Annotated in this window: 55 protein-coding genes (1 of these 55 only partly in view); 32 read left to right on the top strand and 23 right to left on the bottom strand. The window is 44.4% G+C overall.

From position 1 onward, the window contains the following. The first annotated feature begins 179 nt into the window (after window positions 1-179). Together AB6F11_RS04405 and AB6F11_RS04400 are read left to right on the top strand one after the other, a co-directional pair. Window positions 180-995, top strand: a complete 816-nt coding sequence (locus AB6F11_RS04405; RefSeq protein WP_017059123.1) for a TauD/TfdA family dioxygenase — start codon at window positions 180-182, stop codon at window positions 993-995. Between the two features lie 256 nt (window positions 996-1,251). Further along, complete coding sequence (locus AB6F11_RS04400; RefSeq protein WP_102393852.1) at window positions 1,252-3,300, top strand: response regulator; 2,049 nt, start codon at window positions 1,252-1,254, stop codon at window positions 3,298-3,300. A gap of 150 nt (window positions 3,301-3,450) precedes the next feature. Here AB6F11_RS04400 and cqsA read toward each other — a convergent pair whose 3' ends face one another. Next, complete coding sequence (cqsA, locus tag AB6F11_RS04395) at window positions 3,451-4,632, bottom strand: alpha-hydroxyketone-type quorum-sensing autoinducer synthase (protein WP_102393853.1); 1,182 nt, start codon at window positions 4,630-4,632, stop codon at window positions 3,451-3,453. A gap of 316 nt (window positions 4,633-4,948) precedes the next feature. After that, the gene (locus tag AB6F11_RS04390; protein WP_017094916.1) at window positions 4,949-6,331 is read right to left on the bottom strand and encodes a PLP-dependent aminotransferase family protein; all 1,383 of its coding nucleotides are present in this window, start codon (window positions 6,329-6,331) and stop codon (window positions 4,949-4,951) included. 103 nt (window positions 6,332-6,434) lie between these two features. Here AB6F11_RS04390 and AB6F11_RS04385 point away from each other — a divergent pair, with 103 nt between their 5' ends. Further along, window positions 6,435-7,331: an EamA family transporter gene (locus AB6F11_RS04385; protein ID WP_102393854.1), complete on the top strand. Its 897-nt coding sequence runs from the start codon at window positions 6,435-6,437 to the stop codon at window positions 7,329-7,331. A gap of 203 nt (window positions 7,332-7,534) precedes the next feature. After that, a complete protein-coding gene (locus AB6F11_RS04380; RefSeq protein WP_102393855.1) occupies window positions 7,535-8,407 on the top strand; it encodes an aspartoacylase in 873 nt (290 codons plus the stop codon). A 108-nt stretch (window positions 8,408-8,515) separates the two neighbouring features. Here the strand turns inward: AB6F11_RS04380 and AB6F11_RS04375 are convergent, their stop codons facing one another. Genes AB6F11_RS04375 through AB6F11_RS04365 form a run of 3 tightly spaced genes read right to left on the bottom strand, consistent with a single transcriptional unit; the run spans window position 8,516 to window position 10,580 of the window. Continuing rightward, entirely contained in the window at window positions 8,516-9,514 is a 999-nt protein-coding gene (locus tag AB6F11_RS04375) for a GTP-binding protein (RefSeq protein ID WP_102393856.1), read from the bottom strand. Next, a complete protein-coding gene (locus tag AB6F11_RS04370) occupies window positions 9,504-10,064 on the bottom strand; it encodes a carbonate dehydratase (protein WP_102393857.1) in 561 nt (186 codons plus the stop codon). Before AB6F11_RS04370 ends, AB6F11_RS04375 begins: the two co-directional genes overlap by 11 nt. A 60-nt stretch (window positions 10,065-10,124) precedes the next feature. After that, a complete protein-coding gene (locus tag AB6F11_RS04365) occupies window positions 10,125-10,580 on the bottom strand; it encodes a Fur family transcriptional regulator (protein ID WP_102393858.1) in 456 nt (151 codons plus the stop codon). 651 nt (window positions 10,581-11,231) lie between these two features. On the opposite strand from AB6F11_RS04365, the gene ihfA reads away from it, so the two are divergent. Further along, a complete protein-coding gene (ihfA, locus tag AB6F11_RS04360; RefSeq protein WP_004734853.1) occupies window positions 11,232-11,528 on the top strand; it encodes an integration host factor subunit alpha in 297 nt (98 codons plus the stop codon). Window positions 11,529-11,703: 175 nt separating this feature from the next. Here the strand turns inward: ihfA and AB6F11_RS04355 are convergent, their stop codons facing one another. Then, window positions 11,704-12,693, bottom strand: coding sequence for an ABC transporter substrate-binding protein (locus AB6F11_RS04355; protein WP_048611496.1), 990 nt, complete (start codon window positions 12,691-12,693; stop codon window positions 11,704-11,706). Window positions 12,694-13,039: 346 nt separating this feature from the next. On the opposite strand from AB6F11_RS04355, the gene AB6F11_RS04350 reads away from it, so the two are divergent. The 4 genes from AB6F11_RS04350 to AB6F11_RS04335 are packed head-to-tail and all read left to right on the top strand — an operon-like array spanning window position 13,040 to window position 15,637. Continuing rightward, entirely contained in the window at window positions 13,040-13,345 is a 306-nt protein-coding gene (locus AB6F11_RS04350; protein WP_061025265.1) for a c-type cytochrome, read from the top strand. After that, window positions 13,342-14,568, top strand: a complete 1,227-nt coding sequence (locus AB6F11_RS04345; protein WP_102393859.1) for a molybdopterin-dependent oxidoreductase — start codon at window positions 13,342-13,344, stop codon at window positions 14,566-14,568. Before AB6F11_RS04350 ends, AB6F11_RS04345 begins: the two co-directional genes overlap by 4 nt. Further along, complete coding sequence (locus AB6F11_RS04340) at window positions 14,568-15,071, top strand: cytochrome C (RefSeq protein ID WP_102393860.1); 504 nt, start codon at window positions 14,568-14,570, stop codon at window positions 15,069-15,071. The genes AB6F11_RS04345 and AB6F11_RS04340 overlap by 1 nt, the downstream gene beginning before the upstream one ends. Continuing rightward, complete coding sequence (locus AB6F11_RS04335; RefSeq protein ID WP_102393861.1) at window positions 15,068-15,637, top strand: c-type cytochrome; 570 nt, start codon at window positions 15,068-15,070, stop codon at window positions 15,635-15,637. Before AB6F11_RS04340 ends, AB6F11_RS04335 begins: the two co-directional genes overlap by 4 nt. Window positions 15,638-15,788: 151 nt before the next feature. On the opposite strand, the gene AB6F11_RS04330 is transcribed toward AB6F11_RS04335, so the two are convergent. After that, window positions 15,789-16,565: a RelA/SpoT domain-containing protein gene (locus tag AB6F11_RS04330; protein WP_017059130.1), complete on the bottom strand. Its 777-nt coding sequence runs from the start codon at window positions 16,563-16,565 to the stop codon at window positions 15,789-15,791. 324 nt (window positions 16,566-16,889) lie between these two features. Here AB6F11_RS04330 and AB6F11_RS04325 point away from each other — a divergent pair, with 324 nt between their 5' ends. Then, window positions 16,890-17,543: a thiopurine S-methyltransferase gene (locus AB6F11_RS04325; protein WP_102393862.1), complete on the top strand. Its 654-nt coding sequence runs from the start codon at window positions 16,890-16,892 to the stop codon at window positions 17,541-17,543. Between the two features lie 113 nt (window positions 17,544-17,656). Here AB6F11_RS04325 and purT read toward each other — a convergent pair whose 3' ends face one another. The 5 genes from purT to sbcB form a co-directional block, all read right to left on the bottom strand. Continuing rightward, complete coding sequence (gene purT / locus AB6F11_RS04320; RefSeq protein WP_102393863.1) at window positions 17,657-18,832, bottom strand: formate-dependent phosphoribosylglycinamide formyltransferase; 1,176 nt, start codon at window positions 18,830-18,832, stop codon at window positions 17,657-17,659. Window positions 18,833-18,999: 167 nt separating this feature from the next. Beyond that, complete coding sequence (cdd, locus tag AB6F11_RS04315) at window positions 19,000-19,887, bottom strand: cytidine deaminase (RefSeq protein ID WP_017059133.1); 888 nt, start codon at window positions 19,885-19,887, stop codon at window positions 19,000-19,002. A 286-nt stretch (window positions 19,888-20,173) separates the two neighbouring features. Continuing rightward, window positions 20,174-20,851 carry an LrgB family protein gene (locus tag AB6F11_RS04310; protein ID WP_017090893.1) on the bottom strand — a complete coding sequence of 226 codons (678 nt, stop codon included), beginning with the start codon at window positions 20,849-20,851 and terminating at the stop codon, window positions 20,174-20,176. Window positions 20,852-20,853: 2 nt separating this feature from the next. After that, complete coding sequence (locus AB6F11_RS04305) at window positions 20,854-21,225, bottom strand: CidA/LrgA family protein (RefSeq protein WP_004734867.1); 372 nt, start codon at window positions 21,223-21,225, stop codon at window positions 20,854-20,856. A gap of 25 nt (window positions 21,226-21,250) precedes the next feature. Continuing rightward, entirely contained in the window at window positions 21,251-22,675 is a 1,425-nt protein-coding gene (gene sbcB, locus AB6F11_RS04300) for an exodeoxyribonuclease I (protein WP_102393864.1), read from the bottom strand. A gap of 1,026 nt (window positions 22,676-23,701) precedes the next feature. Between sbcB and AB6F11_RS04295 the strand changes: the two genes are divergently transcribed. Genes AB6F11_RS04295 through AB6F11_RS04280 form a run of 4 tightly spaced genes read left to right on the top strand, consistent with a single transcriptional unit; the run spans window position 23,702 to window position 27,819 of the window. Beyond that, on the top strand, window positions 23,702-24,136 hold the full coding sequence (locus tag AB6F11_RS04295) for a DUF4402 domain-containing protein (RefSeq protein ID WP_048611478.1): 435 nt from the start codon (window positions 23,702-23,704) through the stop codon (window positions 24,134-24,136). Window positions 24,137-24,188: 52 nt separating this feature from the next. Further along, on the top strand, window positions 24,189-24,626 hold the full coding sequence (locus AB6F11_RS04290) for a DUF4402 domain-containing protein (RefSeq protein ID WP_102393865.1): 438 nt from the start codon (window positions 24,189-24,191) through the stop codon (window positions 24,624-24,626). Next, window positions 24,623-25,333: a molecular chaperone gene (locus AB6F11_RS04285; RefSeq protein ID WP_102393866.1), complete on the top strand. Its 711-nt coding sequence runs from the start codon at window positions 24,623-24,625 to the stop codon at window positions 25,331-25,333. The genes AB6F11_RS04290 and AB6F11_RS04285 overlap by 4 nt, the downstream gene beginning before the upstream one ends. A 47-nt stretch (window positions 25,334-25,380) precedes the next feature. Continuing rightward, window positions 25,381-27,819: a carboxypeptidase-like regulatory domain-containing protein gene (locus AB6F11_RS04280; protein ID WP_102393867.1), complete on the top strand. Its 2,439-nt coding sequence runs from the start codon at window positions 25,381-25,383 to the stop codon at window positions 27,817-27,819. Window positions 27,820-27,834: 15 nt separating this feature from the next. Here the strand turns inward: AB6F11_RS04280 and AB6F11_RS04275 are convergent, their stop codons facing one another. Together AB6F11_RS04275 and AB6F11_RS04270 are read right to left on the bottom strand one after the other, a co-directional pair. Continuing rightward, on the bottom strand, window positions 27,835-28,683 hold the full coding sequence (locus tag AB6F11_RS04275; protein ID WP_102393868.1) for a sterol desaturase family protein: 849 nt from the start codon (window positions 28,681-28,683) through the stop codon (window positions 27,835-27,837). Window positions 28,684-28,769: 86 nt separating this feature from the next. Further along, window positions 28,770-29,783: a DUF2804 domain-containing protein gene (locus AB6F11_RS04270; RefSeq protein ID WP_102393869.1), complete on the bottom strand. Its 1,014-nt coding sequence runs from the start codon at window positions 29,781-29,783 to the stop codon at window positions 28,770-28,772. A 169-nt stretch (window positions 29,784-29,952) separates the two neighbouring features. On the opposite strand from AB6F11_RS04270, the gene AB6F11_RS04265 reads away from it, so the two are divergent. Next, complete coding sequence (locus tag AB6F11_RS04265) at window positions 29,953-30,987, top strand: AraC family transcriptional regulator (RefSeq protein WP_017070923.1); 1,035 nt, start codon at window positions 29,953-29,955, stop codon at window positions 30,985-30,987. A gap of 4 nt (window positions 30,988-30,991) precedes the next feature. Here the strand turns inward: AB6F11_RS04265 and AB6F11_RS04260 are convergent, their stop codons facing one another. Continuing rightward, on the bottom strand, window positions 30,992-31,942 hold the full coding sequence (locus AB6F11_RS04260) for a chromosome partitioning protein ParA (protein ID WP_102393870.1): 951 nt from the start codon (window positions 31,940-31,942) through the stop codon (window positions 30,992-30,994). A 39-nt stretch (window positions 31,943-31,981) separates the two neighbouring features. After that, window positions 31,982-33,316 (bottom strand): sphingomyelin phosphodiesterase, encoded by a 1,335-nt coding sequence (locus AB6F11_RS04255; RefSeq protein ID WP_102393871.1) that lies wholly within the window; start codon window positions 33,314-33,316, stop codon window positions 31,982-31,984. Window positions 33,317-33,730: 414 nt separating this feature from the next. Here AB6F11_RS04255 and AB6F11_RS04250 point away from each other — a divergent pair, with 414 nt between their 5' ends. Further along, window positions 33,731-34,252 (top strand): DUF2058 domain-containing protein, encoded by a 522-nt coding sequence (locus AB6F11_RS04250; RefSeq protein ID WP_010441213.1) that lies wholly within the window; start codon window positions 33,731-33,733, stop codon window positions 34,250-34,252. A 128-nt stretch (window positions 34,253-34,380) separates the two neighbouring features. Here the strand turns inward: AB6F11_RS04250 and AB6F11_RS04245 are convergent, their stop codons facing one another. Together AB6F11_RS04245 and AB6F11_RS04240 are read right to left on the bottom strand one after the other, a co-directional pair. Then, on the bottom strand, window positions 34,381-34,602 hold the full coding sequence (locus AB6F11_RS04245) for a hypothetical protein (protein ID WP_102393872.1): 222 nt from the start codon (window positions 34,600-34,602) through the stop codon (window positions 34,381-34,383). A gap of 307 nt (window positions 34,603-34,909) precedes the next feature. Further along, window positions 34,910-35,794 carry a LysR family transcriptional regulator gene (locus AB6F11_RS04240; RefSeq protein ID WP_102393873.1) on the bottom strand — a complete coding sequence of 295 codons (885 nt, stop codon included), beginning with the start codon at window positions 35,792-35,794 and terminating at the stop codon, window positions 34,910-34,912. Window positions 35,795-35,926: 132 nt separating this feature from the next. Here AB6F11_RS04240 and AB6F11_RS04235 point away from each other — a divergent pair, with 132 nt between their 5' ends. Both AB6F11_RS04235 and AB6F11_RS04230 read left to right on the top strand, forming a co-directional pair. Then, on the top strand, window positions 35,927-36,937 hold the full coding sequence (locus tag AB6F11_RS04235; protein WP_017059146.1) for an aldo/keto reductase family oxidoreductase: 1,011 nt from the start codon (window positions 35,927-35,929) through the stop codon (window positions 36,935-36,937). Window positions 36,938-36,946: 9 nt separating this feature from the next. After that, the gene (locus tag AB6F11_RS04230; protein ID WP_102393874.1) at window positions 36,947-37,339 is read left to right on the top strand and encodes a heme-binding protein; all 393 of its coding nucleotides are present in this window, start codon (window positions 36,947-36,949) and stop codon (window positions 37,337-37,339) included. Window positions 37,340-37,452: 113 nt separating this feature from the next. Here the strand turns inward: AB6F11_RS04230 and AB6F11_RS04225 are convergent, their stop codons facing one another. Both AB6F11_RS04225 and AB6F11_RS04220 read right to left on the bottom strand, forming a co-directional pair. Continuing rightward, window positions 37,453-38,826 (bottom strand): L-cystine transporter, encoded by a 1,374-nt coding sequence (locus AB6F11_RS04225; RefSeq protein WP_017059148.1) that lies wholly within the window; start codon window positions 38,824-38,826, stop codon window positions 37,453-37,455. Between the two features lie 185 nt (window positions 38,827-39,011). After that, window positions 39,012-39,707 (bottom strand): NAD-dependent epimerase/dehydratase family protein, encoded by a 696-nt coding sequence (locus tag AB6F11_RS04220; protein WP_102393875.1) that lies wholly within the window; start codon window positions 39,705-39,707, stop codon window positions 39,012-39,014. A gap of 711 nt (window positions 39,708-40,418) precedes the next feature. Here AB6F11_RS04220 and AB6F11_RS04215 point away from each other — a divergent pair. From AB6F11_RS04215 to AB6F11_RS04165, 11 genes are all read left to right on the top strand, one after another. Then, window positions 40,419-41,030: a flavin reductase family protein gene (locus tag AB6F11_RS04215; protein WP_017065519.1), complete on the top strand. Its 612-nt coding sequence runs from the start codon at window positions 40,419-40,421 to the stop codon at window positions 41,028-41,030. Window positions 41,031-41,073: 43 nt separating this feature from the next. Continuing rightward, window positions 41,074-42,102: a nicotinate-nucleotide--dimethylbenzimidazole phosphoribosyltransferase gene (cobT, locus tag AB6F11_RS04210; protein WP_102393876.1), complete on the top strand. Its 1,029-nt coding sequence runs from the start codon at window positions 41,074-41,076 to the stop codon at window positions 42,100-42,102. Next, complete coding sequence (locus AB6F11_RS04205) at window positions 42,102-42,908, top strand: adenosylcobinamide-GDP ribazoletransferase (protein ID WP_102393877.1); 807 nt, start codon at window positions 42,102-42,104, stop codon at window positions 42,906-42,908. The genes cobT and AB6F11_RS04205 overlap by 1 nt, the downstream gene beginning before the upstream one ends. Before the next feature lie 9 nt (window positions 42,909-42,917). Continuing rightward, a complete protein-coding gene (gene cobU / locus AB6F11_RS04200) occupies window positions 42,918-43,538 on the top strand; it encodes a bifunctional adenosylcobinamide kinase/adenosylcobinamide-phosphate guanylyltransferase (protein ID WP_017059154.1) in 621 nt (206 codons plus the stop codon). Between the two features lie 9 nt (window positions 43,539-43,547). Next, window positions 43,548-44,165, top strand: a complete 618-nt coding sequence (locus AB6F11_RS04195) for a histidine phosphatase family protein (protein WP_102393878.1) — start codon at window positions 43,548-43,550, stop codon at window positions 44,163-44,165. Window positions 44,166-44,304: 139 nt separating this feature from the next. Beyond that, complete coding sequence (locus tag AB6F11_RS04190) at window positions 44,305-46,101, top strand: M3 family oligoendopeptidase (protein WP_102393879.1); 1,797 nt, start codon at window positions 44,305-44,307, stop codon at window positions 46,099-46,101. 278 nt (window positions 46,102-46,379) lie between these two features. Further along, a complete protein-coding gene (locus tag AB6F11_RS04185) occupies window positions 46,380-47,408 on the top strand; it encodes a succinylglutamate desuccinylase (protein WP_017059157.1) in 1,029 nt (342 codons plus the stop codon). A gap of 133 nt (window positions 47,409-47,541) precedes the next feature. Continuing rightward, on the top strand, window positions 47,542-48,537 hold the full coding sequence (btuC, locus tag AB6F11_RS04180; protein WP_017065523.1) for a vitamin B12 ABC transporter permease BtuC: 996 nt from the start codon (window positions 47,542-47,544) through the stop codon (window positions 48,535-48,537). Then, entirely contained in the window at window positions 48,524-49,282 is a 759-nt protein-coding gene (btuD, locus tag AB6F11_RS04175) for a vitamin B12 ABC transporter ATP-binding protein BtuD (RefSeq protein ID WP_102320088.1), read from the top strand. Before btuC ends, btuD begins: the two co-directional genes overlap by 14 nt. 29 nt (window positions 49,283-49,311) lie before the next feature. Further along, window positions 49,312-49,671, top strand: coding sequence for a DUF6559 family protein (locus AB6F11_RS04170; protein ID WP_102320089.1), 360 nt, complete (start codon window positions 49,312-49,314; stop codon window positions 49,669-49,671). A 487-nt stretch (window positions 49,672-50,158) separates the two neighbouring features. Further along, the gene (locus tag AB6F11_RS04165; RefSeq protein WP_102393908.1) at window positions 50,159-51,625 is read left to right on the top strand and encodes a lytic polysaccharide monooxygenase; all 1,467 of its coding nucleotides are present in this window, start codon (window positions 50,159-50,161) and stop codon (window positions 51,623-51,625) included. Window positions 51,626-51,849: 224 nt separating this feature from the next. Here AB6F11_RS04165 and AB6F11_RS04160 read toward each other — a convergent pair whose 3' ends face one another. The 3 genes from AB6F11_RS04160 to AB6F11_RS04150 all read right to left on the bottom strand — a co-directional run bounded on the left by AB6F11_RS04160 (window position 51,850) and on the right by AB6F11_RS04150 (window position 53,800). Further along, a complete protein-coding gene (locus tag AB6F11_RS04160) occupies window positions 51,850-52,083 on the bottom strand; it encodes a hypothetical protein (protein WP_102393880.1) in 234 nt (77 codons plus the stop codon). A gap of 59 nt (window positions 52,084-52,142) precedes the next feature. After that, window positions 52,143-52,862 (bottom strand): hypothetical protein, encoded by a 720-nt coding sequence (locus AB6F11_RS04155; protein WP_102393881.1) that lies wholly within the window; start codon window positions 52,860-52,862, stop codon window positions 52,143-52,145. Window positions 52,863-52,960: 98 nt separating this feature from the next. Then, window positions 52,961-53,800, bottom strand: coding sequence for a LysR family transcriptional regulator (locus AB6F11_RS04150; protein WP_017068280.1), 840 nt, complete (start codon window positions 53,798-53,800; stop codon window positions 52,961-52,963). A 193-nt stretch (window positions 53,801-53,993) separates the two neighbouring features. Between AB6F11_RS04150 and gntH the strand changes: the two genes are divergently transcribed. The 3 genes from gntH to AB6F11_RS04135 all read left to right on the top strand — a co-directional run. Continuing rightward, the gene (gntH, locus tag AB6F11_RS04145; RefSeq protein WP_102393882.1) at window positions 53,994-55,619 is read left to right on the top strand and encodes a guanitoxin biosynthesis MBL fold metallo-hydrolase GntH; all 1,626 of its coding nucleotides are present in this window, start codon (window positions 53,994-53,996) and stop codon (window positions 55,617-55,619) included. Between the two features lie 126 nt (window positions 55,620-55,745). Next, entirely contained in the window at window positions 55,746-56,261 is a 516-nt protein-coding gene (locus AB6F11_RS04140) for a hypothetical protein (protein ID WP_017068282.1), read from the top strand. A 185-nt stretch (window positions 56,262-56,446) separates the two neighbouring features. After that, window positions 56,447-56,888, top strand: partial view of a hypothetical protein gene (locus AB6F11_RS04135; protein WP_102393883.1) — the 5' portion only. Its footprint extends 68 nt past the window's final position; 442 of the gene's 510 nt are visible here — the first part of the coding sequence; its start codon is at window positions 56,447-56,449; its stop codon lies beyond the right edge, outside the window.

Here is a 56,888-nt window from a genome sequence, read left to right as displayed (position 1 = left end):
GCTTGTACGGTGGTGTGAGAGGACGGAGGCCGTGAGGCCTCCTCCTACTCGATTCGGAGAGACGACTTTCTATTTCAAGTGAGAAAGAAAACCAGCATTTACCCGGTTTACAGTTAGTAGTCAGATTAGCCTAGTAGCCAGATCCGCCCTGCAACTCAATATCACCAATAAGCGAAAGTATGTTGAAAATAGAACCCATTACTCCTCACATCGGCGCTCGTATTCACGAACTAGAGCTTTCTACATGCAGTGCTGATGAACTCGATAAGGTGTATCAGGCACTTATTGCCCATCAAGTGATCTTTCTCGACGGGCAGACTTTGTCTCCAGAACAACACTTGATGATTGCACAGCGCTTTGGAACGTTAGAACCTGCACATCCTTTCTTCCCTCGCGTGGAAAGTGCGCCACAGGTGAGTGTGATTGAAACAACCCGTGGCAATGCGCCAAAGGAAAGTTATTGGCATACCGACTTAACGTGGCGCAGCTTGCCGTCGAAAGCTTCCCTGTTGCATGCTCAACACATTCCAAGCATTGGTGGTGACACTATCTGGTGTTCTATGACTGCGGTTTTTGAATCTCTACATGAAGATATGAAAGCTAAGTTGAGAGGGTTGTCGGCGACTCATTCGCTTGTGGCCTTTGAAGGTATAGAATCAGAAGACATTGATCTCGATTGGCACAAATCCTTGATTAAAACAGCACAGGAGAATCCGCCAGTGGTTCACTCTGTTGTTCAAGTTCATCCTGAAACGGATAAAGAAACGCTCTGTATCAATGAACAGTTTACTCGTTATATCAACGAACTCGACCGCAAAGAGAGTGATGTTTTACTCAGCCAACTGTTTGAAATTGCGAGACGCCCTGAGTTTCAAGTTCGTTTCAAATGGGACAACGGCTCAATGGCGATCTGGGATAACAGGGTAACGCAACATTACGCAGTGATAGATTACGGGGATACTCCAAGAAAAATGCATCGAGTAACAGTGACATAGCGGTAAGCTGAACACAGTTATCAAAAGAACACCGCGCATGCCCATCCCTGAACCATGCACTCGTACTTAAATTTAAGCGTCAGCAGGGTGCATCATTCATCTACGCTTAATAATAAAAACAAATGCGTTGGTACATATTTGATTGAAACCTCACTGCTCGGACGTGATGTGTAATATAATCGGCGCCAAAATATAAGTATAAAAACCAAATCATAGAATTAATAAACGTCAGGGCTTAGAGAGCAAAGTATTTCGTATGAACGCGATTCGTAAAGTTTACCAGTACGCAGAACCGAATTTAACCCTCGTGGGTTGGATGGGCTTTGTCGGCTTCCCAATTTACTACATTGTGTGGGAGTTTTTGTTCCCGCAACCCTACGAAAACTTAGCGCTTCGCCTGTTTTGCTCGGTATTGTTCTTTGGCATTATATTTCGCAATCGCGTCCCATTTGAATGGCGAAAATACCTTCCGGCTTATTATCAAGTTGCCGTAACTATCTGTTTGCCAGGTTTCTTCTTCTACATGCTGCTAATGAATAATTGGTCCAACGTTTGGGTTATGTCATTCATGTCGGCTATTTTCCTCCATATTTTATTGGTGCACGTGACGAGAGTGATGTTTGCACAAACCTTTGCCGGTATTGGGATTGCTACCTTGTGCGCTTGGATTGCACAAGGCTTCTACCTCGAACTCACAATGGATTGGACGCATGTGCCAATCTTTTTGTTTATCTACTTATTCGGCAACTTGTTCTACTTCCGCAATCAGGTGGAACATGAAAACAAGGTGTCATTGGCGAAGTCTTTTGGTGCGGGTATTGCCCATGAGATGCGAAACCCTCTAAGCGGATTACTTACCTCTATTGATGTCATGCAGTCCATATTGCCGAACCCTAAAAGTGGCGATCAAAAAGGGCAATATGCGTTAAGCAATGAAGAAGTGATTCAGTTGCGTGAAGTGGGCGATGAAGCGATGGAGATCATTCATTCCGGTAACGAAACGATAGATCTGTTACTGACTTCAATTGATGAAAACCGAGTCTCTCGATCTACGTTTAAGAAGCATTCAGCGCAAGCGGTGGTTGAGGATGCGATAGACAGTTTCAATTACAAGCGCTCTGCTGATAAATCAGCAATCTCTTTAGACGTACAGAGTAACTTTGATTTCTTGGGTAGCGACACTTTGTTGAAGTACGTGATGTATAACTTGTTCAAGAACGCATTCCACCATCGCTGCCCTGAAGATTTTCATATTCATGTCACCATGTGTAGTGATGAAGTGGCCAATCAAATAATGGTTACCGATAACGGATCAGGCATCTCAAATGATGTGATTCGACGCATTTTTCAGGACTTTTATACTACTGGCCAATCGGGTAATTACGGCTTAGGTTTGCCATTTTGTCAGAAGGTAATGCGCTCGTTTGGTGGTGAAATTAAATGTCAGTCTGAAGTGGATCAATGGACACAGTTCACGATGACTTTTCCGTCTTTGTCTTCCCATTCGGTGAAAGAAATCAAGAATGAACTGACTAAACTTAAGACTGTGCTAATGGTGAGTGACCAGAAAGTTCTCACCAATAAAATGACTGAGGTAGCCCGTTTTATGGGGTTTGAGCTCACGGTGTTGGATGTAGCATCAGCGCTTAAAAATAAGGAATACCAGTTCGAATTCGACTTGATATTCGTTGACATGGAGAGCTTGGATTTAAGAGCAAGTTGCCTCGATAGGGTTGAATCTTTACTTTCATTCACTGAAGCTCGAATCATCTATTTGTATGAACATCACCCAATTAAACGTGTCCGAAACGTTGCTTTTGAACCTATTTGGGTGGAAACACAAGTTTGGCTACTGAATACCAAGGCGACCATCGAACGCTTACTTTTCGACTCCAACTATGTGATGCCATCAGTTTCTGTAAAACCGTTAGAGGCTACCAATAAGCGCACGATCATGGTGGTCGATGATAACGAATCTCTGCGCCGATTTACCGCGATGTTATTGGAAAAGCAGGGTTTTGATGTCGTGCAGAAAGAAGATGGGCAACAAGCCTTAGACGCGTTGGACAGCGATGATATTGATTTAATTCTGATGGATATCGAGATGCCAATCATGGACGGTGTTGAAGCTTCTCGTCGAATTCGAAGCGCTAACAAAGCATACTCTTCAGTGCCAATTATTGCTCACACGGGTGACAGTTCTCCTGTGACATTGGAAAAAATGGAATCATCAGGCATGTCGGACTTTATTGTTAAACCAGCGGACAAGAACCGACTGTTCGATAAAATTGCTCACTGGATTTAGGGGGTGTAATAGTCTGAAGTTCACGGGCATTGGGTAGACATAAATACAAGAAAGAGCTCAGCGAATTGCTGGGCTCTTTTTGTATCGCGACATGATAGCGTCCATTCAGTCCTGCCGTTGGTGTTAGTTATAAATACGGTTCGAACAAGGTTACACGAACTCTAACTCGGGGTGATGGTACGCTTCGTGACAAACCGTGAGCACATGGTCAATGTCTCTTGGCGTCATGTCGGCATTCACTGAAAAACGGATGATGTTTTTGTTCTTGCCAGTAGCAGGGCGGCAGAAAACCGCACCGAACACATCACGTTCTTCTAAGAAGTCTCGCACACGCTCCGTGTTTCTTTCATTGCCGCACTCTAGCGCTACAATTTGAGACTCACTGCGGATATTAAAGCCAATTCGCTTTAGCCCCGTAGTCAGCGATTTTGCCCGATTGAATAAGGCTTCTCGTTTGTCTTCCGCACCTTTGATCACCTCTAACGTTTTCTCTAAACGAACCACCTCTTGTGGTAACACTGTTGAGCTGAAAATCGCAGGGTACGCCACAAACGGCAAGGTTCTAGACAGTTGTTTAGGACCAAGGATTGCCCCAGCGCGATAAGCAAAGGTTTTTGCCAAGCTAACGGTGATGAAGTCGACTTGGTTGGTGAGTCCTAACGCTTGCACTAAGCCTGCACCATTTTCTCCATGTGTACCCAGAGAATGGGATTCATCAACGACGACCGCACAATCAAACTCTTGCGCCATTTCGTAGATGTCACGCAGTGGGGCAATGGTTCCGATTGTGCTGTAAACCGAGTCGACAACAATGACGCCTGAGCCGTGGCGTTCTAACTGTTTGCGTAGGTGATTCATATTGTTATGCATAAACGGGTGGGCAACTGCGCCGGCAGCGCGGATTCCTTCCCAAAGCGACATGTGTGCAAGGAAATCAATATACACAGGTGTGCCCGGTGGGCAGATGGTTTGCAATAGCCCAATATTGGCCGCCCAGCCCGATTGAGAAAGTAAACAGCTCTCCATTCCGACATAGTTCGCGAGCTCAGTTTCGAACGCAGGTTTAGACTGCACATCTTGTAAGAAAATTGCAGACATCACCACGCTGTCATCGTGTTCACTGATCGCCGCTTGGTGAGCTCGTTGGATCGGCTTGTTGTGTGACAGCGCTAGGTAATCATTGCTCTGCATGACAACAGCGTTGCGTGGTGGACGTTTACCCAAAACCAAATGCTTTTGGCTTTGGTTCTGGGTAATTAGGTCTTGAATATAGAAGTTCAAGCGTTCTTCGATAAAGGAAGGTAGTGGTTTGGTTTTTGTTTTATCACTCATAATAGTTCTCTTCAAATACAGGAAAACGCCAGCGCTGACGGCTGTATATTGACGATTAAAAGTGAGGTGTCATTAGCCAAGTTGCATATTTTTGTGCGTGCTTGCAAACTCAGTATTTAAGGGTTTTGAGGCGAGTGATTTTCCTTACGGTTCGGGGCTTTAACCTAGTTCAGATGGGAATAATAGCCTTCTTTTTTATGATAAAAGGCTATTAAAATTCGGTGTTCGAATGGCTATGAAAAGGCCGATTATGAAAAGCTACGGTGTGTTAGCTTTGTTTATTCACTAGCACGTATTAACTATGAATTAGCACGTATTACCTATGAATGTGAATCAGTTCTATCAAGTCGTCCAATTGCTGCTTGGCTTTCCCCTCTAACGAGTAACCAATATTGATGCGTAAGCAATTGCTGTAAAGGTCGAGAGTGCTGAACAGGTGCCCAAGCCTGATATCAATGTTCTGGTCAGCAACTGCCTGAGCAAAGGTTGATTGGTTCAAGTTGGGTATTTGCAGCCAAAGCACCATGCCACCTTGTGGGTTACTTATCTTCACATCTTGAGGAAGATGCTGAGCTAAATAGCTTAGGTATTGTTGGCGTAATGAAAGGATTTGAGCACACCTTCTTCGAACGTGTTTTGCGTATTGACCAGATTCGATAAAGTCAGCAACCGCAAGCTGAGTCGGCAGGGCAACGCCATAGCTTGCTGCAGAAAACTGAGCCTTGTATTCGTTGATAAACCTACCCGGTAAGCACCATCCTAATCGGTAACTCGGTGACAGGCTTTTCGAGACTGATCCACACCATAATACATAGCCGCCTTTGTCATAGTATTTTGCTGGCAGCGGCGTGTGTGAGGAGTAGGACAGTTCCAGATACACATCATCTTCAATGATCGGCACTCGATAGTGATTCGCTAATTCAGCCAGTTTCTGCTTTTGAGTGGCTGACATATTGATCCCTTGAGGGTTCATATGAGAGGTACAAAAGATCGCGGCATCCACTCGTTTATTCTTCAAATGCGCTTCCAGTTGTTGCAAGTCGACACCATCATTTAGAGACGGGATCTCGATGATTTTTCGCGACATTTGTCCGAGCAATTCCAGAATACCGTTGAAACATGGCGAGCTAATAGCGATGGTGTCGCCTTCTTTAGTGCAAGATTCAAGTGCGGCCTTAATCGCAGACATACAGCCAGCCGTAATCACCATCTCTTCAGGTGAAAAGTGCACATCGAGCTTGGCAAAATGAGTGGATAATGCCTGTCGTAACATCGGCTCACCCTGTGTATCTGGGTAATGGTTAAGCCTGTTGCTCATACGCCTAATAGCGCGACGAAAACTACGTTCCAGTTCAACGATCGACTGCTCATCATTAGTGGTGCTCGAAACCCCTAAAGGCCCATTGATTGAGTTGTGAGTCGATGAGGTTTGCCTAACGCTGGACACCTTACTCTCAAACTGTGCCCACTCTGGGGTTGAGTGAGCAGGTTTATGAGGAGAAACAAAATATCCCGCTTGCGGTCGAGAATGGATCCAACCTTGTGATTCTAATTCTTGGTAGCAGCTCACCACGGTCGACATGCTGATCGCCTGTTGCTTGGCCAATTGACGAAGCGAAGGCATGCGTCCGCCTTCCGGTCTTTTGCCTGTTTCTATTTCATCGATAAATTGATTGGCTAGCTTTCTGTAGATGCTCATTGTCACGACCGTTATCAACTGTACTGGTTTTTATTATGAAAATTGTATCTGTACTGGTTTTATTGTTCAAGGGATACTCATTCAAAACAAAGGAGGGGTGAGTATGAAAAGAAATGATTTGTTGTTAGCGGTATTCGTTATGGCAATTTGGGGGTTCAATTTCTCGATGATCAAAATGGGTGTGACCAACGTTCATCCATTATTGGCCACTGCTGCGCGTTTTTCGCTAGCGGTGATTCCGGTGATATTTTTTGTGGCGAGACCTAATGTCGCTTGGCGCTACTTAGTCAGTTATGGCTTTGTGTTCGGTGTGGGAATTTGGGGTATGGCTTCATGGTCGATTACTGCGGGTTTGTCTTCGGGGCTTTCATCGGTCTTGCTTTCAACCAACGTATTAATCGGCATGGCGGTTGGCGTGTGGGTGTTCAAGGAGAGTGCTTCCGTTCGTAAATTAATGGGTGCGATGCTAGCCATGTGTGCCTTAGCGGTGTTGGTTTCCGCAGCAACGGGCAACGTGACACTCAAAGGTGTTATCTTGATTATGATAGCGGCATGCAGTTGGACCTTGATGGGCGTGATTGTTAAGGCATCTAAAACCACTCAGGCTTTTGCATTTAATGTGTGGGGGATGCTGTTTGCTCCGGTGCCATTGGTGTTGTTTGCCGTGATGTTACACGGTGACCAAATCATCTGGCAGGGTATTGAACAATGGGATTGGAATACGACGATTGCGGTGCTGTTTCAGGCTTATCCAACCACGCTATTTGGTTATTGGGTGTGGAATAAGTTATTAATCCAATACCCGTTAAGCACAACCGCCCCGTTAACCTTGTTAGTGCCTATCTTCGCATTGATTAGTGGTTACTTTATGTATGACGAGGTGCTGTCTGTCGCTCAGGTTGTTGCCTCAATACTGTTTCTTATTGGGATTGGTTTGATTGTGAAACCTGCGAATACAACGAATACCAAAGCGACACAAACACTTGCCAAGCAAAAGTGATTGAAGAAAACTGATATTGCATGACCAGCTTTGAATGACAAATAAGACCTCGCACTTGTGAGGTCTTATTCTATGTATCGAATTTGATTAAAGTTATCTTACGGAAGGCGGTCAAGTTATCTGGAGAAACTTCTCAGTAATTGTTATGTTATATCGTATCAATAATGAGTGGCTAGATTACTCGACATTTGGACATCGATATCATGGATAAAATTAAACAAGTCTTGCTGGTTGCGGGAACACACGGCAATGAGCTCTCAGGTATTTACCTAAATAAGCTGATCAAAGAGGGCATGTATGGAGCTGATCGTTCAACGTTCGCTGCGACTTCTGTTATCGCAAATCCGAAAGCGGTAGAACAGAATGTACGATACCTAGATATAGACCTAAACCGTCAGTTTGCTGTGGGTGATAAAGAAAGCGGATCTGACTTAGCTGAACAGGCGGTCGCGCGTCAGTTTGCCGAAAGGTATGCAAATCGAGAGCAACAATTGATCGTTGATTTACACAACACGACCAGCAATATGGGGGCGACATTAATCTTGCTGTCAAATGATGCTTTCTACCAAAAAATGGGCGCGTATGTGAAGCAACGTATGCCGGAAGCCAATATTCTTTTTGAAGACAGAAAACCTTGGGATGAGCAGCCATACCTGTGCACGGCAGGTGATCGCGGCGTTATGATTGAAGTAGGGGCTCAAGCGCATGGGTCACTCAAGTTCGACACTCTCAAACTCATGAAGCAGATGCTAACCTTGGTTCTTGATTACGTTGAGAACCATAATCTTAACCAAGTTAAAGCGTTACAAGACTACAGTGCTTTCTTCTATGTTGAGGAAGTGAATGTGCCACTTGGTCCCGATGGTATGCGAGTCGCTACGGTACACCCAGCGATTTGTGGCAGAGATTTCGAACCCGTGAAGCAAGGTGAGCCGTTGTTAGCGACTTTCTTTGGTTATGATATCTATTGGGAGCGCGAACAAGATATCTATCCACATTTCATTAATGAGAGCGCTTACGCTAAAGCGAACATTGCGATGGCCTTGGCAGAGAAGCGTCTAGTTTCTGTAGGCTAATCAGGCTCAGCATTTTTCTAGGAGCTGATAAGACTGCTAATCCATAACAAGCAAATAAGCCCACTAGCTTTGGTATACAAGATTAGTGGGCTTATTTCTTTCTATGACTTAAGCGATCATGCACTCAAGTAACTGGTTCTCAAGATCGTCATCTATTTCTAGACCGATCACTTCTATTCTGGTTTCGATACACTCATCGAGTTCTGATTCCGTCAAGCCATCCTCTGTTAAGTTGTACCCGAAAATACCACTTTGAGTAATGAATACCGCTTTCATCCGCTCAGCTTTCAATCCAACTAAAAAGTGTCTCAAACGCTGGTGGTCAAACAGTTTCTCTGCTGAGAATCGCCAACCAACGCTTTCAAAACCTTCACCTTGGTTAGTCGCTTTGATCATGCCGCTTTCTGGCATCGGTAATTCTGAAGCGAGCGGCTTTTCTTGCTGATGATGATGGTGGTGCGCTTGTTGGCCAAAGAAATTTGTATCTCCTTCGAACTCTTCAAAAGGGATTTTTCCATGGTGAGCGAAGACTAGCTTGGTATTCGGGTGACAAATTTCAGTCACGTATTCAGCCAGTTTCTCTGCGTCGCCATCTTGGTATAGGTCGACTTTGTTACCAACTACGGTATCGGCAATGGTGATTTGCTGATTGAAGGTATCGTGATCTGCATAGCGAGAATCAGAGAGCTTCCGTGCATCGACTAAGGTAACGTTTTTCTGCAGTGATAGTACTTTACGGTAATGTTCAGAGGACAAAACTTGCAGCACTTCTTTAGGGTGACCAAGCCCTGTTGGTTCGATTAACAAACGATCTGGTTTGGCTTCGGTAAGCAGTTGATTGAGCGCGATTTGCATCGGTAAACCTGCTGCACAACACATGCAACCACCGGGTACTTCACGAATGAACACTTGTTGTGTGGTCTGGTTGCCTTGAATCAAGCTACCATCAACGCCGATTTCTCCAAACTCATTCACTAGCACAGCCCAGCGTTCATTTTCTGGTTTGTTATTCATCAGGTTGAGAATCGCAGAGGTTTTTCCCACTCCAAGGAACCCGGTAATAATGTTGGTTGGAATGCCTAACATAGGTGACTTATCAGAGCTCATTAGCAATTCTCCTATAGCCTTGAACTAGGGTGTGGTTGGCTGATACCACAGACTCTGAAAATGCAGAGTATTCAGGCGGTACTTTGGAGATGCTATTTAAGTCAAACCCTGAGCCTATATTGGTCATTGGTGGAACATGGAAGTTTTCCGGTAAATCGAGGCCATCTATCACACAGTTATGGCGAATGACACAACCTTTGCCAATCACAGCATTGAATACCACCGAGTTGAAGCCAATAAAGACATCGTCACAAACTTCACAAGGGCCATGAATGATGGAACGGTGAGCGATAGAAGAGCGTTCTCCAATGGTAACCGCTGCTCCTGCTTTTGAGTGTATGACGACACCATCTTGAATATTGGTATCGCGCTTAATCACGATTGCTTCCATGTCACCTTGTTCGTTAACCTCGTCGGCACGAATGACGGCGTAGGGGCCGATAAACACGTTATCTTCAATGATAACTTTCCCGCAGATGATAGCGGTCGGGTCAATGAAGGCGGTTTCCGATACGTTCGGCATATGGCCGCTAGGGTTTCTTCTTAACATATTGAGCTCTTTTATTTTTTTAGTGCCGCAGGGTCTACCACCATTGATGGAGCGGAATATTTATGTATCGACGCATTCATCACATACGCAGCTAATCTCTAACTGGGGGCTTGTTACAGTAAAGCCTTCTTGTTTTGCGTGAGATTGAAGATCGCGAATGATGGAAGGGGCGATGGTTTGCTCGCTGGTTTTGTCGCACTCAGAGCAAATCAAAAACTGCGGGATGCCGTGCTCATGATCGCAAAGGATATGGTCGCAAAGTATGTACTTATTAGAGACTTGCAGTTTGTGTGCTAGGTGCTGCTCTTCAAGAAACTCCAATACTCGATAAACCGACATCGCTTGAACGTGTTGACCAAAGTGTTCCTTACAATATTCAACGATTTCATACGCAGACAGCGCTTTGTCGGCATGAACCAGCGCACGCAGTATCAACAATCTTTTAGCGGTAAACTGTTTTCCGTTAGTTTTACAGCCTTGTTTTACGTGCTCGATGATCGCTTCGATGTCTCTCATTCAATCCACAAAATTAGTGATAATTTGGATATGTTATAACATAACAATCAGCTATAAGAAACGAACTTTTACTTAAACAACCTCTTAGGTGGGATCTCTCTTTTGAGGCTTACTTTGTAGATGAATAATAGCCGTTTATTGCCCATCATTTGCATGTTGTGCCAAAGAAGCTTTCTTATAATGATTGGATTACTGATTAAAACCCAAAAGAACATGGGTTGTTATAAGTGAATTCGAATTAAATTCTGAAATGATACAAATCTCATATTTAATAACGCTTATTTAGTAACCTCTGTTGAGTCCCATATCAAATCAAGTGGCTGATTTTATTGGGTATCGGAGAAAAGTCTCAAAAATTATTATTTAGATCGCTAAAGTTTTAAATTCTACCAAGTGTTATTTATATAGAATATAACTCCATTTGGTGGCTGTTGAGTAGATGGTTTTTAGCTATATATGTGAATTTTGAAGCGAGTTATCTTTCTGATTTGAAAGAATAATTAAATAGTTAAGATAAAAAAGTTGGCGAAAATCAGAAGCTTGGCATACACTTTCCTTGTAAATGACCTTATCTCATTGATTGAATAGGGTAAATGCTTTGGCGCTACTCACGATAGTAGCAATGTTTAACATAGCTTTGAGGAAAGTTTTATGGCACTCACGAAGGCCGATTTGGCTGAGAACCTGTTTGAGACACTCGGATACAGCAAGCGGGATGCCAAGGAAACGGTTGAAGTGTTTTTCGAAGAAGTTCGTAAAGCACTCGAAAATGGCGAACAGGTAAAACTGTCTGGTTTTGGTAATTTTGATCTTCGCGAGAAAAACGAGCGACCTGGTCGTAACCCGAAAACTGGTGAAGACATTCCAATTTCTGCTCGACGTGTTGTTACTTTCAGACCGGGACAAAAACTAAAGGCCCGAGTTGAAAATATTAAAATCGAGAAGTAGCCAAGCAATAGACCACGCCTAGCGTGGTCTTTTTGTATCTGCATAGAGTCTAAGCGAAACGCATTCCTTTAACTTTTTGTAATCTTTCTCAAACTCCATCTTCTTTCTGTTCCACGTAACGATCTTACTTTAGATGCTAAAACAGAGACTAGGCTTCTGCCTTTGAATCTTCGCTCTAAAGGGCTTGTTGAACCTTACTTGCGATCTCTTCAGACACCCAAGGCTTCCAAACTTCTGGAGAGCTTTCTAAGAAGTAATACATAGCTTCTTCTGCATCCGCTTGATTTTCTTCCATCCAAGCTAACATCTGGCTCATTTTCTGATTGGTGAAACCACGTTTCTGGAAGTATTCGTAGGCAAGAGGTTGGCTAGTTGCGAAGCTCTCCGTTGTTACCGTGTGAACCGGCGCTGGTGGGAACATGGTCACTTTAGGTGATTCACAGTCAGGCTGAGTCGTGCAGTTTCGAAATTCCTCGACGTCTATACCGCTACCAAAATCAACTTTAACCATCTCATACTTACCTAGCACAGGCGTAGGTGACCAGTAATATCCAAACCATGCTTTTTTGCGTTCGTAAGCTTTCGCTATCGTACCTGCTAAAGCGGCACCTGAGCCGGGATCAACCATTTCAAAATTGTGATCTTCTAACTTAAGCGCATCGAACAGGTGACCGGAGGTAATTTGACAAGTCCAACCCGCTGGGCAGCTGTAAAACGCGAATTTCTCATCATCTTCTGGGTGTTCAAACAGCTTTGCGTTTTTAATCACACCTTCGATAGTCGTGAGCTCCGGATACTGTTCAACAAGGTAGTTCGGGACCCAAAACCCTTCTTCACCCCCATTAACCAGCGACTTACCTGCATAACGTAACCGTTTATCCGCTACGCCTTTGTCTAGTGCTTCTTTGATTCCGTTTGTCCAAAGTTCGGGTGCGACATCTGGCTGACCTTTTTCGATCATGGAGGTACCCGTTGGAACGCTATCTCCGGGGATAAGTTGTGCGTCGCAGCCATAACCTTCATTAAGAATGAATTGGTCTACGTGTGCTATTAGGCTTGCCGAGTTCCAGTTCATATCGGCTATCGTGAACTCACCACACTCATTGGCATGAGAAGGTAACGCTAGAGCGGAGAGCACGAAAATCGCAGATGTTTTGATTTTCATATGACGAAATCCCTTTAATTGTCAGATGGTTGAAATTGTATCTAAGCAAAAAAACTTAAAGGGATAAAGAGCAATCACCCAGATATTTGTGACTTATTTGAACTGACTACGATCGGTCTGTTTCTAAGTTAGATGAGAGGAGTTGGAATAAAAGATAAACCATACATTTAAAATGGACAGCTAGAGAGTATGAATTAAGTGCATCTTATTGGTTTTATAAATACGTTCAGTGAAATTGAACAGAGGTTAAATCTAATTGAATTTAAATCGGCCGAGTGATTTGCTGTAATGCGCTCAATAAACAGCCAGTTAATCTATTTTGTTGATCTAAATCTAAGGAGAAGCTTTGCGTAAGTCCGCTTTAGCTTTGATGTTACTCTTTTTATCGACTGTCGCTTCGGCAGCGGAGTACCAGCAACTCGCCAATATGTGCATTGCTTGTCATGGCAGTAACAACGACACCTCGTTTCCCTCTATCCCCAACCTTAAGTGGCAAAACCAAGTCTACCTTACTGAGCAACTGACTGACTTTAAAAGTGGCAAGCGTGAGGACAAAACGATGTCCAAAGTCGTGCAACTATTGTCAGAAGAAGACATCAAGAAGTTAGCTAATTACTTTTACCAACTGAATAACACAGGGTCACCGCAATGAGTTTAGATAGAAGACAGTTCCTTAAAGCCGCGCTTTCAGTAACCGCAGTATCTGCATTACCGGTGTCGTGGGTATTTGCCGCGAATCGCCCTGAAGGTTTAGCTGCACTGGACATCAATGCATTAACGTGGGCAAAAGCAGAAGATCTACCGGATTACTACACCGTTTTAAATACCAACCCTTTGAATGCGTATCCGCCAGAAAGTATGCTTGCACCTGCTGTGACTCCTGCAGATGTTCCCTTTGTTCGTTGGAATGGCTTGATGCCAGATTTTACGGAGATGGATCCAGATACTTGGACCTTTGAAGTGAAAGGTGAATCGGTAAAACAGAGCAAAACCTACACAATTGCTGAGCTCAAATCTAAGTTTAGACATCACACGCAAAGCCTAGTATTGGAGTGTGGTGGTAACAGCCGTAACAATTTTTATCCAAGCACTAAAGGCAATCAATGGAACAATGCTGGTGTCTACTGTTCACAGTGGACAGGTGTGTTGTTGAGTGATGTGCTTAAAGACTGTGGCATTAAGGATGATGCGGTTTACGTTGGTAACCATGGCTTTGATAAGCACTTGAGTGGTAAAGGTGAGGCGATTTCACGTGGCGTTCCCATTGCAGCGGCGATGAACGATAACTCCTTGATTGCATGGGAAATGAATGGCGAGCCGATCCCATATCTCCATGGTTATCCGCTACGAACGGTATTTGGCGGTCGACCGGCTTCTGTTTCTCAGAAATGCGCAACAGGCATCAGTATTCGAAACAAGATTCATGATGGGCACAAGATGGCGGCTCCTGCTTATCAAGTGCCTAAGAACCCAATCGCTCCGGGTGAGAAAGTGGATAACAAAGATTTCCGAATCATTGAAGAGATGATTGTGAAGTCGCTGATTACTTCTCCAAAAAGTGGGACAGAGTTTGCCCTCGGTAAGAAGGTTAAAGTCAGTGGTCATGCTTGGGCTGGGTTAAGAACCGTTGAGAAGCTGCAAGTTAGTTACGACTACGGCACCACTTGGCATGATGCAAAGCTGAATAAGCCGGTAAACAAGGGCGCGTGGCAACAATGGGAAGCTGATCTAGACCTTCCCATGACAGGCTATTATGAGATCTGGGCGAAGGCGACCGATAGCGAAGGCGATAGCCAGCCAGTCGTGCAACCGCAATGGAATCCTAAAGGTTACCTGTTTAATGGTTGCCACCGTATCGCAGTAAGAGTGTCGTGATGCTGTCTATTTCCAATAAGCCTATCGATGGCCGTTCTAAACTTACCAATTTGGTTAATGGCCAGTCATTTCATGCAGACTCAACTCCTGCCAGCAAGCGCAGTTACCGTAAAGGCATAATGAGAGCGGCATTGGTGTGTAGCTTATTAACGTCGATGCTTGTTCATGCTGAAGACATTCCAGAAAACCCAAAAGAGTACTACGGCGTAGATAAAGCCTCGGGGCTGATCATGGCACCCGGTTGGGAGACCGTGAAAGGGCAATGTAACGCCTGCCATACCAGCTTAATCGTTGCTCAGAATAGCGGCAACAGAGAGCAATGGCGTGAAACCATTCAGTGGATGGTCGACACTCAAGGGCTGTGGGATCTGTCTGATACTTGGGATCCAGTATTGGATTACCTCAGTACCTACTATCAAGACAAAGGCATCGATATGAACAAGTATCGTCGTAAGCCTATTGATAGCGCTTTGATGCCACCTATGCCGGGAGAGAGCCAATGATCATCAATCGATTAAAACGAACCTCTCTTGTGAATGGAATTGTTGCGAATGGAGCTGTTTTTAATAGAGCTGTTGCAAATAGAGCTATAGCGATAGCCGCTGTATCAGTAGTTTTGTTGTTGTCGGCGTGTACTGATGAACAGCCGAGCACTGAAGATAAAGTTGCCTTGCGCGTCGAATCATTAGGAATAGAGTCGAAACCAGTGCCAAAGCTTGAAGTGGAAGCTAAAACTGAGGTTGAAACGCTTGTCGATAGCAAGGTAATCACCAAAGATTACATACCCAGCTTAGTGTCAGGTGAAAAGTTGGTTCAAAATCTATGTAGCCAGTGTCATGGCGACAAAATTATTCCCTTCGTACAATCTTACCCAAACATCAAAGGCCAGAAAGCTGGGTATATTCTTAAGCAGCTGCGTGATTTTAAAAGTGATGAACGCCAAGATTTGTACATGCAGTCTGTGGTCAAACACCTTTCAGATGAAGACCTACAAGACGTAGCCGCGTTCTATGGAACGTTGGAGCCATTGGACTTATACAACCGCACTAAAGAGTATTATCACCAGTAGCTGAGCTTTCTCTGGGTATTGGCTAAGTTGGTCTCTACGAGGTTCGGTGGGTAAAACAGTAGATAACGATAAGCAAAACAATAGATAAAACAAAGGGCTGCGATTATGCAGCCCTTTGTCGTTCTTGTTTATGATAATTGTTTAGTCAGGACTAAGCCGCTTTAATGTGCGTTGTGATGTACGGTTGCCATGCTTGTTGGTAAAGCTCTAAAGATTGGCGTCTTAGGCTATTAATTTGTGCCGCTTCGATATCGTTGATTGGGCGATGTTCTGCAATTGCGTGACGCTCAATGCCTTGGATAATTTCGTACAGCTCGTGCTCAGGACCACTTTTCACGTCAGCAATCGCTTTTAAGTGAAGTTGAACCTCTGCAATGATGTTGGTTTTAGGCAAACGAACCAACAAGTTAAGGTCACGGTAACCAGAGTCAGCCGGCGATTTAAACTTATTTTTCAGCTTAACAACGTCTGCTTCACGGCTTAGCGCTTCGTAAACTTCAACCAAGCTCTCTACATCGTTCGCGATGATAGTTGCACGGGCTAAGTCGGTAATTTTGGTCACATCACCATCAAGCTCAAGGGCGATTTTTTCTTCTGCGCGAGCTTGAGATTTAACGCCAGCAAATAGCGCTTCAGAATTGGTGAGTAGGGCAGTACTTTTACAGATAGTTTCTAGTTCAGCTTGGCCTTGATGCGCTTTGCTGTACAAAATATCGAAGTCGGTGTAAGGCTGAGTCGGGCGTGAGTCGAAGGCTTTGATGCCGTAAAGGCCGCTCAAACTATGACGGAATACGTTTGAAGATACTTGGTTTTGCGCAGGAGTGCGCGTTTGATCTGTTGAACTTGTTGAAACAGGTGCTGCTGCGAATGCAGGCGCTCGGCTCAATACCAAAAGCATTAGGGCCGTCGTACGGAGAAATACACTCATTCAAACTCCAAAATACAAGGTTACAAAAAACGGGTAGTCAAAAGGGGTAACCAGTAACGCACAAGAGTAAAAACAGCTTAACTAAACTCACTACATATTTAATGGGGCTAGCTAAGACAGAAACTAACTCTAACGTTTAATATTGCTTTAAAATGTGAAGATATAGACAAATAATCCAACCGTTAGTTCTGCAATTATCAGAACTTTGAACTTAGCCAGTTTCTGATTTTATCGAAATCAATTTAGTACTTTAAACCAAGCTAAGGTTGCTCTTACCTCTCTATACTGTACCCTTGCATTATGACTGTTTAACATGAACGAAAGATGAATAATCCTGAATTTTGGCACAATAAATGGGCAGCCAACCAAATTGGTTTCCACCTCGAAGATGTAAACCCACTTCTGATTAAATTTTGGGAAAATACTGAGCCTAGCTACGAGAAGAGTGTGTTTGTTCCACTTTGTGGCAAAAGTGAAGATCTGATTTGGTTAGCGTCTAAGCATGAAGAGGTTCAAGGGGTTGAGCTTAGCCAAATCGCGGTACGCGCATTTTTCTCAGAGCATTTTTACACGCCGACGGTGACTCAAATCAGTGGTCAGCATGAGCTTTACCAATTCGATGAATTGAGTGTTTACACGGGAGACTACTTCACAGCGCCTATTCAGCCTGTTGACATTATTTATGACCGAGCTTCTTTAGTGGCATTGCCTGAAGAGGTGCGAGTGCAGTATGTCGAGCGTTTGAAACAACTACTGAAACCGGGTGGTAAGATTCTTTTGGTAACACTGGATTACGACCAAAACGAAATGGCTGGGCCTCCGTTTAGCGTACCTAAGTTAGAGATTGCTCAATTGTTTGCAGGATACAAAATTACATTGTTGAATCAAGATATAGCGAACGATGAACATCCGAAGATTGCTAAGAAAGGCTTGTCTCGCTTCTGTGAAGAAGTGTATTTGATTGAGTCAGACGCTTAAGTTCAGTCTGCTTAGTTAAGCGAACAGATAACACCAACAAAAAGACGGGCTCGATAGCCCGTCTTTTTATGGTTCAGATTTGAACTCGTGATTGTTCAGAATTGAATAGCAGGTTAGTAAATCACTTTTACTTTTGACGCGCTCTCAATTGCATCTTCAATCGCTGTCTCAGTGCTGTTGCGACGAGTAAGCGCCACACCAAGACGACGGCGACCATCGATATCAGGCTTACCAAACAAGCGAACTTGCGTTTGTGGTGCGTCTAGCGCTTCTGCAAGGCCTTCAAAGCGGATATTCGTTGATGTGCCTTGACCAAGGATTACGGCAGAGGCACAAGGGCCATACTGAGTAATTGATTTGATCGGCATACCCGTAAAGGCTCGTACGTGCAGTGCGAATTCCGATGAGTCTTGAGACATCAATGTTACTAGGCCTGTATCGTGTGGGCGAGGGGATACTTCGTTGAAGATAACGTGATCGCCTTTAACAAACAGCTCGACACCAAAGATACCGTGGCCACCTAGTGCATTAACCACTTGTTCAGCCGTGTATTGCGCGGCTTTAAGTGCGTTGTCTGACATCACTTGTGGCTGCCATGATTCGCGGTAATCACCGTCTTCTTGGCGGTGACCGATAGGCGCACAGAAGTGAACACCGTCGACTGCGCGAACGGTAAGTAGCGTAATTTCGTAATCGAAGTCGATGAAGCCTTCAACGATTACACGACCCGCGCCAGTACGACCGCCTTCTTGTGCGTAGTCCCAAGACTTCTGAATGTCTTCCTCTGTTTTGATAACGCTTTGGCCTTTACCTGAAGAGCTCATTACTGGCTTAACAACGCAAGGCATGCCCACGAATTCAACAGCGGCTGAGAAATCTTCAAAGGTGTCTGCGAAGCGGTAAGGTGAAGTGCTCAGTTTGAGTTCTTCTGCGGCTAGACGACGGATACCTTCGCGGTTCATCGTTAGCTTGGTCGCATTCGCAGTTGGAACGACATTTAAGCCTTGCGCTTCTAGCTCTACCAACTTGCTGGTGGCAATAGCTTCAATTTCAGGAACCACATAATCTGGCTTTTCTAGTTCAATGATCGCTTGAAGTGCATCGCCGTTTAACATGTCTAATACATGGCTACGATGCGCAACTTGCATCGCTGGTGCGTCTGCATAACGGTCACAAGCAATAACTTCCAAACCTAAACGTTGGCACTCGATAGCAACTTCTTTGCCGAGTTCACCTGAACCTAATAGAAGTACACGAGTAGCATTTTCACGAGTAGCAGTACCAAACATAGAAATTCCTTCCGATCTTTTGAACGATTGATTGAAAACGGGGTGATCATACTTATTTCAATGACAAAAGCAAACGTTTGCGCAAGTTGTTGCTTTAATTACAGGCATAAAAAAAGCAGCCCTGTTAAATAGGGCTGCTTATTTAAATTTTTGTTAATCAGATGTACTTAGATTGCTAAGTAAGTCACTGGAATGTCGGGATTAATCGCTTCTAATGTAGATTGCGTATCCGCTAGGTGACTGATGCTACCTTCTGCGATTTCAACCAAAGCAGCACTTTCAATTTGTTCGAAATCGAAGCCAGCCAGTTTAAGTTGAATTAACGCGACTTGCAGAGGTGGTAGGCTCGGGTTGAACGCTGCATTTTCAGCGTAAGCTCCCGTAAAAATTTCACCTGACGTCAGTTGTAGTGAAACACCACTTAGGTTTTTGGTGTAAGGAGCATGGCTGCGGTTTAGTGCTGCTAGCGCTTCTACAACAATAGGCGTTGTTTCTTCGGTCGTGTACTTATGATCAAGCTTTGTCATTAGGCCAGTTGTCACACCTAAATCAGCAGGGCCGAACGAGTCTGGTAAGTACTCTTGCAGAGACATTTCATCACGTTGTGGAAGCTGAACTTTAAGTTCTTTTGCTGTTGTCAGTTCGTTCATGAATTGACGACAGTGACCACAAGGACTGAAGTTGATGGTGATATCTGAGATACCGAGTTCGCCTTTCATCCAAGCGTGGCTGATTGCAGATTGCTCAGCGTGAACGGTTTGACCAAGTTGAGCACCAGCGATTTCAAGGTTTGCACCAAAATACAGAGTACCAGACAAACCACGCACGATTGCACCAACATAAAAGTCAGATAACGGAGCGTAAGAATACGCTGCGGCAAAAGGAAGTAGCGCAATACGTAGCTCGTCATCCGCTAGACCACTTGCTTGCAGTAGGCTAGCAAATTGTTCTGGAGACAATGTCGCGTCAAAGTTGTCTGCTAATACGATGTCACTCAAAAGCGCTTTCATTGATGATGGAGCACTTTCCAGCGCCAGGGTAATACGACTGTTCATGTTGAATCCTTAATTGACCTTAGGCTTTAAGTTTATGCATTGCTCAGGAATTTTCTGTGATAAAGATCACTATTAAATTGTTGTTGTTACATTGGTTTGCATAATTAGAGTGAGGTCACACTTGAAATCGATTACAAGAGCCATTTATACAGCTGATATCGCACTTATTGCTCGTAAAAGACCGTGACTTGACTGCTATTGCTAAATAAATGCGAATAAAAAGCCCAAACAGACACTGTAATAAACAGCATTCTGGTTGGGCTGAATCGCGTAGTGATCGTTTAGGTTAAGAGTAGAACCAAACCACGAGCGAAAATATACTCGGTGCGATGATTGAGGTAATGACGCCACAAAGCACAAGAGCCAAAGAACTGAATGCTGCATCTTCCTGATTCTTTTCCGCACAAGTCGCGGTGCCTAAAGCGTGAGACACGGTACCCATGGTTAAACCTCGTGCAATAGGGCTCTTAATACCAATGAGATTGTAGATTGGGTAAGCAAAAATTGCCCCAAATAGACCAACAATCAATACCAGTATTGCCGCAATTGCTGCTTCACCACCTAAATGGCTCGATACTTCCATTGCAATTGGCGTAGTGACTGACTTACCTAATAAACTCGCAATCAAAGTTAAGTCCGCTTTAAAAGCCACTGCGATTAATGCTGTCGTTGTCATCGACATCACACTGCCTAGCGTGCAAGCAAAGGTAATAATGCGCCAGTTGGCTCTGATTTGAGGTAGCTGTTCATAAAGCGGGTAAGCAAGGGCAACAACCGCAGGCTGAAGCATGTAGGTAATCCAGGTGTTGTCGGCATAGTAAGTCTCAAACGGTACTCTAAAGAACGTGAGTATCGGAATGATGATACCAATGCTGATAAGCAGGGGATTACAAAGCGGCGAGTTTACTTTTTGACTTACCCAGCGAGCAAACAGGAATACCACGATGGTGAGTAGAATCCACATGATCAGTTACCTCTCGAAAGCAAGCGGTCTAAGAACCATGATAAGGACACCAACACCAGTAATGTGCCACCAACGGCGCTCGCCATAATTGGCAATGCGTTCGCGATGAGCATGTCGAAATGATCCATCAACCCAACACTGATCGGAACAAACAGTAAGATCATTAGGCGGATAATCAAGCTTGCACCGGGCTGTACCCAGTGCGAAGGAACAATACCAATCACCATGGCGGCAAACAGAATCAACATGCCAAAAATACTGCCTGGGATTGAGGTATCCAAAAAGTGCTGTAAAGCGTTACCTGCTGTAAGTGCACCTATGATTAAGGTGAAGGAGATTAAGCAGTAAACCAGTTGGATCAATCTTTCTTTCAAAGTGTTACGTCTCTTGATAATGGAATTAGCTAGCTAACTTTTCTACGTATTGATAAACCGCCTTCAAGATAGCCATTTTCTTCTCGTCGCTTTCATGTTCATGCGCGAGGTTTTCAAGGTTGAGCATGTACTCTTCTAAACGGCATTCATAAAACTCACGACAATGGTTCGCCCATTTTAATTGCTCAGCTTCGTCGAGCGTCCATGGGAAGTTACGCGCACGGTAACGGAACAGTAATGGTTTTATTCGTTCGTCACTGAAGGTGATATCCAAAGCTGCCAAGTTGTTCGGGTCTGTTTCACGAATGATGTCCATCGCTGTTTTATCAGCAGGTGAAAAGAAACCGTCATAAAGGTGTGTATCAACATCATCACTCTTTTCGTACTCGCGTTCTTGTGAGTACAGGCCGATCAGTTTTTCGCGGATCTCTGGGTGTTCGCGCAGCAGTGCCAAGTTTTTCAGGCATTGTTGGCGATCGATACCGATGGTTTCGGCATTTTCAGCCGTCAGCGTTTTGGCTGGAGCAAGAATAGGGCACTTGTTCAGTTGAACCAATTTGATGGGTACGGGTAACTCGTCTTCACTCAGTTCACTGCGTTTGGTATAGAGCCTTTCTCTGAGTTCATCAGCGTCCAGTTCTAACAGTGGGCTTGGATCTTTGGCTAAGTCCACCACGATAACGGCATTTTGATTGGTTGGGTGCCAAGCCATAGGCACAATCCAGCTGGTGTAGTTGCAGTCACGGCCAAACATGCCTGAAACGTGCATCAATGGTGTCATGTTTACGATATCAACCAGATCATTCAGCTTACGCTTATGACGCATGTTGTAAAGGTAATCAAACATCTTAGGTTGCGCAGCTTTCAGCTTCTTCGCTAACTCGATGGTCGCAATAACATCGGCCATCGCATCGTGCGCGTTCTCGTGTTCAATGCCATTTGCCACAGATAGGTGTTCCAGTTTGAAGCTTGGATAACCTTCTTCGTTCTCTGGCCAAACAATGCCTTCAGGACGCAGTGCGTGAACAGCGCGCATTACATCTAACAGATCCCAACGTGAGTTGCCGTTCTGCCAGCTCCACGCATATGGGTCGATGAAGTTTCGGTAACAGGTGTAACGCGTTACTTCATCATCGAATCGAATACTGTTGTAGCCAAGGCTTGTGGTGTTAGGTTTCGCTAACTCAGCATGGATCTTAGCGATAAACTCTGGTTCAGGGAGACCTTGTGAAGCCGCTTTCTGTGGCGTGATACGGGTGATCAACGCAGCATCAGGTGCAGGGAGGTAATCAGCAGGAGGTTGGCAATAGATAACCAGAGGCTCTCCAATAACATTGAAATCTTGGTCGGTACGAACACCTGCAAACTGACTCGGACGGTCTTTTGCTGGGCTCACGCCCCAAGTTTCGTAATCGAAAAAGAAGTAGGTCGGCTGATTATCTGAACTCATTGAATTTCCTGAACAGCAAGCGCGGAACGTTTACTGTGGCTGAAGGTTAGTTTTGTTCAGTATCTGATAGTATGCGGTACGCGTGCAACCCAGATCACAAATAAATTGCTGGAAAACGGTGCTTTACTATTCAATCGAGTCAGTGGGGAAGGTTTTGAAACCAATTGTGGCTTTTCTGTAGTCAGGATTCTGCCTGCTTACCTCTTTTTACCTATCTTTTTACCTTAGCCGTTGTATGGCGATGAGTCGGGTTTTAAGGTTGACCGCGAATGAGTTTGTTTGTCTTTTACTGTAAACCTGTGTGATTAGAAACATGCTCGTTGTTTTTTCACTGATGACTAATCTACTGTACCTGTGGCTAAACCGCTGTGCTTTTGTCTAACTGAAGCGCAGATGTCTAACCCGTAGCACAGATGTTTAAACCGCTTCACTTACCTGTCTAGGCTCTGTCCAAAGATGGAGTTTTTCACAATACAATCCTCTTAGATTTAACTTGATTTTCGGTATTTATGATTGTCGGGGTTAATTTAACTGGACAGTTGTACCTGTCTCACTTTTAATAATTTATATAATCCGTGTTTGAAATGAATATAAAGAAAACTCGAATGTTTCATTTTTATTGCAATGCTGTGTAGATATCAGTTTGTTTCACTTTTGAGACTATATTGCAACACGTCGATCTATATAGTGATGCATCAGAATAGAATAGTGGGGGAATGTTCTATCTTATTTTCGGACTATTTAAATTGAGGTGTTTTTATAAATATAAATAACACACAGAAACAAAGGAATTAGATATAAAACCAGTTTTATATCTAATTGGTAGTAATACTCTAATACCATTATTTTCGTTAGTGTTATTTATATCAATTTGCGTGATCTTATTCTCACTGCGCCTCATTTCTTTATAAATAAGTGTCAATATATATATTTTCTAAATAGGATTGTTGTTACTTAATTGTTAACTTTGATTGACTATTAGGTAACCCTAATAATAAAGCCGATTTTATATAAAGGATTAAAGAAATGAACAAAGTCTTTAAGGTTGTTGCTGTATCTGCACTTTCTATCTCTTCAGCGAACGTTTTCGCTGTGAGTGACACTTTTGATGCAACACTAGAAGTAAAACAAGCAATTACAATGACAAAAACAAGTGATCTTGACTTCGGTATCATCACTTCAGATAACACAACCGACGTTGTTATCGCTCAAGGCGATGCAGGAGCGGCGGCATTTACTCTTTCTGGAGAGTCTGGTGATGCAGTAACAGTCGTTATTTCTGATACTAACTTGGTGAATGGCGTAAATACGATTGCAGCTGAATTTGACTTTAATAATGCTATTACCCTTACGGGTGGTACTGCGGATCTTAATATTGGCGGCACTGCACGTACTTCAAGTGCGACATTAGTTGCTGGTACATATACTGCTAACGTTGCGGTAGATGTAACTTACCAATAATTAAATGAAACCAGTATAATATTGCGGCTGTTAAAAAGCAGCCGTCTTTACTATGAGTGTTCTATTAAAATACGCGATTTATATCAGTCTAATTATTTACTCTAGCCATTTTCATGCGCTAGAAATTATTCCTGAGAATATGGAAGTGAAATTTCCAGGCATGTATATCTCTGGATCGGGTCAGAATGCGGATTCAAACCCAGCCAATAGTCAGGTATATGTGGTGCGCTTTTACGTTGAAGGTGAGCCCGGTAAAAAAATCGTGGTTTCTCTCCCTTTCAAGCAATACCTAAATCATTCCCGTAAATCCAAGCGGCTGCGTATTAGAAAGTTTTATTTTGGTTGTGGCTTATCCAAGCGCGGTAGAGCCAAAATCAAAGGGAATGGAAGAAGCAAATTATTGTGTATTGGTGCGAAAGTGAAAATCGGCGCTAACCATCCCGCAGGCCTTTACACCAGTACAATCCCTTTTGAGGTTAATTATAAATGAAGTTGTTTATCTCATGTGTTCTCGGCTTAATCTTCACAGCACAAGCCTATGCTCAGCTACTCATCGCTCCGACTCGTTTTGTTTTGGATGCCGACACTTCGGTGACTGAAAAAATCGTCGTCGAAAATAACTCAGATCAACCGATTCGCTTGGAGATAAAACCGATTTATCGCCCTGTAAAGGCGAGTGGCTTGGTTAGAACGGACGCTAATATCGCGCAATCGGAAGATATCGCAAGTTGGATTAAAGTGTCACCACCAATAATTCGAGAACTTAAACCCAATCAAAGACGCACGGTTCGCTTACGTATGAATGCTCTGCCTGCTGACATGGCTGATGGTGAATATCGTGCTTACTTGTGGTTTTCCCCAATAGCAAAAGCCGCAGAGTTATCGGACATTGCGCTATCTTCAAGTAAAACCAACAGTGACGGTTCAGCCTTTCAACTGAACTTTCATATCAACAGTTATGTACCCGTTTATGTTCAGAAAGGTGAGCAGGTACAAGATGTTAAGTTTGCGTGTGACAACCAAAGCATCAAGATTCGTAACGATGGTAACTTTCAATTTACTGCAAAATTGAATGTCGACGAGCATAGCGAAAAAGTGGTGCTACTTCGTAATGCTGAATTATCAAAGCCTTTCCCAAAAGGGTCGAAGATCTCACTGGTTCAGAACGAACAGCCTCTGTACGAATGTGTTCTGTAGTGCTCGTTTCATTGTCGCAGACTCTTTAAAGGCTAGTGTTCAATTGCATGCTTTGGCGATTCTTTTTGCTCGCTTCACTGTTTCCTTTTGCTGCGTATTCGCAATCTGAAGAAGAAAGTGAGGAGAGCGAGCTCTATCCAGCCCATGTTGAAGTTCGAGTCGGGAAAGTCGGGGATAGCTTTTATCGTGTCATGATGGATGACTACGAAGAGCCCTTTATTTCGATATCTAATGCCGCTTTTTATCTGCTCGAAATGAATGGTCAGTGTGATGAAAGCGGATATTGCGAATTGTACTTGCCACAAGATGTGGGCAGAGAATCTCCGCCGTATATTGTTGATACTGAACAAGCCATCTGCTACCGCGATGACAACAATATCCAGTCGATCAAATATCAAGTCATCGACTCAGAAACTTTCATTCATTGGTACAGCTTACAAGCTTGTATCCCGGCAAAAGTGCGTTGGGATATTGATGATTATCGGCTCACCGTTACTCCAGAATTCAGTTCATTGACTGAATTGGAAGCCGCTATTTCTAAGATGAAAAATGAATCACGTAAGAAGGCCGAGGATCTCAAGCGAGCTAAAAACACGCCAGCTTTCGAACCTGTTGCCGCTGTGGGTTTAGCGACTCGGTTAGCGACTTCGGTTTATCACGACAGTGAAACTGGCGGTGATGTTTACGCAATCTCAGACACCATATTAAGCACTGAACACTCCTTGTCTCGCTTGTCGATTGATTCACGAGAAGATAACCCCATCGTTTATTACAACATTGCGGTAGAAGCTCATGACGGTGAAGGCTCTTTGGAAGTCGGTCATGTGTTATTAGATGGCAGCGTCTTTACCGTGAATCAAACCCTCGAAGATGGGCTCTATTACACCAACCGAAAGCGACAGACAGAGTTCGGCAACCTTCAACTCGAACGAACTACTCAACCTAATATCAGCATCGATGTTTTAGTCAATGGCATTTATCAAACCACTTATCGCTCTGATGAGTTTGGACGCTTCGTGGTTGAAGAAGATAACATTTCCCCCGGTGACACCATCAAGTTTCGTTACTACTTATCGAAAGGTGTCTGGCAGGAAGAAGAGATCACCGTCGCCGGTTTAGAAGATGCATTTCTGCCAAGTAATGAGTGGGGCGTGCAAGTGGTAGGCAATGAAGGTGCAGACCGAGCGGGCGCTGTGTCGATCGAATATGGGCTTGCCGATTACTTCACCGTGGGTAGTGCCTTTATGAGGCAAAATGGCAAAGACTTGATTGGTGTTCAAGGACGATACTTACCGGCGCATTGGTTCGCGGGTCATATCGGTTGGTTGTCGGAGTTCAATCGGTTTCCAATGGAGTTTGATATTTTGATCAATGGTGATCAGTCGGCATCGATAGAGCTTAATAAAACCGATGAATTGGACTTAGAGTCGATGGAGTACGATGTTTTCAAATACAACCTGTCGCTTGCCAATCTAACGGCCTTTTTGACGGTAAGGGATGATGAAGATGAGTTGAGCGTTGAACCCAAGTTGAACTCGAAAGTGGCTCGTAATCTGTTTGTCTCATACGCCGGTGACTATCGATACATCAAAGCTTCTCATCAAGAAGACTATCTACACACTATTGGTTTGGCTAAAAGCGGTTTTTCGGATACGTCGTGGAATATTTCTGGAACTGTTGATGGCTCTGGTCATCATGAACGAACAGAATTATCCCTAAGGAATGCCTGTAAAGAGTGCCTGCTCGATCCTCTGGAGGTTTTTCAAGAGCTCACGACGAACGTATCGGCTCGCTATCAAAAACAGGAAGTTTCGTTTTCCGCCTCTTTAGAAGCTCGAGTGAACCCTTATTTACTCTTTAAGCTAGAAGGAACCGAAGACCGATACGGTGTCGAGATGACAACCGAATTCGGTGCTAAAACTTACTTTGATGAAAGCATTGGTGAGTTTGTTGAGTGGAATCGATACAACCATTCTAAGCTGACGGGCGTTGTCTACGATCACCACAAACAACCCATACAAGGCGTAAGCCTACAAATCTTAGACCAACGAGCGGTCAGTGATGCAAAGGGCCGATTTGAATTCTCAAGTGTTCCGGCTCGAGATAATCTACCTATCTATATCGATGAAGGGGCACTCGACCTTAACCTCACGCCGATTCAAAACCCTGTGTTTGTAAACACTAAGCAAGTCGGGCTAACTCATGCTCACATCGAAATGGTGGTGTCATTTGGCGTCGATGGCACAGTGGAAGGCGATCTAGAAAACAGTGCTTATCTGCACTTTAAACATATCCAGAAAGGCACCGAGTATTCGAGCGAGATTGAGAGCGATGGCTTTTACATGGTAGAGGGGCTCATCGCGGGCAAATACATTGTGACTTTAGAAATGGGCGACAAGCGATACGTGCAAGGTGCCGACTTGGACGGCGATTTCTGGGTAAGCGACCTCACATTCAACCTCATTGATTTTCATAAGGTGTACTAAATCCGATCGTTTTGATTAGTCTGAAGGAGGCGACAGTATCAATCGCACTTTTTGTTTCATGGTTAGCTCTCGGTTCTTCAAATCTTTGAATATGGCCTTCCATTCTTGAAAGGTGATCACTATCGGGTTAAAACTGTTTACCGGCTTGGTGACGCCGTAACGTACAGTTTCAACTTCAGGTTCGAACGTACCAAACAACTTATCCCAAATGATCAAAACACCGGCGTAGTTCTTATCGATGTATTGCGGGTTTTTGCCGTGATGCACACGGTGGTGTGATGGGGTGTTAAAGATGTATTCAAGTGGTCCTAAGCTTCGTATCCATTGTGTATGGACAAAGAACTGCAAACCTAGATTCAGAAGCACCACAAAGATGACCCATTTAGGGTCAAAACCTATGATGACTAACGGTACCCAAAACAACCACATCCCAGCAAGTGGGTACATTAAGCTTTGACGGAAAGCCGTACTGAAGTTCATCTGTTCTGAACTGTGGTGCGCGACGTGCGCGGCCCACATCCAGCGAACACGATGGCTTGCTCTATGGAACCAGTAATAGCAAAAGTCTTGTAACACCATCAATACAACAAAACTCAGCACGCCCATTTCAATGTCCATTAAACGCCAATCAAACATCCAGAGATACAACTGCACGACCAATAACCCAGTGAGCAAGTCGGAGAGTTGATGCATTCCCGCAAGCGTGAAGTTACACATCACTTCTGAAAGTTTATAGCTGGAATTATCTGGTAGTCGACCTTGCTTCTGACCGATAAAATACTCAGCCAACATGCACACCATGAACAAGGGCGCTAATACCAACAGTAGCCATTCTGGGTGATTGATTAATGCGTCGATATTCATGTTTTATCCTTGTTGAGACGCCATACGCGTTCTTAGTATCAGTTTACTTAGACTTGCTCGCCTGAGATTCAGTCAGCAGAATTTCGCTACCAGCGAGCAAAGTGATCTTCTGTTAGACCAAGAACACCATCGAGTTGATGTGTCACTCCATTGTTGTCTTCAATCGAGCCAGAAAAGTGACCAACGAACTGACGAAAGTTACTCTTTAACAGCCATAAATTGAGCTTTTCGCTGCGATTATTTAAGGGTGTAAAGGTCAGGTTTATACGTCCATTTTGTGATGTTATCTGCCAAGGTAAATTCGTGTCTTGGCGACTAAACGTAAACTGTACCGGGTTAAGTAAGTGTCTGGTTCCACTGACCCACAATACGTTTTCGCAGCCTCCAGTCTCATTGACGCCTGCCGCGAGGTTTAGGCCAATATCTGTGCCATTGGATTGCGTGTTGATACTTGCCCAGCGCCAACTGGTCTCACGCCTCATGTAACCCGCTGAAAAGTCATAACCGGCACGAGCTTGTTCGAGAACGAGTGATTCTCCTTTGATTTGGATGTCGCCGCTGATGCGTAAAGCATTGTGCTTTTGGGTGTAAGTCCAACCTGAATAACCCGTTGGGCTGCACATCGCCAAGGGCAAGCTGTCGGCTTCAGGCTCTAAAGCGATATCGGCCTTGATGAGTTTGGTATTCAAGCAAACTCGCCATTGCCCGTCTTCAATATCAAAGGTGATGCTTTGATCTGCAATGCTTGTCTTTCCTTCGAATGGTGAAGGCGTTACATGCTTATCAAACCCTAATAGCCTCAACCAAGATGACTCTTCCAGATGGTTATTTTCAATATCGTACAGATAACAAAATGCTGAGCCTAAGTAGCGAATATCCGCGATAGCGACACCAATAATGTGCGTGTCGGTGACGATGCTGACAAATTGAAATTGTTTGTAGTGGAAGTGCTTCTGCCAAAGATTTGCTTTTGCATCCATCGAGTTTCGATAGTCAAAGTTCTCGATGTTCAGGTGTTTAGGGGGGCCATCGAAATGTCCAATGATCGGCTGACCATTAGAATCAATCAAACTGTGTGGGGCTGGGTTGGTTTTTATCATTGCGATGGTTCACATTAATTTAACAACTAAAGCCATTGTGCGATGAGTAGCGTAGAATTGGGAGGTCATATTCGGACAAGAGCGCGTTACCAATCACGATTTTGTCAGTAGTGTTGTTGAAGCTGAGTAGTCATGTTTATGGGAATGGGCTCGATATAAGGAGAGACGATTGGAGATTATCGCGGAGTATAAGCCGACCGGACATCGGCATCAGTTGGGTACATTAGATATCGCGCTGCTGTTGAATACGCTAGAGCAACGAGGTATCGATATTGAAAGGCTACTCAATGATGTGGGTTTGCCGAACATAGATTGGCGAGACCCGAATGGAAAGCTGACTTACGCTGATAAACTAGCGTTATTTAGCGTGGCGAATCAGAGCTTTCCTCACGATGGCTTAGGGCTTTGGCTGGGGGAACACGCTAGCTTGAGCCACTTTGGTGTGTTGGGTTATGCGCTATCTACCAGTCAAAATGTCGGGGAGGCCATCAAGTCGGGCTTTAAATATCTGCGCCTGAACGGTCCTATTTTCTCGGTTAAATTGTTTCTAGATTCCGAGCATGCAGTGATTCAGATTGAGAACACCTTGGAAGTGGGCGATCTGCTCCCTTTCTGCAGTGAGTATTTCTTAAGTTCCATCGTCTCTTTGTTCAAAGAACTGACTGGTCATGAGCTGGATATTCACACTTTGGCTTTGCCTTATGCTCGTCCCAATTACGCTAAGCTCTATGACGACCGTTTCCAGTGCCCTGTAGTTTTTGAGCAGAGCCATTGTGAATTGCGTTTTGATGCCTCGGTTTTATCACAGACCTTATTGACTCATGATGCCGCGACACTGAAGCGCTATCTTGCGTCTTGCCAGTCGATAGTCGAAACGTTGGACTCTGAGCATCTGCTGACTAATCAGATCAAAACGATCTTTTATCAAACCGCAGGTAGTTTCCCGAATATTGAACAACTCGCGGATGAGTTTGGTTGTAGCTCTCGTACACTCAGGCGAGAGCTAGTGACCCATGAATCCAGTTACCAAATATTGCTTACCGAAGTTCGAGTGGAGCTGGCCAAAGAGCTATTACTCGGCACAACCATGAGCATTGATGACATCGGTGAAAGGCTCGGTTATAGCGACCCTGCAAATTTCAGAAGGGCGTTTAAAGGTTGGCTCAATAAAACGCCCGCTCAGTTTCGTGATGGTTTAAGTTAAGGCGTTACTTGCTAAAGAACTGCTCCCTGAAATCGGTGACTTGCTGCTGATAGTAACTGTCCCAATCTTGTTGAGTCCAAGTGGCATAACTTGATGAACGTTGAGAGCCTAAGGTCGCTTTGAGCTGATCCAGTTGCACGTGATAACTCATCACGGTTTGTTGCTGTTGTGCGACTTGTTGTTCTCGCGCGGCAATGTTGCTGGCCTGCGCTTCATCTAAGTAGGCATCTTGAAGGTCGGCTTTGACTGATGCTACTTCAGCAGGGCTATAGCTGCTGGGTATCAAAGATACTGCCAGTTCATATTTTTGAAGCTGTGTTTCGGCGTTTAACGTGCCCGTATTGTTTTGCCATTCACTAAGCAAATCTTGATAGTTGGCCAAAAACTGGCTCGCTTCGTTCTCTTCAAGGGTGTTGGCGTCAAGCGTAAAATCCAGATGAGCAAACTGGTCAGCGAATAGCTGGTGGGCCAACTCTCCCCATACTTGCTGTGCAGATTGCTTGAATAAGGCAACACGATCTTCAAGAGTCTCTATGGATTCAAGTGGGATAGTGCTTTGTGTTAATTGCCAGTCAGCCGATAGCTGCGGATAGTCGCTCAGTAATTCAAACCATATACTCGGCAATTCTGATTTCAATCGTGCTAGTTGCTCAGTGCAGTCATCACGTTGTTGGCAAAGCTTCCAGAACCCATCGAGTTCATCGAACAAAGCCTTGCCTTCAAGCTCACTCAAGTTTTCAGCAAGAATTTTACCGTCCAGTGCTCCAGCTTGGGCTTGATTGCTGTGCGATGCGGATTTTTCCGAACTAGCGGTTGCAGTAGGCGTGGAATTATCGTCATTAGTTGTCGTAGAAACACGCGGCTTAGGTTCTGTGTGTTGAGCAGAAGATAGCGCTGTTTCGTTCGTTTTTGATGACCACGAATAGCCAATAATGCTCGCCGTTAAGACGAGCATTAGGGTTAATATAACTCGATGCATTATGCGTTCACCGAGTTACTTAATGACGGCGCTAACAGGGAAGTGGTCTGAAAGGTTGTAGTGCTTCCATAACTCACTGCTTGTTGATCTTGGGACATCCACACGATTGTCGTTATGAGCTTTGGCGGCATATTCCGAGCTCACTACCACATAATCGAGATACTCAACGTTTTCACCACCCGACATAGGTTCACCCGCAAAGTTGTTGATGCGTGGGTCAAAGGTAGAAGCGGTGTAACCTGAGTAGGTTGGTTCGTCAGCTTGCAGGTTAGCGAACATCTGTTGGTAGTCGTCTGGGAACTTGAGCTTGTTCACGTTGAAGTCACCGCTGTAAACCACAGTTTCTGATGCCGGGATATTCAGAGACTGCGCCAGTGCACGCATCTGCTTGAATTGACGTTGTCGGTAATCACGAGCGGTGTCCGTATCGAATGATGCCGTGTGGGTACCGAAAACATGGTAAGCCTGACCATTCTTGATAACTTCCGCGTAGTTAACACCTTTATCAGCAAAGCAATCTGTGCCCGTGCAATCAGGGAAAACATACTGCGCTTCATTAACGATAGGATAGCGGCTGACAATGATCACACCACCGTCGTATATGTTAATCCCATCTTTATCGAGCATTTTAGTTTGATAAGGATACTCTTTCGCAAGCTCACGCAAGAACTCATCTCTGCCGTTAGCAAACACCTCTTGAAGCGCCAACACGTCATAGCCCTTTACATATTGAGGGAGTAGGTCATAGCGGTCACCAATATGTGAAGCGATGGCAGGCAGCGCCCAGATGTTGTAAGTCATGACCTTGAGTGTATTGGCATCCGGCTCTGGTTGCTCATCCACTTTTGGTGGGGTGATGGTGTAATAAATATCATCATAGCGCGCTGTAGAATCGGCTTTGAGGGCTAGCTCTGCATTGACCCCGAACGCATCGGTTGTGCTGCGATGAATATTACGATCGTCATGCAATGTTAGGTTGACGTCTGCGGCACTCAAACCATGTTGCAGTGTCGAGTTATACCAATGTCCCTTCATGGTTTGGTTGAGCGTGACACTTTCGCCCACAGCGTTTGATACCACAGTGTCAAACTCATAGGTCTTCCCAGATTTCACACCAGTCCAGCGGTTGAAACTTATCAGCTTCTTCGTCTCCCAAGGACCAATCTGTTCAACATGCTGTTGCCACTCATCACCGAGTTGAAGCAGGTCGGTACCTGTGTGATTGGTTTGAATCGTCATTACTTGGCTGGTGTTATTGGTTAGGTACACATCGGTATCTGCAATAGCCGAGGTTGAAATGAATGAAGCTGATGCAAGTATTGCACTCAGGCAAGTCCATTGAGTTTTCATTTTCACGTTATCCTTACTGATTGGTTTAAAGAATAACGTAGTAAAGAGTTATGACATTGGAGTTATAAATCTATGGCATTTATTCAAATATGAGATATATGCCAAGGTTTTATAAAATTGATTAACCATTGAAAATTAACATATTGTCTTATCGGAATGATAAGTGGTACGCGCGCGAATAATAGGGTCAGTTAATGCTTTCGAGTCGGTGGAACAGCCAATATTGGCGTGCTTAAGTGAAAACTGTGTGTCGCGGTAAAGTGGAGGTTGTGAGCAACAAGAAGGGAATATGGACACAGCTTAGAGCTATCAGCATAAATTTTGCGATTGTTCTGTAATTTACTCTTGTTCAGTAAACAGAAACCTCAAAAACAGGTATGATAGTGCCGTTTTTAATCCTGAACTGGGAAAGTCATGGCAAAGTTAACACTCCAAGAGCAGATGCTTAAAGCTGGCTTGGTAAATGAGAAAAAATTAAAGAAGGCGAAGAAAGGCTCTAAAAAGTCTCGCGTTCAGTCTCGTGAAGCAAAAGCGGCAGCTGAAGAAACTAAACTGGCGCAGCAAGCGAAAGACAAAGAGCTAAACCAACAGTTGAAAGAACAACAGTTGAGCAAAGAAATTAAAGCTCAAGTGAAGCAACTGATTGAGATGAACAAGATCGAACAGAAGAACGGTGAGATCAAATACAACTTCACCGACGGTACGCTAGTTAAATATCTTTACGTAGAAGAGCTGACTCAAAAGCAACTAAGTAAAGGCATTCTAAGTATTGCTCGTCAAGGCGAGAGCTATGTTGTTATTCCAACAGCAGTAGCGAACAAGATTGCTATGCGCGACGAAGAATCTATCGTTGATACGCAGGCAGGTAGCACAGACGAAGTAGACGAAGATGACCCGTACAAAGACTTCGTGATCCCAGATGATCTAATGTGGTAATCCGTTTTACCTAGCTCCATTTTAATGGTTAGCTAAGTTTACAGGATCTAAGAATGCAGCGAACAATCACTCGATTGGCGCTGCATTTTTTTTGGCGCGAAATGACTTCAACAAATCTTGAATAAAGCTTAGTGTTCTGACATGCCGTAAACAAGGCTATCATTGGCACTTGCATGATCGATAAAATCGGTATTAACGCGCTGTTCGTGTTGGTCATAGCCATCGAAGTAACAGTCGCCAATTTCATTGCGCGGGCAAACGTGAATGTGGTCTTTGATGACCAGTTCGGTAGAGCAGCATGGGCAGTGTTTTACATGTCCAGTGAGTACCGTAGATCGATTTGGTTTCATACATCCTCCTGATAGGCACTGTAATCTGATTGCCTATTTGCACCCTAAGTTACGCAAATTAGTGTGTCGTTATGATTTCATTTTTAAGTCAATGAAAAACGATTCGTAGAGTGAATGTTTAGGTATTAATGTAAATGTAAGAGCAAGAAAAAATAAAAGAACTAGGACGAGTAGGCTTGAAAGTAGATCGGCCATATAGTCGACTTTCACTGGTATCACATTCAGCCGAAGAGGTTGAAGTAGAGCTCGCTACGACGAATATGTTGGCCAGATGAAACCAACAAGCCCTAGTGAGCTGTGCATCATTTTATCGACTTAAGCTTTCAAAGTAATTCTGAACAAATTTAACGAACACTTGGTGTTTCTTTGCCGGATAAATAACTTGCGGATAGAACAGATAAATGCTGTTGCCTTGTTGCAGACATTCATCAGGCAGCACTCGCTCTAATTCTCCCAGTTCGACCTCTTTGGCAACGTAGTAACTTGCAATACGGATGATGCCACTGCCTGCCATAGCTTGTTGCTTAAGCAGGTGGTTGTCATTACTTGAAAGCCAGCCGGACACATCAATATTTACCGATTTTAAAGGCCACTCGGTTTGGTGCAGAGTTGCTAAGCATTGATGATCACTTAAGTCACTCACATTGGTAGGGCGACCAAATTGGTTAAGATAACCGGGAGTCGCGACTAAATCATGTTGATAGCTAATCAAGTGTTTCGCCACCATGTTGTCAGGTGGCGTATTGGTGGCACGAAACGCGATATCGATATCATCTTGATTGAGATTAAAGTTGGTGTAGCTACTGTTTATCTCGAAACGAATCTCAGGGTATTGCTGCCTAAACTGTTGGCAGATATCGAATAGATATACCTCAGTAAACATCTTTGGCGCAGTGAGGCGTAATAGGCCTTTGACGATGTCGTGTTGCTCAGAAACACTGCGTTCAAGCTGTAAGACTTGCGAGCGAATCGTTAAGCCTTGTTGTAACGCGCGTTCGCCTTCTTGGGTTAAACGAACACTGCGAGTGGTTCTGACCAAAAGCGGGCACTGTAAATCGTTCTCTAAACGTTTGATCTGTTCAGAAAGGTAGCTCTTAGAGATACCGAGCTTTTCGGCTGCCTTGGTAAAGTTGAGTTGCTGAGCAAGTTCTACAAACAGGATCAGTCGTTCTATTCTTTTGTGTTCGTTCATTCGCGCGTTCCTACCAATCTATTGTTCGTCATATCAAACAATCATTTCGTAACTAGCATATTCTGTTTTTTAAAAAGAACAATATGATAGAGGCATATTTCTGGTCAGCAAATCTTCTAAGCGAGAATCGATATGACGAACAGCACTGAATCTACAAACAAAACGAATGACAAAAAACGTATCCCATTATCAAATTATCTACCGAATGTTGGGCAAATTGCCTATGGCTGCATGGGGTTAGGTGGTGGCTGGAATGATAATCCAGTGACGAGTGCGGATGTTGCTCAAACACGAAGCGTAATCGGCACCGCACTAGAATCGGGCATTAACTTATTCGACCATGCGGATATCTATACCTTCAGCAAAGCTGAGCAAGCCTTTGGTCAAGCATTACAACAAGCGCCTGATCTGCGTGAACAGATGTTCATTCAATCTAAGTGTGGGATTCGTTTTGAAGGCGAGGGCAATGTTGGTCGTTATGATTTCTCGGCTGATTGGGTAGGCCAATCGGTAGACGGTATTCTCAATCGATTGAATACTGAAAAGCTTGATGTGCTGTTATTGCACCGCCCTGATCCTTTGATGGAACTCGATGAGCTAGCAAGAACGTTAGAGAACTTAAAAGCGCAAGGTAAGGTCGATTATTTTGGTGTGTCGAACATGAACAGCCATCAAATTCAGTACCTGCAATCTGCGCTTGGGCAACCCATCGTCGCGAATCAAGTTGAGATGAGCTTAGCCAAATTGGATTGGTTGAATGATGGGGTGATGATTAACTCGCAAGGGCACCATCAATCAGACTTCGCCGCAGGCACTCTTGAACATTGCCAATTGAATAACATCCAACTGCAAGCTTGGGGCTGTTTGGCACAAGGCCGATTTGCTGAGCAAGGTTTGTATTCAGAACATGAAAACGTGAAAAAGACAGCGCACTACGTGGCTCAGTTAGCGAACCAATATGGCGTAGAAAGTGAAGCGATTGTGTTGGCATTTTTGCTTCGTCACCCTGCTCGTATCCAACCTGTAATTGGCACCACAAATCTAGAGCGAATCAAAGCTTCGGCAGTCGCGACTCAGATAAACCTGTCTCGTGAAGAGTGGTACAACCTATACGTGTACTCACGTGGTCAAGCACTGCCATAAGGAATGAATATGTTGAATCAAAAGATCGCGCAACAACTGGTGTCTAACGCTCTAGACATTGCTGAGCGTAATCAACAAGCAATCGCGGTGAGCGTGTGTGATACGCACGGTGAGTTACTGGCGTTTATTCGCATGGATAATGTGAGTGTTCAAGCCGGATTGTTAGCACAGAACAAAGCTTATACATCTGCAAGAGATAGACAGCCAAGCGGTAACTTAGGTGCTTGGGCGAGAGAAACTGGTAAAGACTTAAGTTACTGGACTGACCCAAAGATCACTGGCTTTAAAGGCGGTGTTCCCATTGAATTAAATGGGCAGGTGATTGGCGCGATTGGTATCAGCGGATTGAGTGAAGAGGACGATGAAGCACTTGCTGAGAAAGTGATTCAACTTGTGCTCTAAGTGCTGTTGCTTGTGAAGTAATGGTAATTGGAAGTAACAGATAATAAAAAACCGATGCATGTGCATCGGTTTTTTTGCTTAAGAGACCCAAGTGATTGAATCAATCGAACCCATTAAGCGTTCGCTTGTTCCAGATCTTGTTGCTTGTCTTTCTTACCCAATAGGCGGCTTGTGATCGTACCGGCTGTCATAGCACCAGATACGTTAAGCGCCGTACGTGCCATATCGATAAGTGGCTCGATAGAGATAAGCAGTGCTGCAATCGTTACAGGAAGGCCCATAGCAGGAAGTACGATAAGCGCCGCGAACGTTGCACCGCCACCTACGCCAGCAATACCGAATGAGCTCACTGTGATAATAGCAATCAGAGACAGAATGAAGTTGATGTCCATTGGGTCGATGCCAACTGTAGGCGCAACCATGACTGCTAGCATTGCAGGGTAGATACCCGCACAACCGTTTTGACCAATCGTCGCACCGAAAGAGGCAGACAGGTTAGCAATCGCTGGTGGCACGTTTAGCTTAGTGATTTGAGCTTCAACGTTCAGTGGAATTGTTGCTGCAGAACTACGAGACGTGAAAGCGAACGTCAGTACAGGCCAGATCTTTTGGAAGTACTCTTTCGGGTTTACACCAACAAAAGAAACCAACACACCGTGTACGACGAACATCAGTAGAATCGCAACGTAAGATGCAACGATGAAACCCAGTAGGCTGAGGATGTCAGAAGCACTTGATGTTGCAACTACCTTCGCCATTAACGCTGCGATGCCGTATGGCGTTAGTGCCATGATCATCTTAACTAAGCGCATAACGATAGATTGTGACGCTTCAACGAAAGTACGGATTGGAGATTCTAGTTCTTCTTTCTCTGCCATCACTTTACGAGCAGCGATGCCCGTTAGCACACCAAAGATAACAACCGCGATGATAGACGTAGAGCGAGCCCCCGTTAGGTCTGCAAATGGGTTAGTCGGAATAAAGCTGATCAGCATTTGTGGAATTGTTAGGTCTGAAACGCTACCGATGCGGCTTTCAAGTGTTGCGATACGTGCTGTTTCGCGAGCGCCTTCTGTTAAACCTTCAGCAGACAGGCCGAATGCTTGCGTTACAACAATACCAACAATCGCAGAAATCGCGGTTGTTGCTAACAGTACAGAAATGGTGATACCAGAAATCTTGCCCAGTGAGCCGCCTTTTTCAAGCTTCACTACTGCTGCAATCATTGAAACCAATACTAATGGCATGATCACCATTTTCAGTAGGCCAACATAACCACGGCCAACAATATTTACCCAGTCTAGTGTTTCGTTGATGACCGGATTGCCTTCACCAAATAACAGCTGTAGACCAAGACCAAATGCGCTACCAAATACTAAACCGAGTAAAACGAGCCGAGAAAGTGTGTTTTCTTTTTTCTGCTGTCCGTAGAGAAAAAAGAGGATACCAGTGAATACCGCTAAGGCAGCGATAGCTGAAAATGACATTTGTTTTCCTTATGAATCTCTTTAAATCGATAGGGCGCTTAGATATATGGGCGCAAATACTGTTAGCTACAGTAGCGACCTGTAACAAAACGTAAAATAAGGAAAAGTAATTTATTAGAACGATTAGTAATATCCACTCAATAGGATGGGTGGATATTCAACATTGTGATGAATAGGTGAGCTTTTTAGCGATATTTTGCCAATAAATTGAGCATGTCACTTGACGAGTAAATTTCGATATTTTGGAAATTATTTTCGAATAACCGGAACAACATTGCTTTGGCTACGTCTTCCGACTGAATAGGGCGTAGGTTTTTGAACTTACCAAGCATAAATGGAGACAGCAGAGGAAAGACACTTTGCAGGAGTTTTTCATCAGCTCTAGGTTCATCACGCTCACCCACCAGAGGCCCAGGGCGTGCGATGAAAAGCTGCTTGAAGCCAATACGTTTTAAATTTTGTTCCATTTGTCCTTTACAGCGAAGGTAGTGCGAATAGGAATCTGGTGAAGCGCCATAGCTAGAAACGACCGCTACGCGTTGAACCCCAAGAAACTTCATCGACTGTGCGACTTGGCTAACCAGTTCCACATCGATTTTGCGAAGCGCTTCTTTTGATCCTGCCTTTTTCTTAGTCGTACCTAAGCAGATAACGCCAAGATTAGGCGTCGCATTCGTGTCATCCCAACTGGTAACTTGCAGGTCGCTGTGAATGAGTGTGTGGAGCTTGTTGGAATCAAACTGTGAATCTAACGCTCGGCGAGATAGGGCATAGATATGATCAGCGGCGGGTTCATCGATGAGCAACTTCATCACATGATGACCAATTAACCCGGTTGCACCAGCCACCACGACCGATGTTTTGTCTCCAGAAATGCTCATTTTAATCCCTTCTTCACTCCACAAGTGCTTGTTTAATATAAACAGTGTTTGAATTTTAAGCGAATAAAAGTTTGTTAAACGAGTGGTCAGTAGTATGTGGGGAGTCGCCTGTTTATGGAAAAAGAGATGATTTAGTTTGGCTCGACGCATAAGTACGGTCTGAAGCATAAGTACGATATGAAACATAATGGCGGTGGGAAAGATAAATGCGGTTTGAAACTTAAGTTAGGCGTTAAACATAACAAAGCCCGCTGGGCTTTGTTACTTTTCTTGCTTCTTACTAGGTAAAGGACAGTGGGATTTTCCTTACCTTTTTGCTAGCTTTCTTACTTGATTTATTTGGTTTTCTTTTACTTGAATTTGGAATCATTACACCTCCTAAATCGTTGTTCTGTTTTGTCTTTCAATCGATTGTCTTTCTTCGTGTAGCGTCAGTGTTGTGGGCATTCACTGTATGGGTACTTATCAATGGAGAGATTAATAAGTAATTTAGATAAGGCATAAACGATGCCAAAATGTAAGTTATTGATAAATCTATTATCAGTATTATTTGTGTTTTAGGGTTCGTCAATTTGACTGTCAATCTGAGAAAAAACCAGTGTGATCTGTTTAAATTAAGAACACTCTCTGCGGTTTCTGCCACATAGCCATAGATACAGCCTTGCTTAACACGTAAACTGAGTCGTAATTCACATAGACCAAGGACGTGCTATGAACCTCAAGCTTGATACTCTTGCTCCCACTCAGATTTATCACCTGATGACACAAACCGTTGTTCCTCGCCCGATTGCGTGGGCATTGACGGAATCTTCTGACCAAGAGTACAACCTCGCGCCTTTCTCTTATTTCACGCCTGTTTCTAGTAATCCGCCGTTACTGATGTTATCGGTTGGGAAGAAGCCGTCCGGCGAAATCAAAGATACCACTCGTAATGCCCTAGAAACGGGTAAGCTAGTGATTCACATTGCTTCTTCAAGTTCTGCCGAAACCATGACGGCGACAGCAGCTACCCTTGAACATGGTGATTCGGAAGTCACCGCGAATAACATTGATCTGGTTGAATTTGAAGGCTTCTCTTTACCGAGATTGAAAGAGTGCGCGGTCGCTTTTGGATGCACCTTGTACGAAGTAAAAGAGGTTGGAGAAGTGCCACAAAGCCTTATCTTTGCTCAAGTCGAAACCGTGTACATTTCCGAAGACGTGATCGACAAAGACAGTGAGCGTCTTAAGATCGACGCGTTAGCACTTGATCCTTTATCTCGATTGGGTGGCGGTGAATACGCCACGCTTTCCAATGTGTTTTCTGTCGCACGCCCTAAGTAGCAGCCCTATATCAACGTACCCAGAATAAGCGTTTTTAAAAACTATGTTAGATACCCAATACTCGCAGTACATCCAACACCGAATTGACCAAAAAACCAAGCCACTTGGCGCACTTGGCTTACTAGAAAAAGTCGCACATCAACTGGCTTTGATTCAGAGCCAAGGCAAAGAAGCTGCGGTTGAACACATCGAATTGAATAAGCCAAGTATCATCATTTTTGCTGGCGACCATGGCATTGCTGACGAAGGTGTGAGTATTGCCCCGAGTGCTGTCACACAACAGATGGTATTGAACTTCTTAAGCGGCGGCGCGGCGATTAACTGTTTTTGTGCGGTGAACAACATCGATATTACGGTAGTCGACACGGGGATATTGTTGCCTGTGGAATCAGACAGTGACATGTTGATCTCTCAGCGTTTGGGTACGCGAACCAATAACTTTGCCAATGAAGCGGCAATGAGTTTAGAAACGGTTGAACGTGGGATTGAACTGGGTACAGATCTTGTATCTAAAACCATTTCGAATGGCACCAATATCATCATGTTTGGTGAAATGGGTATCGGCAATACCAGTAGCGCGTCAGCGATTTTAAGTGCGGTAGCAAACCGAACTGCTGCAGAGTGTGTAGGCTTAGGCACTGGTATCAACAACGAACAGTTATCACGAAAAGTCGAGGTGGTTGAGCAAGGTGTTGCACGCTGCACAGGACTCGATCCTAAATCGATTTTAGCTCAAGTCGGTGGTTACGAAATAGTGCAAATGGTCGGTGCTTTCCTTGGCGCTTATCAAAACAGAACTCCTGTACTGGTCGATGGTTTTATCGTGTCAGTCGCTGCGTATGTTGCGACCTTAATTGAACCGAATTGCCGTGACTACATGATCTTCGCGCATCGCTCAGAAGAGTCAGGACACAAAATTCTATTAGAACTTCTAGACGCTGAGCCGTTGCTTGATCTTGGCTTGAGACTAGGCGAGGGCACAGGTGCTGCGCTAGCTATGCCAATCATTCGTGCGGCAGCCGAGTTCTATAACAACATGGCGAGCTTCGAAAGTGCTGGAGTCACGGTTTAATGAGTGATGTACCAGAAAGATCGTTGAAAGATCGAGTCACCCATCAGTGGGAGCTGTTTGCACTGGCGATGGGTTTCTTTTCTCGCTTGCCAATGCCGAAGAATATGCCCTATTCATCAGAGCGAATGAATCGTTCGGGTCGTTACTTTTCAACGGTTGGTTTGTTGTTAGGTGCTCTATGTGGCGGTGTGTTTTTGCTACTTGATGCGGTACTGCCGAGTGCAGTAGCGATTTTCTTGATGATGAGTTTTAGCCTGATGCTCACAGGTGCATTCCATGAAGATGGTTTGACTGATATGGCCGATGGCATTGGTGGCGGCATGACCCTAGAACGCCGTTTGACCATCATGAAAGACAGTCGAATCGGTACTTATGGTGCGTCTGCTCTGATTATGGCTCTGCTTGGCAAGTGGGTGCTGTTGAATGAACTCATAAGCATGACGGGACTGTTTATGGTAATCGTGACCAGTTATACCTTTAGCCGCGCGATTGCTGCATCGCTAATTTACGACATGCCTTATGTCAGTGATTTAGATACCAGTAAAAGTAAACCATTGGCCAACAAGCAAACCAAAGGCGAACTTGTCTTCTTGTTGCTGGTAGGCGTGCTGCCTAGCCTGTGGTTTGGTCTTGAATTCGCTTTGGTTTTATCTGTCGTCGCCTATCTGTTCAGAACAGGTTTTAAAACGTGGTTAACGGCTCGAATTGGCGGCTTTACTGGGGACTGCTTGGGTGCGGCTCAACAGTTAATGGAGTTGCTGACTTACCTTGTATTCATTACTGCATTTTACAATGGCTTTCTATAACGGCTTCCTATGACCAACACGAATGAAACTATTCAAGCTAATCAAATTAATCAAGCAAGTCAGCGAAACAGCCATTTGGTATTGGGCGGGGCTCGTTCTGGTAAGTCTAGTTTTGCAGAGCAACAAGCATTATGTGCGCTTGAAGCATGTTCAAATGGACGCCTCAATTATATTGCGACAGCGACATATCTTGATGATGAAATGCGAGAACGAATCGCGCACCATCAACAACGTCGTGGCGAGCAGTGGATTGAGCATGAAGTACCCGTCGAATTAGCCGAAAAACTGCAGTCTTTTGAGAAAGAAGATGTGGTATTGATTGATTGCCTAACCTTGTGGTTGAACAACATCATCTTTGAACTGGGTGATGACGCAACTAATGAACAGGTTGAAGCCGTGGTTGAAGTATTGGTCAAAAGCGTCGAGCAAAGTCCGGCGCAAATTATCATGGTCTCTAACGAAGTCGGTTTAGGTGTGGTGCCGCTGGGTAAAGTGTCTCGCTTGTTTGTGGACAATGCAGGACGAATGAACCAAGCGCTAGCTCGCGTCGTTGAGCGCGTCACGCTGGTTGCTGCCGGATTGCCGCTGCACTTAAAACCATCTAATCACTTGCTTGATATTCAAGGCTAGGTCGCACACATGGTCAATGGAACAACCAAAAACATCTATTTGTTAAGACATGGCAAAGTCGAAGGAAAAGCTGCGCTCAATGGTTTATCTGATGTGCTGGTCAACTCTGATCTTCAAGAACAGATATGTGAGGCACTAACTACACAATACATTACCTTTGATAGCGTAGTTAGCTCTCCATTAAGACGATGTGGTGATCTCGCGAGCTTGTTTGCAGAGCGTATGTCTGTGCCTTTATCAGTTGCATCGGGTTTTCAGGAAATGAACTTCGGTGAAGTAGATGGTGTCCCATTTGATGAACTTGAAGACAAGTGGGGAATGTTAGAAACCTTTTGGAAAGACCCTGCTAATCATCAATTAACTGGCGCAGAAAGTTTACAGAGCTTCCACGACAGAGTAACTCAAGCTTGGTCGCAACTTTTGAATGATTCAAGTGACAACATATTGTTGGTTACTCATGGTGGTGTGATTCGCATACTGCTAGCGCACTGCCTTAATATTGATTGGAAAAACCCGAGTTTGTACTCGAAGTTATCGATAGAAAACGCATCGATAACGCATATTCAAATCACTCAGTTTGCGCAGAGCTTTATCAGCGTTAAATCGATAGGGATACCTGTTCTCTGAGTGTTCAAAAAACACAGTTTAAGAATTAACAATCTTTTAGATCTGTAAATAGAAACAGAAATATAAATAGAAGTATAAAGCGGCGTTCACAGCCGCTATACCTGATTGGTATTACTACCTACGTGAAAGGAATTTAGTCATGACAACACCAAGTTGGGATCTAAGCATTGCTTATAGCGATCTTAATGATGCAAAAATCGAACAGGACATTGAACTCATTCAGCAGTGCATTGAGCTGTTGAACCTACACGTTGAAAAGCGTCATATCATTCTAGCGATGCAAAACGCGATTCATACTTCAGAAGCGGCAGGCACGTTACTGAGTACAATCAACACCTTCGCTAATTGCCACGCATCGGTCGACGCGACCCACACAGAAGCCAAAGCGTTGCTTGGCCGTGTTGCAAAGCTTAACTCTGAAATGTCTCAAGCGTTTAGCCCTTATGAAGACACGCTGATTCACGCTGAACCAGAGTTTATTGATGCGGTTTTAGAACACGAGAGTGCAGATGTTGCAGGCCAACGCTTCGCGATTGAGAGTTCACGTAAGCTTTCAAGCAGCCGACTCAGTGTGGCTGAAGAACAGCTGTTAGCAGCAATGAAAGTGGATGGCCGTGATGCATGGGGTCGTTTATACGACAACCTAACGGGCTCTTTGAAACTGTCGCTAAAACTTGATGGTGAAGAAGAAGCGCTTGGTTTCTCACAAGCGGCGAGCTTGTTGTACGGCAGCGAATTCGACAAACAAGAGCCTGCATGGCGCGCTGTTCAAGGTGCAATGAAGACACACCAAGAGTCATTTGCTTCGATTCTAAATGCGCTTGCAGGTTGGCGCCTGACTGAAAACAAAAAGCGTTCGAAAATCTCAGATGTACATTTCTTAGATCCAAGCTTGCACGGCAGCCGAATTGTGCCTGAAACGCTAGACACCATGATGTCTGTGGCGAAAGCTAATCGCGCAGTAGGCCAGAAAGCGGGTCTGTTGATGGCAAGAGTTCATGGCTTAGATGAAATGAAGCCATGGAACCACTTAGCTGCGATGCCGCCGCTTGGTGACGCTGAATCTAAGGTTTATCCATTTGATGAAGCGATTGAAGTGATCAAAACTGCCTTCGCTGAAGTGAACCCAGAGATGGCTGACTTCGTTGCTTTGATGGTTGAGAATGGTTGGATTGATGCCACACCAGCAGCCAACAAGCGTTTAGGTGCTTACTGTACTAAGTTTGCCGCGACACGCACACCGCTTGTGTTCATGACATGGAGCGGCAGCCGCTCTGACTTAATGACATTGGCACACGAGCTAGGCCATGCGTTCCACAACTGGGTAATGAAAGACATGCCGTTGTGTCAAACACGCTACCCAATGACGCTAGCAGAAACCGCTTCTATCTTTGCTGAAAACATCGTTCGTGATCACTTGTTAACGCAAGCTCAAACACGTAACGAGAAACTTGAGATGTTATGGGAAGAGTTGTCTTCTTCACTCGCTTTAATGGTGAACATTCCAGTGCGTTTCGAATTCGAAAAAGCCTTCTACGAGCAGCGTGAAAAAGGCGAGCTAACGGCTCAGCAGCTGTGTGACTTGATGGAAACGACTTGGAAAGAGTGGTATGGCGATGCAATGACAGAAGCTGACCCTTACTTCTGGGCGAGCAAACTGCATTTCAGCATCTCTCAAGTAAGCTTCTACAACTACCCATACTTGTTCGGTTACCTGTTCAGTAAAGGTGTTTACGCTCAGCGCGATGCGAAAGGTGAGCAATTCTACGGCGATTACGTTTCGTTGCTTCGTGATACGGGCAGCATGATGGCGGAAGAAGTCGTTCAAAAGCACTTAGGAATGGACCTGACTCAAGCTGATTTTTGGCAACAAAGCATCGACATGGTCAAAGTTCAAATCGATGAATTTGAAAGATTGCTCGATCAGGAAGATTAATTGATCTCAATCTGTTCATAGCAGGTAAGAGCTGTGTTAGCTTACGTGGCTCTTATCTTGCTGGCATAACCTGAGATAAGCCGAAACAACCAAAAGTCTCTTTAAATAGAGAAAGTTATTTGGAACAGATGTCGGTTAGTAAAGTCAGCAGGTAATATAAAAATATATGGGTAGTATTTGTGAGTGATAACGGAGTTTCTGTTGATAAGTGCGATCCTAGCAACACAATTTCTATGTACAATTTATTAACATACGGCCGTGCAATTAAGGAGTAGCGCATGACGAAGACCCTCTTTCGCCAATCATTTCTTTTTGACAGCCTAGATCTTGAGCAAGAAGTGTTTGCAGGACAGACCGTACTGAGTAACGGTGTTCAAATTAAGCTTCATCAACGCGGTGTCTTGGAAGTGATTCCCGCGGATTTTAATTCTGAAACCAAGAACATCATTTTTTCAACCGGTGTTCATGGCGACGAAACTTCACCAATGGAGCTGATCGATAAGCTCATTGAGGATATTGAAACAGGTTTCCAAGTAGTAAACGCGAGATGCTTGTTTATCATAGCTCACCCAGAAGCCACTAACGCGCATACTCGTTTTCTTGATGTGAACATGAATCGTCTGTTTGATGAAAAGCAGTACGAGAGCAATCGAGAAGTGGATATCGCGAAGAACTTGAAGTTCTTGGTGACTGAGTTTTACAAAGAAACGGAACCTGCCACTCGTTGGCATCTAGATTTGCACTGTGCAATCCGTTTATCTAAGCATTACTCGTTTGCAGTGAGCCCTAAAGTTCGCCACGAAGTACGCAGTAAAGAGCTGTTTGATTTCATTAACAGTGCGCACGTGGAAGCAGTGTTGTTGTCAAATGCGCCAACCAGTACATTCAGTTGGTACAGTGCTGAAAACTTCGAAGCGCAAGCACTGACAATGGAACTAGGGCAGGTCGCGAGAATTGGTGAGAACCAACTTGATAAGCTAACGGCTTTTGACTTGGCGATGCGTAACTTGATTGCTGAAGTTGAGCCAGAGCATTTACCTAAGCGAACCATCACTTATCGCGTGAGCAGAACCATTGTTCGTTTACATGATGACTTCGATTTCATGTTCTCAGATTCTGTAGAGAACTTTACCGCGTTCAAGCACGGTGAAGTATTCGGTCATGATGGTGATAAACCGTTAATGGCTAAGAATGAAAACGAAGCGGTGGTGTTCCCTAATCGTAATGTTGCTATCGGTCAACGAGCAGCCTTAATGGTGTGTGAAGTTGAAACGCGATTCGACCATGGTCAGCTTGTGTACGATTAATATCGACTCGGGTTTAAACGACGAAAACAACCGCTCAACTGGTTGAAATATCAAGGTTCACATTACGGTGTGAGCCTTGAGTTTATTTGGGGATACAGGTAAGGTTACGCGAACATTTTCAAAGTAGCTTGATATGGATTTCCAACAACTTCTTCACCAAAAACAGCGCAAATGGACTAGAGCCATTTATCTGATGGCAGCACTGCTTGTCGCGCTGAGTGCGATTTACCTAATGGTTGGCGATCTTTTCATTTCCCCTCTGGGCACATTGTCCACGTTAGAACAAAAACTACTGGTTGATTTACGCTTACCTCGACTATTGGCGGCTATTGCTATCGGGGCAGGGTTAGCCGTATCTGGCGCAAGTTTACAAGTCTTATTGGGTAACGTATTAGCAGAGCCCGGTGTGCTCGGCATTTCTGGTGGTGCAAGCTTGGCGATGGTTATCGTACTGTTCTTCTTGCCGTTTGCTCCTACCCCAGAACTGTTCATGATTGCCGCCGTTTTAGGGTCACTTTGTTTTACCGTGATTCTAGTGAGCATGGTAAAAACCATGCGACTCACCACGGCTAAATTACTGCTAGTGGGTGTCGCGTTAGGCATTCTTTCTGGCGCGATGGTGACATGGGCGTTCTATTTTAGTGATGACTTAAGTCTACGCTTATTGATGTATTGGCTGATGGGCAGCTTAGGTGGCGTCACTTGGTATCAACACTCGCTCACGTTGGTGATGATCCCCGTGATTATTTGGCTGTGCCTGCAAGGTAGTAAGCTAGATAAGTTAATGATTGGCGAAACGCATGCCGCACAGTTAGGCGTAAACGTACCGAGATTGCGCTGGCGTCTAATTTTCGCCGTGTCTATTTTAGTCGGCTGCGCGGTAGCTTTAGGTGGCGTGATCAGCTTTGTTGGCTTGGTTGTGCCACACTTGTTGCGTTTAGCGATTGGTACTGATAACAAATACCTTCTTCCTTTGTCTGCCGTTGCTGGCGCTGCGTTGTTGGTGTTTGCTGATATCTGTGCAAGAACCTTATTAGATTCCGCAGAGCTGCCTTTGGGTGTGATGACCACCAGTATCGGTGCGCCTATCTTCATTTGGATGTTAATTAAAAATCATGATTCAAATTAAGAGCCTGAGCGTCGGCGCTCGTTTATTACCACTATCATTTGAGCTCAAGCAAGGGCAGGTGACTCACGTTATCGGCCCTAATGGCAGCGGTAAAAGTACCTTGCTCGAAGCGATATCTGGAATTGGTGATGGTTACAAAGGCGATATAAAGATCGACGGGCAGGATTTGTCGGAGCTGTCTTTACAAGATTTATCATTGCATCGCGCTTACTTGTGCCAAAGCGCAAGGCCAGCCTTCAACTTAGAAGTGTTCCAATATCTTGCATTGTCACTGCCAGGCTCCTCACACGGCCTTGATGCTGAAATCAACGCAGCTTTGGAAGAAATCAGCCAGATGCTAGACATTGCAGACAAACTTCATCGCTCAATTCAGACACTGTCTGGTGGTGAATGGCAACGCGTACGTTTGGCGGGAATGTGCCTGCAAATTTGGCCGACACTTAACCCATACGCGAAGCTGCTGATCCTCGACGAACCCGCAGCTCCGTTGGATATTGCTCAAGAAGCCTTGTTGTACAAGCTTATCGAACGAGTGGCTGAGAAGGGCATTGCGGTTATTATGGCTAACCACGACCTGAACCGAACCTTGAGGCATGCCGACCAAGTACTGCTGCTCGAAAAGGGCGTACTACAAGCATCTGGCAGTGCAGAGCAAGTGCTTGTGCCTGAACAGCTAGAATCCGTATTTAACACGCAAGTAAAAAGCATCTCGGTCGACAATCAAACTTATCTGCTGTTTGGTTAACTTAAGCTCATCAATACAAGGCAATCTATATGTTTAGATATATTCAACGACGACGAATCAAGAAAGTAATCAAATCACTTTCTGCAAAGTTGGTGAAAGCGTACGGAAGCAGTGACTTTTTCTCTATTGGGCAAGTAGAAACGAGTTCATGTGAATTAAGTAAGCGCCAACAACTGGTTGCCTTAGCATTGTTTGCTGATCCACAAGACCTTGCTGCTGAAATTGCTCCAGCCATTCAATTGCTGCGTAATAATGTGTCTAATGACTTCTTCGGTGGTGAGGAATATAACGCGCGTGATGTACTTAATTTGTTGGGCGGTGGCGGTTGGAAGGGCGGTCGTATGGACGATGATATGTCGAATCGATTTGGCATGAATAGCCGCTATTAGTTTAGCTCGTTCAAATTAACGTTTAATGATTTATCCATTTATAAACGTATACGCTCAATAGCTTAGCGACTTTACAGCAGTCTCAACAACGTAATAATAATGATGATAAAAAGCACTCAATATCATTATTTATGCGAGCGTTTCACTCCAATTAATTCAATGAAAAAATACCTTCCTAGCGATCTATTTTCTTAGGGAATGCGTAATTTTTGTCGGTAAAAATTGATAATTCGAACCAATATCATCTATCTACAACGCATTTGTTTGAGTTGTGTGATGCTGATTCCTATTAATATAAAACCCGCTGTTATTGATAAAATTGACGTATATATTTTTCGTTGTTCTTTAAGTCGGAAACTATAAACCTTCGAATTACGGTGCTGGTTGGTTAGTAACCAATTGGTTTTGTGTTTAGGGTAAAATAATAGAGAGTGGGAAAGTGACAACAATAAATAATAATATTCTAAAAATAGCAGTGGGTATGGCTATGCTATCGAGTGTGCCGTCAGTGGCAAATGCTCATGGTTGGTCTGAGTTTCCAAGCGCGCGTCAGAACACGTGTTACGAGCAAGGCGGGATTTGGTCGGGTACACCACCTAATGCTGCGTGTGCTCAAGCAAAAGACATTTCGGGTTCATACCCGTTTGTTCAACGTAACGAGTACGCGAAAAATGTCCAAGATTTCAATAATATCAATGCTGTAAAAGCGGCGATTCCTGACGGCACGTTATGTTATGCCAACGATTCGCAAAAACGCGGCATGGGTGCGCCTCATACTGGTTGGACTCGTACCGAGCTAAATACTGGTACGTTTGAATATGTATTCAATGCGACAGCGCCACACAACCCTTCTTTCTGGGAGTTCTACCTAACGAAACCAAACGCGGACCTAAGCAAAGGCCTAGCGTGGGGAGACTTAGATCTTATCCAAGAAGAGGGTAACGTTCCGGTTAATGGCGGCAAGTACCGCATTAATGTCACTATTCCTTCAGACCGTTCTGGCGATGCGATTCTATTCGTTCGTTGGCAACGTGATGATGCTGCGGGCGAAGGCTTCTACAACTGTTCAGACATCACTATCGCGGGTGGCACAACCCCTCCACCAGAGCCTACACCTCAACCTGATCTAGTCCGTGGCGACCTGTTTGTTTCTGACCAGTTTGGTACGCCAGAAATTGGTGATACGGTTAAGTACGACATCATCAACAAGTACGGTGAAGTCGCGCGTAGCTTCGACATCGTTATCGACGCTTCAAACGTTAACGATTGGGCTCGCTTGTTGGCTTCAGAGATTAACGGCTGGCACGAAGAGTTTAAAGATGGCGCGATCTTCATTGGTGATTGGCACGCTGAAATGCAGCACTACATGTACTTCCAAAACGATCCTTCACGTAACTTCTTTAACTCAAAAGATAGCCGTGCTTCTGGTCAGTTAACGCTGATTGATGGTGGCGACGGTGGTGTTGAACCATTAAAAGGCGACATCTACGAGCTAGTGAAGAGTGACAACGTAGTGAATGCTGGCGACAAAGTTGTAATTGCAACAAGCGAAGCGGCGACATTGACTCAAACTCAAGGTACTTCTGTAAGCATTCAAAATAACGGCACGGCTTCTATCGTAGTTGATACCACTGGCATCACTGCAAACGAAACTTTATCGTTTATGGCTAGCTCGATTGAAAGCGACAGTTTTGAAACCTTCACTTTTGAAGTAATTGCTGATGAAGGTGGCGTAACACCAGACCCAGATCCAACGCCGGATCCTGATCCGACTCCTGACCCAGACCCTACGCCAGATCCAGGTACGTGGGACTCATCAGCGACTTACCTTGGTGGCGAAGTCGTGACTTACTCGAACCAGTCATGGAAAGCACAATGGTGGGTTCAAGGTGGTACTAACCCTAAAGCGACTTACGAAAATGACAAATGGGGCGTTTGGCGTCCAGCCAACTAATCTTAACTATTGTTAGTTAATTAGCCTTGCAATAATAACCAAGACACCACACTTTTTGACGAGTGTGGTGTCTTTTTTAGCGTCTGCATTTGCGGTTTTGAATGTCATCAGCCTAGAAAAAGTGATTCAGGAACGGAGTCTTAATCACTCAGCACGGCTCTATAAGAAGATGAGAGTTATATAGAAAACAAGAGCTATATAACGTTTTGTAATGTGTTGAAGAATTATTTCAGAATAAGGTTTTCTTTAATCTCATCGTTAAGATACCCCTGATCAAAATCTGGTGTCATAAATTCGACGGAGGAGGAGTCTAGATAGCTGGTTTCTAGATGACTCGGCTCTAGATAATGGGGGTCTAAGTGATCAGCACTTACGTAGGTGGGAATCGCAGAAAACAAAACGATACTGATCGCTGCAGCGATATTAATGGCTTTGTTGCGTTGAGGAGTCATTTTCATAGTAGTGCCCTCGAAAGGTGGGCAAATCCATCTGCCTATGAGAATTGAATCTGAGATGTTTAGAAGTCGTAAGACAAACCAAGCGTAATGATATTGTCGTTGTCGATCGGGCCCATCGATTGGCCGTTCAAGTAAAGGTCACCTTCGTTGGTATTGAAGTAGGTGTATTTCACGTAGGGTGTCCAGTCGTCGATGCTTTTAGAGAGAACGACTTCGTGCTCATTGGTACGGTAGTCGCCTTGATGAAAGATTACGTTGTCATCGTTGTGGGTAAACCCGCCATTGGATCCATCACTGTTTTCGTGAGTGTATTGATAAGCTAAATCCCAGCCTGCGAGTGAGTACCCCGCACCGGCGATGAACTTATTGGTGTTGATCGTGGTGTCGCTTACATTCTCGAGTACTTGCCCTGACTGGTTATATCCCAATCCACCGAATACATTGAAGTTGTCGTTCACTTGATAATCGATAATACCTTCGATTAATAACTCTTCACCGTTGTCCCATTTACCGAGTTCACCGTATAGGTTGAACGTGAAGGATTCGCTGATGTGAAAGTCGTGTCCGTAACCCGCGGCTAGCCAACCCTGGTCATCAAAACCTATATAGACTTGTCCATTTTCTGAGGTATCGATTAATGCGCCAGCTTCTGTGGTGTAGACACCGTTATCAGCAGCATTAGAGGCAACGTTTTGTTCGATGTAAACTTGAGTCGAAGTCGCAAACGCTGCGCTGCTGAGTAACGTAAGTGGTAGAGCAATAAGGTTAAGTTTTTTCATGGATTCTCCAGTGTCGTTCTATTGAATTAACTTGCTAGAGAGTATGTGATTAAACTGAATTTATATTAATAGGGTTAACTTTAGTTAAAACCTCAGTTTCATTTATGTTTCCTTAATGCTGATTTGATTGCTTCACGGGTTTTGATGTGCTGTTCGTCTTTAGCGTAGCGGCGGTGATAGAGCATTCGAAACGTGATCGGTCTTAATTTGATGGGGATAGGGTGAACGCGTAAGCCAAGCGCTGGTGCAAGCATTTCTGCAAAAGAGCGAGTAGAAGCGGCGATATAATCTGTCGTGCTTGCCAAAATCAACATGCTTGAAATTGAGCTGGTTTCAATTCTGACTTTTCTCGGCTCGATATCGCTCTCTGATAAAAACTCGACCGTGTTCATGTTGGCGCGTTTGATCTTGAGCGCAATATGTTCCTCTTGGAAATACTCTTCTTTACTTAGTGTCTCACCAATTCGAGGGTGGTTGATTCGAGTCAGACACACGGGCTCCTCATCGACGATGGTTTCTTCAATCAATGAGTGTTTCTTACTCGAAAGTACATCAATGACGATATCTACTTTTTGTGCAGTAAGCGCATCAAACAGTTCTTCCTCTTCGAGTGGCGCTTCCGTAAAGCTTACGCCTTCAACCTGGCTAACGAAATGAAGCAAGCTCTCTGTGCAATAGACTTTAAGGTCATTCTTTTGCTGCTCAACCGTTCCAATGATGTTCAATGGGTCTTCTATCTTATTAGCGAGTGATACCGCTGCTCCAGTAGGCGCGATACCTCGTCCTTCTCTCACAAATAAAGCCTTGCCCACGACACCTTCGAGTCTCTTAATCGCCGCGCTTACCGCGGGTTGAGAAATATCGAGCTGCTCTGATGCCACGGTGATAGAGCTGTGTTTGTAAACGGCCAAAAATGTCGTCAGTAGATTAAGGTCCAAATTCAGTTCCCTCTATTCTTATTGCCACTCATCCAAATCATGGTGGAGTCGTTATTAACTCATAAATGAAATGGAGGTTTTAAGTAAAGTTTACACTATATATCAAGGTTCTGTTTATTAATAAACTTGTTTGTATCGGAGTGAGGAAGGAACTTCATTCATTTACTAAATACTCAGACCGATAGGTGAAACTATGAGAACTTTCGCAAAATTATCAATCATCTCTTCAGCAATGATCATCACGACCACCGCTTTTGCTGCTGACCCAATGATGCAATACAACACCAAGCAAACTAACTCTGATATTCAAAAACTCGAGAAATTTGAATATCACGAGGGTGAAACCCTTGAAGAGTATCTGAGCACTCAACCTAAGGGGAACTTGTATTCTTCAGAAGAAGAAGTGCTTTCTGTGTTAATGGGCGGTGTAAACAATGGTGACTATCGCAAAGAAACCAATTCAGGTTGGAAAGAAGGCCTGATGTTTGAGGGCATTGCACCTTATGGCGATCACATGGTGTCGGGCGCCAACTGGTTCCCACGCACTGAAGAAGTTCAACCGGATGAAATGCGTGTCACGTTCATGGGGACATCACCAATGATTCGCCCGGGGCAGGCAAACACCTCGATATACGTCGAATTGGGTAACGGCTCTAACTTTGTCTTTGATTTAGGTGAAGGATCAATTGCGAACTACGTAGCGGCGGGTGTCGCGATGAATGAACTCGACCATATCTTCATTACTCACTTACACGTAGACCATTACGGCTCGTTACCTTACCTGTATCAATTTGGTGGTTGGAATGGTCGCTGGGAAAAGCCGCTTAACATTTATGGTCCGAGTGGTGCGACTCCAGAATATGGCACTCGTCATATGATTGAAGGCATGCAACAAATGTTGAACTGGCACACCGATGCATTTGATGTGTTCCCATCAGGCAACGACATTGTGGTTCACGAGTTTGATTTCCGCGACGACGGTGGCGTTATCTATGACCAAGACAATGTGGAAGTGATTCACTGGCGACGCAGTCACGCAAAAGATGGCGCGTCTGGTTACCGCTTGAATTGGACTCAAGATGACGGCCGAGTGCTTTCATTTGTTTGGACAGGAGACGGTCGCCCAACAGAGTTGGATTTGAAATACGCAAAAGGTGCAGACTTGTTCATTACTGAGCTGCAAACCGAAACGTTTGGTGTGTCTTCGATTATTCAAGGTGTACCGCCATTCTTAGCACGTTACACCGTTGATACTCACCATACACCAGCGTACGCGGCGGGTTATGTGGCGAATGAAGTACAACCGCGCTTGTTCATGACAACGCACATGACATTCGACCCATATCTCAATGAGGAAACCGTTGCAGAGGTTCGCCACCATTGGCAAGGGCCTTACCACTTCGGTGCGCCAGATGGCATTGTCGTTAACATGACTAAAGATAATGCGTGGGTTCGTGAAGGTATTTTACCTGATTTCCCGAATGCGCGAGCGCCACAATTTGATATGGCCGATGGGTCTGACTTTAGAATCCCGCTGCCGAAAAACAGCCGTGAAGACATACAAGAACAAGAGATTCGTGATTTAGAGTTGGATCCAAAACTGTACTACCCAGAAGGCTACCACCCAGAGCTGTTAACAGAGTGGCCAGTCGACCGTGACATCGTGATCCCAGCTGAACAAGTACCAGAAGCAATGAAGCAAGGTATGAACACCAAGCAAGAATACATGGATAGAGTGCGTGCTCACCACAATCTTGAGCGCAAGTCGGTAAGTCGTCCAACTGAGCCTGGTGAAGGAGCAGGAACCGATAACAAATAGGGTATTTGTAGTGAGGGCTGATATTGCCCTCACATCCTAGAAAGTTAGGTAAATAAACCCATTCTCTTACTCAATCATAAAAACTATTGCTTACAACATCTTTGCTTAGAATATCTGGAGTTCATTATGAAAAAATCAATTTTAGCGGTTGTCATTCTATCTTTAGTGTCAGCGTCTGTTTTCGCTAACGGACAATCCAATGCTCACAACTATCAACCTGGTGCGACGAATAACTCAGAACGTTTAGCGGATATTGATCCTAACTACGAACTGACCTTACCTTCAGAAAAAGAAGGCTACACCATGTATGACAACCAATCCATGTCAGATGGCGGGACCTACACAACGTATGTCAAACCGAATCCTTCCGATGCAATGCATGTTGCCGATGAAGGCTCGCTAAAAATAACGCATGGAGAAGGTGGTGTCATTATGACGGAATACACCACAAAGAATGGGCAACATACATTTTCAGTGATGTGCGGCTACACTTCGGGCCCATCATACTGGGCTGACGGAAAACCAGCGAAGGTATGTGAAGAGGCGCAAGCACTAGCGGTTGCATTGGAAGCAAAAGGTGAATGGGAGGTGAAGCCAATGACTTACACCATCGCACCAGCAAGAATCGTAGTTGATAAGTGATTTTTGTCTACAGAACGCTCGTTATATCGAGCCTTGTTATCCAATCATATTGATTATTTGTAGTGAGACAGAGGGGTACTCAGGCTGAAATGGTCTTGAAGTTCCCCTCAGCTTAGCTCACCTCACAAGAAGCTAAGTCAGCCAACTAATCAAATTTGTATTCGAAAATACAGAAGGTCTATCCCATGAAAAATACCATTAAGCTACTGGCTATCGCATGTGTTTTACTTACTCCAATGCTTGTCGCCGCTGCCGAACATAATCATAGTCACAATCATTTTAACCCTGAATTAGAGAAACTTGGCGACGATATTATTGGTCTAACCGTGTGTTACAAAAATGGTCATCTATCAGATGAGAATCAAGAGCCTGCGTTTATGAACCTTATCAACCACGCCAATGTAGAAGGTGAGGAGCTGGGGATGTTCTACATGGACAAATTGGGCCCTAAAGCCGAGCAAATCATGAGTGATGATGAGGCTCGACGTTTATGGACTCAAGATTATTGTGCTGATTTAACTGATACCTATTTGGACTCACACAAGTTAGCTCAAAGAGCAAATGAACACAAAGGTTATTCCCACGGACACGATCATGGACATCACCATAATCACGATCACCATGGAC

The sequence above is a fragment of the Vibrio sp. 10N.247.311.14 genome (genome assembly GCF_041467715.1).
Lineage (GTDB): Bacteria > Pseudomonadota > Gammaproteobacteria > Enterobacterales > Vibrionaceae > Vibrio > Vibrio crassostreae_C.
This window is presented reverse-complemented; position numbering and strand designations above follow the sequence as displayed.

Coding starts and splice junctions, on each gene's coding strand:
- btuC (WP_017065523.1), top strand. CDS start 47,542: ATGGATTTCCAACAACTTCTTCACCAAAAACAGCGCAAATGGACTAGA.
- AB6F11_RS04270 (WP_102393869.1), bottom strand. CDS start 29,783: ATGATAAAAACCAACCCAGCCCCACACAGTTTGATTGATTCTAATGGT.
- cqsA (WP_102393853.1), bottom strand. CDS start 4,632: ATGAGTGATAAAACAAAAACCAAACCACTACCTTCCTTTATCGAAGAA.
- sbcB (WP_102393864.1), bottom strand. CDS start 22,675: ATGAGTTCAGATAATCAGCCGACCTACTTCTTTTTCGATTACGAAACT.
- AB6F11_RS04255 (WP_102393871.1), bottom strand. CDS start 33,316: ATGAAAACTCAATGGACTTGCCTGAGTGCAATACTTGCATCAGCTTCA.
- AB6F11_RS04330 (WP_017059130.1), bottom strand. CDS start 16,565: ATGAGTGTATTTCTCCGTACGACGGCCCTAATGCTTTTGGTATTGAGC.
- AB6F11_RS04245 (WP_102393872.1), bottom strand. CDS start 34,602: ATGAAACCAAATCGATCTACGGTACTCACTGGACATGTAAAACACTGC.
- AB6F11_RS04185 (WP_017059157.1), top strand. CDS start 46,380: ATGACGAAGACCCTCTTTCGCCAATCATTTCTTTTTGACAGCCTAGAT.
- AB6F11_RS04190 (WP_102393879.1), top strand. CDS start 44,305: ATGACAACACCAAGTTGGGATCTAAGCATTGCTTATAGCGATCTTAAT.
- AB6F11_RS04215 (WP_017065519.1), top strand. CDS start 40,419: ATGAACCTCAAGCTTGATACTCTTGCTCCCACTCAGATTTATCACCTG.
- AB6F11_RS04250 (WP_010441213.1), top strand. CDS start 33,731: ATGGCAAAGTTAACACTCCAAGAGCAGATGCTTAAAGCTGGCTTGGTA.
- ihfA (WP_004734853.1), top strand. CDS start 11,232: ATGGCACTCACGAAGGCCGATTTGGCTGAGAACCTGTTTGAGACACTC.
- AB6F11_RS04335 (WP_102393861.1), top strand. CDS start 15,068: ATGATCATCAATCGATTAAAACGAACCTCTCTTGTGAATGGAATTGTT.
- AB6F11_RS04220 (WP_102393875.1), bottom strand. CDS start 39,707: ATGAGCATTTCTGGAGACAAAACATCGGTCGTGGTGGCTGGTGCAACC.
- cdd (WP_017059133.1), bottom strand. CDS start 19,887: ATGAACAGTCGTATTACCCTGGCGCTGGAAAGTGCTCCATCATCAATG.
- AB6F11_RS04370 (WP_102393857.1), bottom strand. CDS start 10,064: ATGTTAAGAAGAAACCCTAGCGGCCATATGCCGAACGTATCGGAAACC.
- AB6F11_RS04375 (WP_102393856.1), bottom strand. CDS start 9,514: ATGAGCTCTGATAAGTCACCTATGTTAGGCATTCCAACCAACATTATT.
- AB6F11_RS04170 (WP_102320089.1), top strand. CDS start 49,312: ATGTTTAGATATATTCAACGACGACGAATCAAGAAAGTAATCAAATCA.
- AB6F11_RS04380 (WP_102393855.1), top strand. CDS start 7,535: ATGGATAAAATTAAACAAGTCTTGCTGGTTGCGGGAACACACGGCAAT.
- AB6F11_RS04295 (WP_048611478.1), top strand. CDS start 23,702: ATGAACAAAGTCTTTAAGGTTGTTGCTGTATCTGCACTTTCTATCTCT.
- AB6F11_RS04340 (WP_102393860.1), top strand. CDS start 14,568: ATGCTGTCTATTTCCAATAAGCCTATCGATGGCCGTTCTAAACTTACC.
- AB6F11_RS04160 (WP_102393880.1), bottom strand. CDS start 52,083: ATGAAAATGACTCCTCAACGCAACAAAGCCATTAATATCGCTGCAGCG.
- AB6F11_RS04390 (WP_017094916.1), bottom strand. CDS start 6,331: ATGAGCATCTACAGAAAGCTAGCCAATCAATTTATCGATGAAATAGAA.
- btuD (WP_102320088.1), top strand. CDS start 48,524: ATGATTCAAATTAAGAGCCTGAGCGTCGGCGCTCGTTTATTACCACTA.
- AB6F11_RS04285 (WP_102393866.1), top strand. CDS start 24,623: ATGAAGTTGTTTATCTCATGTGTTCTCGGCTTAATCTTCACAGCACAA.
- AB6F11_RS04365 (WP_102393858.1), bottom strand. CDS start 10,580: ATGAGAGACATCGAAGCGATCATCGAGCACGTAAAACAAGGCTGTAAA.
- AB6F11_RS04195 (WP_102393878.1), top strand. CDS start 43,548: ATGGTCAATGGAACAACCAAAAACATCTATTTGTTAAGACATGGCAAA.
- purT (WP_102393863.1), bottom strand. CDS start 18,832: ATGTTTGGTACTGCTACTCGTGAAAATGCTACTCGTGTACTTCTATTA.
- AB6F11_RS04240 (WP_102393873.1), bottom strand. CDS start 35,794: ATGAACGAACACAAAAGAATAGAACGACTGATCCTGTTTGTAGAACTT.
- AB6F11_RS04290 (WP_102393865.1), top strand. CDS start 24,189: ATGAGTGTTCTATTAAAATACGCGATTTATATCAGTCTAATTATTTAC.
- AB6F11_RS04225 (WP_017059148.1), bottom strand. CDS start 38,826: ATGTCATTTTCAGCTATCGCTGCCTTAGCGGTATTCACTGGTATCCTC.
- AB6F11_RS04355 (WP_048611496.1), bottom strand. CDS start 12,693: ATGAAAATCAAAACATCTGCGATTTTCGTGCTCTCCGCTCTAGCGTTA.
- AB6F11_RS04400 (WP_102393852.1), top strand. CDS start 1,252: ATGAACGCGATTCGTAAAGTTTACCAGTACGCAGAACCGAATTTAACC.
- AB6F11_RS04205 (WP_102393877.1), top strand. CDS start 42,102: ATGAGTGATGTACCAGAAAGATCGTTGAAAGATCGAGTCACCCATCAG.
- AB6F11_RS04260 (WP_102393870.1), bottom strand. CDS start 31,942: ATGCTCGTCTTAACGGCGAGCATTATTGGCTATTCGTGGTCATCAAAA.
- AB6F11_RS04405 (WP_017059123.1), top strand. CDS start 180: ATGTTGAAAATAGAACCCATTACTCCTCACATCGGCGCTCGTATTCAC.
- AB6F11_RS04310 (WP_017090893.1), bottom strand. CDS start 20,851: ATGTGGATTCTACTCACCATCGTGGTATTCCTGTTTGCTCGCTGGGTA.
- cobT (WP_102393876.1), top strand. CDS start 41,074: ATGTTAGATACCCAATACTCGCAGTACATCCAACACCGAATTGACCAA.
- AB6F11_RS04280 (WP_102393867.1), top strand. CDS start 25,381: ATGCTTTGGCGATTCTTTTTGCTCGCTTCACTGTTTCCTTTTGCTGCG.
- AB6F11_RS04230 (WP_102393874.1), top strand. CDS start 36,947: ATGTTGAATCAAAAGATCGCGCAACAACTGGTGTCTAACGCTCTAGAC.
- gntH (WP_102393882.1), top strand. CDS start 53,994: ATGAGAACTTTCGCAAAATTATCAATCATCTCTTCAGCAATGATCATC.
- AB6F11_RS04325 (WP_102393862.1), top strand. CDS start 16,890: ATGAATAATCCTGAATTTTGGCACAATAAATGGGCAGCCAACCAAATT.
- AB6F11_RS04385 (WP_102393854.1), top strand. CDS start 6,435: ATGAAAAGAAATGATTTGTTGTTAGCGGTATTCGTTATGGCAATTTGG.
- AB6F11_RS04155 (WP_102393881.1), bottom strand. CDS start 52,862: ATGAAAAAACTTAACCTTATTGCTCTACCACTTACGTTACTCAGCAGC.
- AB6F11_RS04345 (WP_102393859.1), top strand. CDS start 13,342: ATGAGTTTAGATAGAAGACAGTTCCTTAAAGCCGCGCTTTCAGTAACC.
- AB6F11_RS04140 (WP_017068282.1), top strand. CDS start 55,746: ATGAAAAAATCAATTTTAGCGGTTGTCATTCTATCTTTAGTGTCAGCG.
- AB6F11_RS04235 (WP_017059146.1), top strand. CDS start 35,927: ATGACGAACAGCACTGAATCTACAAACAAAACGAATGACAAAAAACGT.
- AB6F11_RS04275 (WP_102393868.1), bottom strand. CDS start 28,683: ATGAATATCGACGCATTAATCAATCACCCAGAATGGCTACTGTTGGTA.
- AB6F11_RS04165 (WP_102393908.1), top strand. CDS start 50,159: ATGCTATCGAGTGTGCCGTCAGTGGCAAATGCTCATGGTTGGTCTGAG.
- cobU (WP_017059154.1), top strand. CDS start 42,918: ATGACCAACACGAATGAAACTATTCAAGCTAATCAAATTAATCAAGCA.